The 57,671-nt window shown below is 74.8% G+C and carries 49 protein-coding genes, 1 pseudogene and 1 riboswitch (2 of these 51 running past the window's edge); of the genes and pseudogenes, 29 read left to right on the top strand and 21 right to left on the bottom strand.

All coding sequences use genetic code 11. The annotated features are described in order from the left end of the window. From Dvina_RS26195 to Dvina_RS26205, 4 genes are all read right to left on the bottom strand, one after another. On the bottom strand, positions 1-477 hold the beginning of the coding sequence (locus tag Dvina_RS26195; protein ID WP_223105094.1) for a ricin-type beta-trefoil lectin domain protein. 2,982 nt of this gene lie to the left of the window's left edge; only the first 477 of its 3,459 coding nucleotides appear in the window; its start codon is at positions 475-477; its stop codon lies beyond the left edge, outside the window. Between the two features lie 158 nt (positions 478-635). After that, positions 636-1,220: a hypothetical protein gene (locus Dvina_RS26200; RefSeq protein ID WP_223105095.1), complete on the bottom strand. Its 585-nt coding sequence runs from the start codon at positions 1,218-1,220 to the stop codon at positions 636-638. Next, entirely contained in the window at positions 1,217-1,339 is a 123-nt protein-coding gene (locus Dvina_RS55295; protein WP_281428410.1) for a hypothetical protein, read from the bottom strand. Before Dvina_RS55295 ends, Dvina_RS26200 begins: the two co-directional genes overlap by 4 nt. A 32-nt stretch (positions 1,340-1,371) precedes the next feature. Further along, entirely contained in the window at positions 1,372-2,142 is a 771-nt protein-coding gene (locus Dvina_RS26205) for a hypothetical protein (protein WP_223106274.1), read from the bottom strand. Here Dvina_RS26205 and Dvina_RS54490 point away from each other — a divergent pair. Next, a pseudogene (locus tag Dvina_RS54490) lies at positions 2,126-2,365 on the top strand (VanZ family protein); the annotation flags it as partial. The gene Dvina_RS26205 and the pseudogene Dvina_RS54490 overlap by 17 nt on opposite strands. A 157-nt stretch (positions 2,366-2,522) precedes the next feature. Here Dvina_RS54490 and Dvina_RS26210 read toward each other — a convergent pair. Beyond that, the gene (locus Dvina_RS26210) at positions 2,523-3,299 is read right to left on the bottom strand and encodes a ceramidase domain-containing protein (RefSeq protein ID WP_223105096.1); all 777 of its coding nucleotides are present in this window, start codon (positions 3,297-3,299) and stop codon (positions 2,523-2,525) included. Positions 3,300-3,343: 44 nt separating this feature from the next. On the opposite strand from Dvina_RS26210, the gene Dvina_RS26215 reads away from it, so the two are divergent. Then, positions 3,344-4,759: an alpha/beta hydrolase gene (locus Dvina_RS26215; RefSeq protein WP_223105097.1), complete on the top strand. Its 1,416-nt coding sequence runs from the start codon at positions 3,344-3,346 to the stop codon at positions 4,757-4,759. 163 nt (positions 4,760-4,922) lie between these two features. Here Dvina_RS26215 and Dvina_RS26220 read toward each other — a convergent pair whose 3' ends face one another. The 3 genes from Dvina_RS26220 to pdhA are packed head-to-tail and all read right to left on the bottom strand — an operon-like array spanning position 4,923 to position 8,267. Beyond that, on the bottom strand, positions 4,923-6,188 hold the full coding sequence (locus Dvina_RS26220; RefSeq protein WP_223105098.1) for a dihydrolipoamide acetyltransferase family protein: 1,266 nt from the start codon (positions 6,186-6,188) through the stop codon (positions 4,923-4,925). Between the two features lies 1 nt (position 6,189). Further along, a complete protein-coding gene (locus tag Dvina_RS26225; protein WP_223105099.1) occupies positions 6,190-7,176 on the bottom strand; it encodes an alpha-ketoacid dehydrogenase subunit beta in 987 nt (328 codons plus the stop codon). Next, positions 7,173-8,267: a pyruvate dehydrogenase (acetyl-transferring) E1 component subunit alpha gene (gene pdhA, locus Dvina_RS26230; protein ID WP_223105100.1), complete on the bottom strand. Its 1,095-nt coding sequence runs from the start codon at positions 8,265-8,267 to the stop codon at positions 7,173-7,175. The genes Dvina_RS26225 and pdhA overlap by 4 nt, the downstream gene beginning before the upstream one ends. A gap of 131 nt (positions 8,268-8,398) precedes the next feature. On the opposite strand from pdhA, the gene Dvina_RS26235 reads away from it, so the two are divergent. After that, positions 8,399-8,866 carry an Lrp/AsnC family transcriptional regulator gene (locus tag Dvina_RS26235; protein ID WP_223105101.1) on the top strand — a complete coding sequence of 156 codons (468 nt, stop codon included), beginning with the start codon at positions 8,399-8,401 and terminating at the stop codon, positions 8,864-8,866. 10 nt (positions 8,867-8,876) lie between these two features. Here Dvina_RS26235 and Dvina_RS26240 read toward each other — a convergent pair whose 3' ends face one another. After that, entirely contained in the window at positions 8,877-10,064 is a 1,188-nt protein-coding gene (locus Dvina_RS26240; RefSeq protein ID WP_223105102.1) for a low temperature requirement protein A, read from the bottom strand. Positions 10,065-10,177: 113 nt separating this feature from the next. Here Dvina_RS26240 and Dvina_RS26245 point away from each other — a divergent pair, with 113 nt between their 5' ends. Then, positions 10,178-12,091 (top strand): putative bifunctional diguanylate cyclase/phosphodiesterase, encoded by a 1,914-nt coding sequence (locus Dvina_RS26245; protein ID WP_223105103.1) that lies wholly within the window; start codon positions 10,178-10,180, stop codon positions 12,089-12,091. 15 nt (positions 12,092-12,106) lie between these two features. Here the strand turns inward: Dvina_RS26245 and Dvina_RS26250 are convergent, their stop codons facing one another. Beyond that, positions 12,107-13,468, bottom strand: coding sequence for an NAD(P)/FAD-dependent oxidoreductase (locus Dvina_RS26250; RefSeq protein WP_246656460.1), 1,362 nt, complete (start codon positions 13,466-13,468; stop codon positions 12,107-12,109). Positions 13,469-13,687: 219 nt separating this feature from the next. On the opposite strand from Dvina_RS26250, the gene Dvina_RS26255 reads away from it, so the two are divergent. Next, the gene (locus Dvina_RS26255; RefSeq protein WP_223105105.1) at positions 13,688-14,383 is read left to right on the top strand and encodes a TetR/AcrR family transcriptional regulator; all 696 of its coding nucleotides are present in this window, start codon (positions 13,688-13,690) and stop codon (positions 14,381-14,383) included. Here Dvina_RS26255 and Dvina_RS26260 read toward each other — a convergent pair. Next, entirely contained in the window at positions 14,333-15,373 is a 1,041-nt protein-coding gene (locus tag Dvina_RS26260) for an acyltransferase family protein (protein WP_223105106.1), read from the bottom strand. The two genes, Dvina_RS26255 and Dvina_RS26260, sit on opposite strands and share 51 nt — an antisense overlap. Before the next feature lie 108 nt (positions 15,374-15,481). On the opposite strand from Dvina_RS26260, the gene Dvina_RS26265 reads away from it, so the two are divergent. Further along, on the top strand, positions 15,482-16,687 hold the full coding sequence (locus tag Dvina_RS26265) for a sensor histidine kinase (RefSeq protein WP_223105107.1): 1,206 nt from the start codon (positions 15,482-15,484) through the stop codon (positions 16,685-16,687). Next, positions 16,672-17,319, top strand: coding sequence for a response regulator transcription factor (locus Dvina_RS26270; protein WP_223105108.1), 648 nt, complete (start codon positions 16,672-16,674; stop codon positions 17,317-17,319). The genes Dvina_RS26265 and Dvina_RS26270 overlap by 16 nt, the downstream gene beginning before the upstream one ends. Here the strand turns inward: Dvina_RS26270 and Dvina_RS26275 are convergent. The 3 genes from Dvina_RS26275 to Dvina_RS26285 form a co-directional block, all read right to left on the bottom strand. Further along, positions 17,306-17,860 (bottom strand): hypothetical protein, encoded by a 555-nt coding sequence (locus Dvina_RS26275; protein WP_223105109.1) that lies wholly within the window; start codon positions 17,858-17,860, stop codon positions 17,306-17,308. The two genes, Dvina_RS26270 and Dvina_RS26275, sit on opposite strands and share 14 nt — an antisense overlap. Positions 17,861-18,105: 245 nt before the next feature. Beyond that, positions 18,106-19,023 (bottom strand): TerC family protein, encoded by a 918-nt coding sequence (locus Dvina_RS26280; RefSeq protein WP_246656461.1) that lies wholly within the window; start codon positions 19,021-19,023, stop codon positions 18,106-18,108. Between the two features lie 35 nt (positions 19,024-19,058). After that, on the bottom strand, positions 19,059-19,466 hold the full coding sequence (locus tag Dvina_RS26285) for a VOC family protein (RefSeq protein ID WP_223105110.1): 408 nt from the start codon (positions 19,464-19,466) through the stop codon (positions 19,059-19,061). A gap of 89 nt (positions 19,467-19,555) precedes the next feature. Here Dvina_RS26285 and Dvina_RS26290 point away from each other — a divergent pair, with 89 nt between their 5' ends. Beyond that, complete coding sequence (locus tag Dvina_RS26290; protein WP_223105111.1) at positions 19,556-20,209, top strand: HAD family hydrolase; 654 nt, start codon at positions 19,556-19,558, stop codon at positions 20,207-20,209. An 11-nt stretch (positions 20,210-20,220) separates the two neighbouring features. On the opposite strand, the gene atzF is transcribed toward Dvina_RS26290, so the two are convergent. From atzF to Dvina_RS26310, 4 genes are all read right to left on the bottom strand, one after another. Beyond that, positions 20,221-21,864: an allophanate hydrolase gene (atzF, locus tag Dvina_RS26295; protein ID WP_223105112.1), complete on the bottom strand. Its 1,644-nt coding sequence runs from the start codon at positions 21,862-21,864 to the stop codon at positions 20,221-20,223. Positions 21,865-21,945: 81 nt separating this feature from the next. Then, positions 21,946-23,442, bottom strand: coding sequence for an ankyrin repeat domain-containing protein (locus Dvina_RS26300; RefSeq protein ID WP_223105113.1), 1,497 nt, complete (start codon positions 23,440-23,442; stop codon positions 21,946-21,948). A 126-nt stretch (positions 23,443-23,568) separates the two neighbouring features. Then, entirely contained in the window at positions 23,569-24,138 is a 570-nt protein-coding gene (locus Dvina_RS26305) for a hypothetical protein (protein ID WP_223105114.1), read from the bottom strand. 5 nt (positions 24,139-24,143) lie between these two features. Continuing rightward, a complete protein-coding gene (locus Dvina_RS26310; RefSeq protein ID WP_223105115.1) occupies positions 24,144-25,565 on the bottom strand; it encodes a condensation domain-containing protein in 1,422 nt (473 codons plus the stop codon). 47 nt (positions 25,566-25,612) lie between these two features. On the opposite strand from Dvina_RS26310, the gene Dvina_RS26315 reads away from it, so the two are divergent. The 13 genes from Dvina_RS26315 (at position 25,613) to Dvina_RS26375 (ending at position 46,037) form a co-directional block, all read left to right on the top strand. Beyond that, complete coding sequence (locus Dvina_RS26315; protein ID WP_223105116.1) at positions 25,613-26,326, top strand: hypothetical protein; 714 nt, start codon at positions 25,613-25,615, stop codon at positions 26,324-26,326. An 85-nt stretch (positions 26,327-26,411) separates the two neighbouring features. Further along, entirely contained in the window at positions 26,412-29,381 is a 2,970-nt protein-coding gene (locus Dvina_RS26320) for a non-ribosomal peptide synthetase (RefSeq protein WP_223105117.1), read from the top strand. Further along, complete coding sequence (locus Dvina_RS26325) at positions 29,378-31,063, top strand: AMP-binding protein (RefSeq protein ID WP_223105118.1); 1,686 nt, start codon at positions 29,378-29,380, stop codon at positions 31,061-31,063. Before Dvina_RS26320 ends, Dvina_RS26325 begins: the two co-directional genes overlap by 4 nt. Further along, the gene (locus Dvina_RS26330) at positions 31,060-31,560 is read left to right on the top strand and encodes a phosphopantetheine-binding protein (protein WP_223105119.1); all 501 of its coding nucleotides are present in this window, start codon (positions 31,060-31,062) and stop codon (positions 31,558-31,560) included. The genes Dvina_RS26325 and Dvina_RS26330 overlap by 4 nt, the downstream gene beginning before the upstream one ends. Beyond that, positions 31,557-31,790, top strand: coding sequence for an acyl carrier protein (locus Dvina_RS26335; protein ID WP_223105120.1), 234 nt, complete (start codon positions 31,557-31,559; stop codon positions 31,788-31,790). The genes Dvina_RS26330 and Dvina_RS26335 overlap by 4 nt, the downstream gene beginning before the upstream one ends. Continuing rightward, entirely contained in the window at positions 31,787-34,759 is a 2,973-nt protein-coding gene (locus Dvina_RS26340) for a condensation domain-containing protein (protein WP_223105121.1), read from the top strand. The genes Dvina_RS26335 and Dvina_RS26340 overlap by 4 nt, the downstream gene beginning before the upstream one ends. Next, a complete protein-coding gene (locus Dvina_RS26345) occupies positions 34,756-35,982 on the top strand; it encodes an AMP-binding protein (protein ID WP_223105122.1) in 1,227 nt (408 codons plus the stop codon). The genes Dvina_RS26340 and Dvina_RS26345 overlap by 4 nt, the downstream gene beginning before the upstream one ends. After that, the gene (locus Dvina_RS26350) at positions 35,963-37,096 is read left to right on the top strand and encodes a 3-dehydroquinate synthase family protein (protein WP_223105123.1); all 1,134 of its coding nucleotides are present in this window, start codon (positions 35,963-35,965) and stop codon (positions 37,094-37,096) included. Before Dvina_RS26345 ends, Dvina_RS26350 begins: the two co-directional genes overlap by 20 nt. Continuing rightward, positions 37,093-38,160: a glycosyltransferase family 2 protein gene (locus tag Dvina_RS26355; protein WP_223105124.1), complete on the top strand. Its 1,068-nt coding sequence runs from the start codon at positions 37,093-37,095 to the stop codon at positions 38,158-38,160. Before Dvina_RS26350 ends, Dvina_RS26355 begins: the two co-directional genes overlap by 4 nt. Before the next feature lie 2 nt (positions 38,161-38,162). Beyond that, complete coding sequence (locus Dvina_RS26360; protein WP_223105125.1) at positions 38,163-38,921, top strand: SDR family oxidoreductase; 759 nt, start codon at positions 38,163-38,165, stop codon at positions 38,919-38,921. Between the two features lie 12 nt (positions 38,922-38,933). Further along, a complete protein-coding gene (locus Dvina_RS26365; RefSeq protein WP_246656462.1) occupies positions 38,934-44,153 on the top strand; it encodes a non-ribosomal peptide synthetase/MFS transporter in 5,220 nt (1,739 codons plus the stop codon). Beyond that, positions 44,153-45,103, top strand: coding sequence for an LLM class flavin-dependent oxidoreductase (locus Dvina_RS26370; protein ID WP_223105126.1), 951 nt, complete (start codon positions 44,153-44,155; stop codon positions 45,101-45,103). Before Dvina_RS26365 ends, Dvina_RS26370 begins: the two co-directional genes overlap by 1 nt. A 130-nt stretch (positions 45,104-45,233) precedes the next feature. Beyond that, on the top strand, positions 45,234-46,037 hold the full coding sequence (locus tag Dvina_RS26375) for an SGNH/GDSL hydrolase family protein (RefSeq protein ID WP_223105127.1): 804 nt from the start codon (positions 45,234-45,236) through the stop codon (positions 46,035-46,037). A 23-nt stretch (positions 46,038-46,060) separates the two neighbouring features. On the opposite strand, the gene Dvina_RS26380 is transcribed toward Dvina_RS26375, so the two are convergent. The 3 genes from Dvina_RS26380 to Dvina_RS26390 all read right to left on the bottom strand — a co-directional run bounded on the left by Dvina_RS26380 (position 46,061) and on the right by Dvina_RS26390 (position 48,852). Beyond that, positions 46,061-47,077, bottom strand: coding sequence for a cytochrome P450 (locus tag Dvina_RS26380; protein ID WP_223105128.1), 1,017 nt, complete (start codon positions 47,075-47,077; stop codon positions 46,061-46,063). Further along, complete coding sequence (locus Dvina_RS26385; protein WP_223105129.1) at positions 47,074-48,165, bottom strand: AAA family ATPase; 1,092 nt, start codon at positions 48,163-48,165, stop codon at positions 47,074-47,076. The genes Dvina_RS26380 and Dvina_RS26385 overlap by 4 nt, the downstream gene beginning before the upstream one ends. Before the next feature lie 90 nt (positions 48,166-48,255). After that, positions 48,256-48,852: an NADPH-dependent FMN reductase gene (locus Dvina_RS26390; protein WP_223105130.1), complete on the bottom strand. Its 597-nt coding sequence runs from the start codon at positions 48,850-48,852 to the stop codon at positions 48,256-48,258. Between the two features lie 86 nt (positions 48,853-48,938). Then, a riboswitch (SAM riboswitch) is annotated at positions 48,939-49,056 on the top strand. Positions 49,057-49,070: 14 nt separating this feature from the next. On the opposite strand from Dvina_RS26390, the gene Dvina_RS26395 reads away from it, so the two are divergent. From Dvina_RS26395 to Dvina_RS26430, 8 genes are all read left to right on the top strand, one after another. Beyond that, the gene (locus Dvina_RS26395) at positions 49,071-49,610 is read left to right on the top strand and encodes a GNAT family N-acetyltransferase (protein ID WP_246656463.1); all 540 of its coding nucleotides are present in this window, start codon (positions 49,071-49,073) and stop codon (positions 49,608-49,610) included. Positions 49,611-49,690: 80 nt separating this feature from the next. Then, positions 49,691-50,824, top strand: a complete 1,134-nt coding sequence (locus tag Dvina_RS26400) for a M20 aminoacylase family protein (protein ID WP_223105131.1) — start codon at positions 49,691-49,693, stop codon at positions 50,822-50,824. Next, entirely contained in the window at positions 50,821-51,804 is a 984-nt protein-coding gene (locus tag Dvina_RS26405; RefSeq protein WP_223105132.1) for a pyridoxal-phosphate dependent enzyme, read from the top strand. The genes Dvina_RS26400 and Dvina_RS26405 overlap by 4 nt, the downstream gene beginning before the upstream one ends. Positions 51,805-51,974: 170 nt before the next feature. Further along, positions 51,975-52,952, top strand: a complete 978-nt coding sequence (locus Dvina_RS26410; protein WP_223105133.1) for a hypothetical protein — start codon at positions 51,975-51,977, stop codon at positions 52,950-52,952. Further along, positions 52,949-55,771: an ATP-binding protein gene (locus Dvina_RS26415; RefSeq protein ID WP_223105134.1), complete on the top strand. Its 2,823-nt coding sequence runs from the start codon at positions 52,949-52,951 to the stop codon at positions 55,769-55,771. Before Dvina_RS26410 ends, Dvina_RS26415 begins: the two co-directional genes overlap by 4 nt. Further along, positions 55,764-56,513: a hypothetical protein gene (locus Dvina_RS26420; protein ID WP_223105135.1), complete on the top strand. Its 750-nt coding sequence runs from the start codon at positions 55,764-55,766 to the stop codon at positions 56,511-56,513. The genes Dvina_RS26415 and Dvina_RS26420 overlap by 8 nt, the downstream gene beginning before the upstream one ends. Before the next feature lie 209 nt (positions 56,514-56,722). Then, positions 56,723-57,022 (top strand): DUF1905 domain-containing protein, encoded by a 300-nt coding sequence (locus Dvina_RS26425; RefSeq protein WP_223105136.1) that lies wholly within the window; start codon positions 56,723-56,725, stop codon positions 57,020-57,022. A 28-nt stretch (positions 57,023-57,050) separates the two neighbouring features. Continuing rightward, positions 57,051-57,671 carry the 5' portion of a DUF2207 family protein gene (locus Dvina_RS26430; RefSeq protein WP_223105137.1) on the top strand. Its footprint extends 777 nt past the window's final position, so only the first 621 of its 1,398 coding nucleotides appear in the window; its start codon is at positions 57,051-57,053; the stop codon falls past the right edge of the window.

The following is a 57,671-nucleotide window of genomic DNA, read 5'->3' on the forward strand; positions in this document are numbered from 1 at the left end:
CGCCGACCCGGTGTTGCCGGTGTGGTCGTAGGCGGGCGTAGCGTTGCCGGTGAGCAGCGCATTCTCGGCCTCACAGGCGGTGTTGTAGGCACAGAACGACGGGAAGGCGGGCGCCGCGACGACGCCGGTGGCCAGCGTCACCGACACGTTCTGCGCCGTGAAGGGCCCACTGCCCTGCTTGTACCGCAGGGTCAGCGCGCTTGTCTGAATCTGCCGATAGCCGTCCGCCGTCACCGACGTCGTGTAGGCCGGCACCGGGAAGCTCCGGTTGACGACGTTGAACGTCGTCAGGTCCTGGAACACCCCGTCCCCGGCATACTCCAGCCGGATGAGCGTAGGCGACAGCACATCGAACCGGGCGTTGCCGTCGGTGACGACCGCGGTGGCCGCCTGAGCAGCCGGCGCCGGCGCGGCGAGCGACCCGGCGACGAGGGCGAGAGCAGCGAGAACACGGGGAAGGAGGCGACGATGGTGCACACAGACCTCACAGGGGCAGCACGTGGCGGGGATGCTGCCTCTCACCTCACGCTTTCGTAACTAAAGTTGTCAATACGCGTTTCGGAAAGTGTTGACAGAACGCGCTGGAAGTGCCGAGTACCACTGGATGGTTGCGGCTGTCCGTTGCGGGGTGGCGATCAGGTGGGCTGTGTGTTCCACCAGCGGGGCAGGTCGACGTCCGGCGTGTCCGGGCTCGTGAAGTGGAACGGCACGCCGAGGTGCTGGGCCAGGGCCCGGCCCTGCTCCGTCGCCCGCCGGGCCTCCGGCCAGGGCGGCACCTGGCCGTTGAACAGGCGGATGTCGCCGCCGTGCCGCAGCGCCGTCAACGTCACCGCGTCGAAGCGGTCGTGGTTCGGGCCCGGCCGGCGCACGATCGCCGCCAGTTCGACGAACCAGCCCTGGGTGTCGCCGTCCCACAGTGCTTCGATGGCGGCGACCGGGGCGGTTATCGCGACGGCCTTCTCCAGCAGCTGCTCGGTCGTCAACGGCGGCGGCTCGGGTGGAAGACGGCCCTGGCGGTCCAGCTCGGCGCGCCGCTCGGCCAGCAGATCCTGGGCCTCGTACAGTGCGGGCCGCGGCCGCAGGCCGTCGTCCCCGCGCAGCAGGACGATGGCGGCGATCATCCGGCCCGCGCACAGCAGCTCGTCGATGAGGTCCTGCACCGGGGCGCTCAGCGTGTCCCACCAGCCGTCGTGCGGGTGCATGGCGCCGGTATCGGTCACGCGAGATGCTCCGTCGGCTCGCCGGCCGCCGGCGACGGGACCGGGAACGCGTAGCAGCGTATGGCGACCTCCCGGGTGGCGGCGACCGCAACGCTGAGCAGCAGCACTCGACGTCTCACCACGCCGACGATACGGGCGGCGGCCCGCGCGGTCAGCCCTCGGTGCGGAACCACTTCGGGGTGTGCAGGGCCAGCGGCCGTTCGATCTGGATGTGCGGCGCGGCCCGGCGCAGGGCGTTGAGGAACGGCCACACGTCGTGGACGCCGGCGACGTGGATGCGGCGGCCGTCGTTGAGCACGATCGTCGTGTAGTTCTTCGGGTGCGGGACGACCTGGTGGACGTCGGTCAGGGGTGCGCTGCCGCCGCGCAGGACGGCGCGCCAGTGGAGCCGGTCGCCGTCGATGCGCAGGCGGTAGACGACCCGGAACAGGGCCAGGTAGCCGTAGACGGCGCCGACGATCAGGCCGAGCGGGACGAAGGCGATGCGTTGCCACAGGCTGTCGGTGCCGAGCACGCCCGCCGCCGCGGCGATGCCGAGGGCCACGGGGGCGACGAAGGCGGCCAGGACCGCGGCCGTGCGCACGAAGAGGCTGCCGAACGTGTACGTCGTGGCGATTCGATCGTCGTCCATGGCGCCTGGTTTGCCCGCCGCCCGGGCAAAGTATTCATGGCTGTCGTCCGGGCGGTGCGCGGGCGGCCGCACCCGTCCGTGGCGGATAGCATGCGGCGTGGTCAACGGGTGGCACGGGTGGTTCGGGACGATCACGGGTGTGGTCCTGGTGACGGTCGTCGTGCTGCCGTTGGCCGTGGTGGCCGTCTGGGTGGTGAAGCGGCTGCGCGGCGGGTCGTGGCGCACGGCGGTCGCCGAGGTCGGGATCGTGTACGGGACGGTGCCGTGGGTCTGGATGATCCTGCTGCCCAACCGGGGTGGGGACCCGGATCGGGCGCGGGTGAACCTGGTGCCGCTGCGCGACCTCGTCGCGGTCGTCGGGCACGGGCCGCTGTCGGCGACGGTGCAGATCGTCGGCAACCTGCTGGTGTTCGCGGCGCTCGGGTTCTTCGGGCCGGTCCGGTTCCCGGCCCTGGCGTCGGTGCCACGGGTGCTGGGGCTGGCCGGCGGGCTTTCGGTGCTTGTGGAGACGCTGCAGTACGTCCTGGCCCTCGGACGGTTCTCCTCGGTCGACGACGTCCTGCTCAATGCGGCAGCCCGAGATCTACGCCCGGGAGCTGCGCGACTTCTTCCGCCCGTTCCGCTGACGGCGCGGCCGGGAGCGGCGGGCGGCGCCGGCAGCGGTGCGGTGCTCAGTGCCCGGTGCCGGTGGCCGCGTTCGGGTGCACCTCGCTTGCGTAGTAGCGGTACAGCAGGTACGCCGCCACGGCGCTCAGCAGGTGCCACACGGCGTGCCCCTGCAGCAGGGAGTGCGGCGCGCAGAGCCCCTGGTTCGTGACGTTCCAGATGGTGAACGCCAGCACCATCGCCCCGATCGACGCATACGCGAACCCGGCCTGGCTGCGGCTCTCCCGCCGGCGGATGATGCCGATCTCGAGGGCGACGGCGGTGAGCAGCAGGACCCCGAAGGCGACGTTCCCGGCGTACATGACGACCGGGATCGGCGTCGTGTAGAGCCCGGCCAGTTCGCACGCGCCGACGCAGGCCAGGTACACGGCCGCGAAGAGGCCGTAGCCCCGGCGGAGCCGGCGCATGACGGCGTACGACACGGCGAACGCGGCGATGAGGTACATGCTGAGCATGTCCAGCGCCCCACCGGCGGCCGACTGGGTGGCGTGCATGGCGGCGCTGGCCGGCCCGAGCAGGACGACGATGACGGCCATGGGTGCCTGGACCGGCGTCTTCGTCCGGTCCCAGGCGATGAGCAGCCCGGCGACGACGAACCCGAGGTTGCTGAACGTGTTGGCCGGCTGCCGGACCGGGCCGGGCCGGGCCGCCTCACAGAACGTGTTCCCGCGCCCGACGTCCGGCCCGAGCCACCCCCGCGCGATCGCCACGGCGAGCAGCCCGCACGACAGGACGGCCGTCGACCCGGCGGCGACGAGTGCGGTGCGGCTGCGCTGCGGCATGACTGCGAGCCTACGGCCGGGTGCGGGTCTGGTAGAACGGGCGGATGCTGAAGGCGTGGCTGTCGGTGGTCCTCGGGCTCGTGCTCCTCGTGACCGGCGTGGCGGTGTTCGCGACCGTCGATCGGGGGCTGCGGGTCGAATCGACGCACGTGGGTGCGGTACCGGTGCAGGTGGTGCGGGCCGACAGTGCGTCGGGCGCGGGTAAGCGGCCGGTGGTGGTGGTCGTGCACGGGTACGCCGGGTCCGGGCGGCTCATGCGGCCGTTCGCCGACACCCTCGCCCGCCGCGGCTATCTCGTGGCGCTGCCCGACCTGGCCGGGCACGGCGCCAACACCGAGCGGCTCACGCAGGAGGGCCTGGACCGGGACCTGGCGGCGGTGGTTCGCTTCGCGCGGGGGCGGCCGGACGCCGACCCGGCCCGGGTGGCGCTCGTCGGGCACTCGATGGGTGCGGCCGCCGTGGTGCGGGCGGGTGCCGCCGATCAGACGATCGCGGCCACCGTGGCCATCTCCATCGGTGACGACGCGTCGGCGGCGCTGCGGCCGGGGCCGCGGCACCTGCTCGGCCTTTACGGTGCGCTCGAGCCCGCCGGGATCGGGGCGACCGAGCGGGCCATGGGGGCCGAGCGGGTCGTGCCGGTGCCGCTTGTCGAGCACATCGGGGTGCTCTTCGCCGACCGCACGCACCACGAGACCGCGCAGTGGCTGGACCGGGCGCTGGGTCATCGGCCGGAGCGGCCGGTCATCGCGGCCAAGGACCGGCTGATCCCGGGCATCCTGAGCCTGGCCGGCGCGCTGCTGATCCTCGTCGGCGGGCTGCTGCTGCGGCGCACCGGGACCGCGCGGGTGCCGCTCGGGCGGGAGCGGCTCGGCCGGCGGCTCGGTGCGGTGCTGCTGGCGCCGGTCGCGGGTGAGCTGCTCGGCGTCGCCCTGGCCTACCTGCTGCCCAACAATGTGACCGGATACCTGACCGGCTACTTCGCCGGGTGCGGGGCCGTGCTGCTCGCGGCGGCGCTGCTCGTGGCCGGCCCGGCCCGCCCCGCGCGGCCGTCGCTCGCGGCCGTCGGCGGCGCGGCCCTCGTCGCGGTCGCGGCGCTCGCGGCGGTGGTGCTCCCCGTCCACTTCGGACTGACGGACGTCGCGCCGCACGGGCCCGACTGGTGGGTCGTCGGGCTGCTCGCCGTGGCCGTCGCGGGCCTGCTCGCCGGGGCCCACGCGCTGTTCGGGCCGCCGTGGAGCTACGCCGCGGTCCTCATCCTGTGCCTGCCGCTGCCGGTGGCGTCGCTCGCCGGGGTCGCGCCCGGCTTCCTGGCCATCATCTCGCCGCTGGTCATGGTGCTCATCGTGCTGCACTTCGCGGTGAGCGCGGCGGCGGGCCGGCCGTGGTGGCGCACGGTCGCGGCCGGTGCGCTGACCGTGGCATGGCCGGTCGCCGTGGTCCTGCCCGTCCTCGGCCGGTAGCGCCCCCCGGGGCCGGCGACGCTCGACGGGCCGGCCGGGGTGCGGGCATCCCCGGCGCTGCCGGGGCCGAGCGGGACGCGCGGGTGGCCGCCACGGCGACCCGCCCGGCGTGCCGTGAATGGACGGCCGCGTCCGGCGCCGGCACCGGACGCGGCCGTCGCGCTCACAGCCGGGCGATGATGGAGGCCGGGTCCTCCATGGCGTCGGCGACGCTGCGGATGAAGCCGGCCGCCGTGCCGCCGTCGCAGACCCGGTGGTCGAAGACGAAGCTCAGCTGGGTCACCTTGCGCACGCAGAGCCGGCCCTCGACGACCCAGGGGCGGTCGATGATGCGGCCCACGCCCAGGATGGCGACCTGGGGGTGGTTGATGATGGCGGCCGAGCCGTCCACGCGGAAGGCGCCGTAGTTGTTGAGGGTGAACGTGCCCGCCGACTGCTCCTGCGGGGTGGTGCGGCCCTCGCGGGCGGCGGCGGTCAGGCGGCGGATCTCGGTGTCGAGCTGCGCGGTCGTCATCCGCTCGGCGCCGATGACGGCCGGGACGACCAGGCCGCGCTCGCCCTGGACGGCGATGCCGAGGTTGATGCGGTCGCTGGTGACGATCTCCTGGCGCTCGGTGTCGATCCGCGCGTTGAGGACCGGGTACTGCTGCAGGCCCGCGACCACGAACCGGGCGATGTAGGCCAGCAGGCCGGGGCCCGAGGCGGCGCTCTCGCGGAGGTTCCACAGGGCGGTGGCATCGACGTCGACCCACACCGTGGCCTCGGGGATCTCGGTGCGGCTGCGGGTGAGCGCGGCGCTGACGGCCTTGCGGAAGCCGGTCATGGGCGCGCGGTGCTCGCCGGGTGCGGCCGGTGCCGGGCCGGCGGCCGCGGCGGCGCGCTCCACGTCCGCGCGGGTGATGACGCCGCCGGGGCCGGTCGCCGCCACCGCGTGGAGGTCCACACCGTGGCTCTTCGCCAGGTTGCGCACCAGGGGAGACATGACAAGCGGTGCCCGCCCGGCCGGGCGGGCACCGGCGGACGGGGCGGCGGCGCGCGGGCGGCGCTTGCGGCCGGTGGCCGCCGACTCGCTGGTGCCGTAGCCGATCAGCACGTTGCCGGAGCCGCCGCCGGCCGGCTGCGCCCCTTCCGATGGGGGCTGGGCCACCTGGGCGCCCGCCCGCTCCTCTTCGCGGTATGCGGCGGCGGACGGATGCTCCACGGTGATCAGGGCCTTGCCGACGCCCACGGTCTCGCCCGCCTGCGCGTGCAGGGCCGACACCCGACCGGCATAGGGCGACGGTACCTCCACCAGGGCTTTCGCGGTTTCGACCTCGGCGATGCTCTGGTCGACGGCCACCTGGTCGCCCTCGGCCACCAGCCAGCGGACCAGCTCCGCCTCCGTCAGGCCCTCGCCCAGGTCGGGCAGCAGGAACGTCTGTGCGGTCATCTCACTGCTCCCACTGCAGGTCGTCGACGGCGTCGAGCACCCGGTCGACGCCCGGGAGCTGGAAGTGCTCCAGCTTGGGCGGCGGATACGGGATGTCCAGACCCGTCACCCGGCGGACCGGCGCGGCCAGCGAGTGGAAGCACCGCTCGCTCACGCGGGCGGCGATCTCGGACGCGACGCTGGCGAACCCGGCGGCCTCGGCCACCACGACGGCCCGGCCGGTCGAGCGCACCGCGGCGCACACGGTCTCGTCGTCGAACGGCACGATCGAGCGCACGTCGACGACCTGGAGACTGCGGCCCTCCTGCGCGGCGGCCTCGGCGGCCTCCAGCGCGACCGGGACCGACGGTCCATAGGCGATGAGCGTGGCGTCGGTACCGTCGCGGCGGATCACCGCCCGCCCGATCCCGGGGACCGCCGGCGGGAGCTCGACCTCCTCCTTGCTCCAGTACAGCTTCTTCGGCTCCATGAACACGACCGGGTCGTCGGACGCGATGGCCGCCCGCAGCAGCGCGTAGGCGTCGGCGGGCGTGGCCGGCGTGACGACGTGCAGGCCCGGCGTGTGGGCGTAGTAGGCCTCCGACGAGTCGCAGTGGTGCTCGACGCCGCCGATGCCGCCGGCGTACGGCACCCGCAGTACCATCGGCACCGGCACTTTGCCTTTCGTCCGGTTCCGCATCTTGGCGACGTGGCTGACGATCTGCTCGAACGCCGGGTAGGCGAACGCGTCGAACTGCAGCTCGACGACCGGCCGGAGCCCGTTCATGGCCATGCCGACGGCCATCCCGACAATGCCCGACTCGGCCAGCGGCGTGTCGAAGCAGCGGGTCTCGCCGAAGTCGGCGGTCAGGCCGTCGGTGATGCGGAAGACGCCGCCGAGCGGCCCGACGTCCTCGCCGAACACCACGACCGTGGGGTCCTCGGCCAGGGCGTCGCGCAGCGCCCGGTTCAGCGCCTGGGCCATGGAGAGCTTCTCGTGCGTGCTCATCGGGGCGCACCGTCCCGGGCCAGCTCGTCGGCGATCATCGCGGCCTGCTCCCGCAGCTGGGGCGTGGGGCCGGCGTAGACGTACGCGAACAGGTCCTGCGGGTCGGGCTCGACGTCGCGGTTGATGCCGGTGCGCAGGTGCTCGGCGACCCGCTGGGCGTCGGCGGCGAACTCGGCCCGGCGCTCGTCGGACAGGGCGCCACGGTCGCGCAGGTAGGTCTCCAGGCGGGTGATCGGGTCGCGGCCGGCCCACTCGGCGACCTCGGCGTCGTCGCGGTAGCGCTTCGCGTCGTCGGCGTTGGTGTGCGCCTGCATGCGGTACGTGTGCGCCTCGACGAGCTGCGGGCCGCCGCCGTCGCGGGCCCGGTCGACGGCGGCGCCGAGCACCGCCAGCAGCGCGGCGACGTCGTTGCCGTCGACCTGCTCGCCCGGCATGCCGTAGCCGACCGCCTTGTGGGCGAGGGTCGGCGCGGCGCTCTGGCGGGCCAGGGGGACGCTGATGGCGTACTTGTTGTTCTGCACGAAGAACACCACCGGCGCCTGGAACACGGCGGCGAAGTTCAGCGCCTCGTGGAAGTCGCCCTCGCTGGTGCCGCCGTCGCCGCACATCGCCAGGACCACCGTCGGCTCGTGCTTGAGCCGCGCCGCGACCGCCACCCCCACCGCATGGGGCAGCTGCGTGGCCAGCGGCGTCGCGTGCGGGGCGACCTTGTACTCGTACGGGTCGTACCCGCAGTGCCAGTCGCCCTTGAGCAGGCTCAGCGCCTCGACCGGGTCCACGCCCTTCTCGGCGACGGCGGCGGTGTCGCGGTAGGTCGGAAACAGCCAGTCGTCGGCCGCCAGGACCTGGGCGGCGGCGACCTGGCACGCCTCCTGGCCGTGCGAGGAGGGGTACACGGCCAGCCGCCCCTGGCGGACCAGCGCGTACGCCTGGTCGTTGAGCCGGCGGGCGACGATCATCGCGCGCAGGGCTCGCAGCAGCGTGGAGTCGTCCGGGCGCTTCTGGTCCGGATTGTCCACGGCCTGCCCGTTCGCGTCGACGAGGGTGACCGGCTCGGCGGACGGCAGCAGGTGACTGGGGTCACGTGTCATGCGGTAATCGTCGGCGCTGCGCCATTCGTGTTCCACATTGCGGGAAAATCCGAGAAGATGGTGTCGCGGATCCGGGTCCGGCGGGCCGAACGTCCAGGCTCGCGGGCGGTTGTGCGAAAGGCGGTGGACAGGTGGCCGTGTCGCTCGACGACATCGACAGGCGGATTCTCGCCGCGCTGTCGCAGGACGGCCGCATGTCGATGCGCACCCTGGCCGAGCGGCTGCACATCTCGCGCGCCAATGCGTACGCGCGGGTGCAGCGCCTGCGGGAGACGAACGTCATCCGGGGTTTCCGGGCCGACGTCGACCACGTGGCCGCCGGGATGGGCACCTCCGCGTACGTCACGGTCACGCTGCGCCAGGCCGAGTGGCGCACCGTGGCGCCGCAGCTGCGGGCCCTGCCGGGCGTGGTGCACATCGCCCTGGTCGGCGGGGACTTCGACGCGATACTGCTGGTGCGGGCGCGGGACAACGAGCATCTGCGGCGGCTGGTGCTCGACGTGATCCAGGGCATGCCGGGGGTGGTCAGCACCCGGACGCTGCTGGTCTTCGAGGAGACCGAGCCGTCGTCCTACGCCTCGATGTGGGACGCCGACTGAGCTCGGGGGATCAGGTTTCCGCGGTCCGGAGCCGGCCGCGGCGCTGGCGGTGGATGCCGGCCAGGACGGTGGCGACCACGACGGCACCGGTCAGGCCGATGGCGGCCGGGGCGGGCAGGGCGTCGGTGGTGCCGTCGACGATGCCGATGGCGGCGACGACCGGCAGGGCGGCGGCGGGCCAGGGCCAGGCGGCGCGCAGGGTGCCGGCGGTGCCGGCCACGACGGCCGCGGTGCCGGCCAGGAACAGACCCACGCCGCCGTGCAGCGCCCAGGGCGCGCCGTCGCCGGGGTGGACGATGTACTCCTCGACGCCCACCGCGAAGACCGCCAGGCCGAGGGTCAGGGGCAGGTGGCCGTAGATGTAGGCGTCGGGCACCCAGCTCTCCTGGTCGTCGCCGTCGGTCTCCAGGCGGCGTTTGCCGGCGGCGCCGCCCAGGTCGAAGTAGTTCCACCAGGCGGCGGCCACGGCGAGGAAGGCGATGGCGGCCGGGGCCACCGCGTCGGCGCGCCAGTCCGTCTCGTGGACGCCGGAGGCGATCGACATGATGGACTCGCCGAGCACCAGCATGACGAACAGGCCGAAGCGCTCCGGCAGGTGCTCGACGTGGAGGGGGACGCCGCCGCCGAAGCGGGTGGCCACGAGCGGTGCGGCCGCCTCGGCCAGGATGCCGGCCGCCCACAGCGCGTAGCGGGCCGGGCCGTCCACCGCGACGGAGGCCGCCCACAGCACCGCGCCCGCGGCGACGCCGGCCAGGTAGATGCGGATCGTCGCGCGGGCGTCGCGGACGTGGCGGTAGGCCCGAGCGTAGAGGGCCAGCAGCAGCACGCGGGTGCCCAGGTAGCACAGCGCGAACGTGACGGCCTTGCCGCCGACCGCGTCGCGGGCGCTGGCCGCCATGCCGACCACCGCGGCCGCGGTGCCGAGCTTGGCCAGGCGGTAGACGACGTCGTTGGTGTCGAAGCGGTTGGCGTAGAGCGTCGTGGTGACCCAGGACCACCAGGTCACGGTGAACAGGCCGGCGAACGCCGCCGCCCCGGGCCAGGTCAGGTCCTCGGCCAGGGCGGTCGCGAGCTCGGCGACCACGAGCAGGTACGCCAGGTCGAAGAACAGCTCGAGCCGCGACGCCGACCGTTCCCCTTCGACACGCAGCTCCGGGGGCCGCACCAGCGGCGCCGGGCGTTCACGTTCATCGGCCATCCCCAACGGATGCCCCGCGGCGCGCCGTTCCATGCTCCCGGCGCGCCGCGGGCGGCCGGGTGCGGTTCGGTTGCGGGTCTGCACCGCCGCGTTCCGAAGACGATGACCAGGGCATGAGGGTACTGCGGCGGCTTGCGCGGCTCCTGCCGAGCGGGCGGCCGCTCCCGGAGCGGGAGTGGAGCGTCAGGCACCGGGCGATCCTGTGGATCCTGGCGGCGCACATCGCCGGCCTGTTCGTGTTCGCCCTGCTGCGGCACCGGCCCGCCGGTGCGGCCGTGCTCATCGTGATCCCGCTGCTCGTGGCGCTGGCCGCGGCGGCGCAGCCGGTCTTCTCCCACAACGTGCGGGCCGCGGCGGCGACGCTCGGGCTGATGGGGACGTCGGCCGTGCTGGTCCAGCTCGGCGACGGCATGATCGAGATGCACTTCCACTTCTTCGTCATGCTCGTCGTCATCACGTTCTACCAGGAGTGGCGGGCGTTCCTCATCGCCGCCGGGTTCGTGCTCGTCGAGCACGCGGTCGTCGGCGTGCTGTGGCCGCAGACCGTCTACAGCCACGCCGACGCCTGGCACCATCCGGTGCGGTGGGCGCTCATCCACGCCGCGTTCATCACCGGCGCCGGGGCCGCGGCCGTCGTGAACTGGAGCTTCGCGGACCGGGCGCAGGACGCCGAGCGGCGCATCGCGGCCCGGCTCGCGTACGAGGCCGGTCACGACCCGCTGACCGGGGCCCTCAACCGGCGCGAGTTCGACAGGCGGCTGGCGGCGGCCGGTGCGGGCACCCACGCGCTCATCGGCCTCGATCTGGACCGCTTCAAGATCGTGAACGACAGCTGCGGGCACGCGGCCGGTGACACGCTGCTGTGCCAGGTCACCGACCTCATGCGCGAGCAGCTGGACGCCGGGGACGTGCTGGCCCGGGTCGGCGGCGACGAGTTCGTGATCCTGCTGCCGGGCCGCACGGTCGAGCAGGGCAGCGCCGTCGCCGAGCGGATCCGCAAGGCGGTGGCCGGGTACCGCTTCGCGTACCAGGGCCGGGTCTTCTCCGTCGGGGTCAGCGCGGGTGTCGCCGCCTTCACCGACGGTGACGACCCGCAGGACGCCATGCGCGCCGCCGACGCCGCCTGCTACGCGGCCAAGCACCACGGGCGCAACCGCGTGCACGTGGTGGCATCCGGCGACGACCAGGTCGAGTGGCAGCGCGACCAGGCGCACTGGGCCGAGCGCCTCATGAACGCCATCAACCGCGACGACCTGGTGCTGTACTACCAGCCGATCGTGCCGGTGCGCGGAGCCGAGGCCGGCGCCGGAGCGTTCGGCGAGCTGCTCATCCGGCTGCGCGGCGAGGACGGCGGGCTCATCGGGCCGGGCGTGTTCCTGCCGGCGGCGGAGCGGTACAACCTCATGACCTCGATCGACCGCTGGGTCATCGGCGCGACGTTCGCCCGGCTGGCCACCCGCTACCGCGCCGGCGCGGCGGCGGGCGTCTCGGTCGGCGCGGAGCACTTCTCGATCAACCTCTCCGGCGCGTCCCTCGGCGACCCGCGGCTGCTCGACTACATCCGCGACCAGCTGGCCCAGCACCACATCCCGCCGCACGTCATCTGCTTCGAGGTCACCGAGACCGTGGCGGTCGGCGACGTCGGCCGCGCGGTCGCCTTCATCGCCGAACTGCGCGAGCTCGGGTGCCGCTTCGCGCTCGACGACTTCGGCAGCGGGCTGTCGGGGTTCACCTACCTCAAGCAGTTCCCTGTCGACTTCGTGAAGATCGACGGCACATTCGTGCGCGGGATCGTGGAGGACCGCGTCGACCGGGCCATGGTCGAGGCCGTCAACCGGATCAGCCACGAGATGGGCCTGCGGACCATCGCCGAGTTCGTCGAGGACACCGTCGTGCTGGACGCGCTGCGCACCATCGGGGTCGACTACGCGCAAGGGTACGGCACCGGCATCCCGGTCCCGTTCGACGAGTGGCTCGCCGTCCCCGCCGTGGGCCGGCACGCCGCCCGGACGGTGGCGCCGGTGTGACGACGCCGCCGGGGATCAGCTGTCGAAGCCGAAGCCGATGCGGTCCATGGCGCGCAGCCAGAGGTTGCGGTGCCCGCCGTTGGCGTCGGCGCTGATCATGGCCTGCCGGGTGAGCTGGACACCGGCCCAGCGAACCGGCTCGGGCGGGAAGGGCAGCGGGTGCTCGCGGACCATCCGCGTGCGGGTCCGGGCGGTTTCGGTGCCGGCCAGCAGGTCGAGCATCACCTCGGCGCCGAAGCGGGTCGCGCCGACGCCCAGGCCCGTGAAGCCGGCCGCGTACGCGACCCGGCCGCGGTGGGCGGTGCCGAAGAACGCTGAGAAGCGCGTGCAGGTGTCGATGGCGCCGCCCCAGGCGTGGGTGAAGCGCAGGCCGTCCAGCTGCGGGAACGTCGTGAAGAAGTGCTGGGCCAGGCGCTTGTACGTCTCCTGGCGGTGCTCGTAGGACGGGCGCAGCCGGCCGCCGAAGTGGTACACCGCGTCGTAGCCGCCCCACAGGATGCGGTTGTCGCGGGTCTGGCGGAAGTAGTGGAACTGGTTGCCGCAGTCGGACAGGCCCTGCCGCCGCTGCCAGCCGATCGAGGCCCGCTGCTCTTCGGTGAGCGGCTCGGTGACGAGCGCGTAGTCGTACACCGGCACCACATACGGGCGGGTGCGGCGCAGCAGCGACGGGAAGACGTTTGTGCCCAGGGCCACCTTCGCGGCCCGGAGCCGGCCCTCGGCGGTGTGCAGCGCGATCCCGGCGCCGCTGCGGGCCAGGCGGGTGACCCGGCTGGCCTCGAACACGCGGACACCGAGGCGCTCGGCCGCCGCCGCGAGACCCCAGGCCAGGCGGGCCGGGTGCAGCAGGGCGGTACCGTCGCGGTCCCAGAGACCGGCCAGGAAGGCCGGCGAGTCGATCTCGTCGCGCAGGGCTCCCGCGTCGAGGAAGTCGACGTCGGCGCCGAGCCCGCGGGCCGCGGCCGCGTGTCTGCGCAGGAGCTCCACGTGGTGGGGCGCGGTGGCGACGTCGAGGCCGCCGGTGCGTTCGAAGTGACAGTCGATGTCGTACCGCGAGAGCGTCGCCTCGATCGCCGCGAGGTTCTCGGCGCCCAGGCGCTCCAGCTCGCCGAGCTCGTCCGGCCAGCGGCGCAGCCCGTTGCCCAGGCCGTGGGTCAGGCTGGCCGAGCAGAACCCGCCGTTGCGGCCGGAGGCGGCGTGCCCGATCCGGTCGCCTTCGACGAGGACGACGTCCAGGCCCGGACTGCGCTCCTTGGCGATCAGCGCGGTCCAGAGCCCGCTGTAGCCGCCGCCGACCACGGCCAGGTCGCACGAGAGCTCGCCGGTCAGCGGCGCGCGGGTGGCGGGCCGATCGGGGTCGTCGAGCCAGTAGGGGGTCATAGCCACATCGTTGAGCGCGAGCATGCACCCATCATCACCGTTGTCAACGCTGTCGTCAACACCGTTGACAACACCGCTGAACGTGACGCGGGCGACGTGACGGCTGCGACCACCCGGCCGGCCGCGGTGCGGCGGCGCATCGACCGCGCCCTGTGCACAGGGCCGAAGGAAACGGTCCTACCATGGAAGGCGACCCGCTGGACCGGACAGGAGCACTGATTGCGTACCCGAGCCGCGCTGACGCCCGAGCTGATCATCGATGCGGCCAGCCGGCTCGCGGCCTCCGCCGGCGCCGACGCACTCACCGTCCGGGCGCTGGGCAAGGAGCTCGGTGCCGATCCGACAGCGATCTATCGCCACTTCCGCGACAAGGACGAGATCATCCTCGAGGTGGCCGACCGGCTCGTCGCCGCGACGATCGAGGCGCTCCCGGCCGACCGGCCGTGGCGGGCCCGGCTCGAGTGGCTGGCCCGGCAGACGGTCCGCCTGTTCGTCGCCCACCCGGCCATTGCCCCGATCGTCGCCCTGCGCACCACGCGCCGCCCCGGCGAGTTCCAGACCGTGGAGGCGATCCTGGGCGCGCTGCGGGAGGCGGGCCTGTCCGACGCCGACGCCGCCATGCAGCACCTCGTGTTCTCCGAGACGATCTTCTCGTACGCCGCGATGTCGAGCGCCTACGCGGCCCTTGACGAGAAGAGCCGGGAGGGCGACGAGGCGGCCTGGTCGCGGGAGTACCGCACGCTGCCGCCCCAGCGCTACCCCAACATCGCGGCCGCCACCGAGTTCCTGGCCGGCATCGACGACGACATGGTCCTCGAGGGCATCGTGCGCGCCCTGCTCGACCGCGTCGAGGCGCTGGCCCGCTCACAGGACACGGCGGACGCCCGGGATGCGGCGCACGGGGCCGGCGAGTAGGAAGCAGGCCGGGACGGCGACGGCGGCCCCGAGCGCGAACTTCGCCACCGACGGCCAGTCCAGCCACGTGAGCGACAAGCCGACGACGGTGACGACGACGGCGTGGATGACGTACACGGTGAACACGTGCGCGGACAGGTAGCGGTGCTCCCGGTCGAACCGGGCCCGCAGCAGCGTCAGCAGGGCGAGGACCAGGCCGACGGCGAACGTCGAGTCCCACAGCGCGTAGAAGAGTGAGCCGAGCGTGCCCCGGCCCAGCCACGCCTCCAGGCCACCCGCCAGGGCGAGGGGGAAGAAGACGAGCGTGCCGCCGAGCGCCAGCGCCAGGCCGAGCCAGCCGGTCCGGGCCCGCAGCGTGGCGGGCAGCCAGCCACGCCGGGCGGCGACGATGCCGAGCACGAAGAACGTGACGTACTGCGGCAGGTACGCGGCGGTCGGGAAGTCGATGACGGGAATCCAGAAGCCGATGGGGATGACGATCCGCAGTGCCCACGTCGCCGCGGCCAGCAGCGCGATGACGGTGAGCACGTGGCGGTACGGCAGCGGCGTCCCGGGCCGGGCCGGCCGGGGCCGGTTGCGGGTCGCGAACCGGAACGCGGCGTAGCAGCAGTCGAAGATCAGCAGGGCGAGGACGAACCACAGCGGGCCGGAGCCGATGCCGTGGACGTCACGCCACAGCAGCGGGTTGATGACGAAGTAGAACACCAGGAACGGCACACCGAGGCGCAGGAGGCGGTCACGCAGAAAGCGTCCCGGGCCCTTGCGGTCGTAGGACGCCGGCGTGAACAGGCCGGCCAGCAGGAAGAACGCGCCCATGAACCACGCCTGGTTGACGAGCATGAACACCGTCAGCAGCAGTGACTCGCCGTCGCTCGTCGGGGTCTCGGTGAAGTACCAGGCGTCGAGGCCGCTGTAGATGCCGGCCACGTGGTGCACGACGACCAGGGCGATGAGCAGGACGCGCAGGGTGTCGACGAAGTGCAATCGCATGCCTTCGAAGCTAGGAATCGGGCGGGCTGCGCAGTATCCGGCTGGACGTACAACCGGGTGGGCCTGGCCCCACTCCCCAGCGGCGCGGCGGTGGAGCACAGTAGTGGCATGCAGATCTTGACGGGGTTCGCGCGGTCGTGTGCGGTGGCGTTCGCCGCGCTGCTCGTGCCGGCCGTGTGGGCGGGTGCGGTCGCCGTGTGCTGGTGGTGGCGCGCCGGGCCGTGGTCGTGGATCGCGCCGGTGCTGTGGGCGGCGATCCTGACGCTGGTGCTGGCCCGGCCCGTCTGCCGCATGTTCCGCGCACTGGTGCGGCGCTGGACCGCGGTCGTGATCCCCGCCGGCTATCGCGAGCCCGGGCCGGTGACGAAGCTGTCGACCGGTTTCTGGTGGAACGGCCACTCGTATGCGAAGACCCGCGAGCGGGCGCTGGAGGAGCAGCGGTGGCGCACCCGGCTCACCGACCCCGCCGTGCGCCGCGACCTGTTCTTCGTCGCCGTCGTGCCGTTCGCCGGGCTCGTCGCGGCGGTGCCCGGCGCCGCGCTCGTCCTGGCCCTCACCCTCCGCGGCTGGTGGCTCACCGGCATCGCCGTGGCCGCCGCCACCGCGCCCGTCGCCTGGCGCGTCGCCGAGCCGGCGGCCGTGCGGTTCCTGCGCCCGTCGGCGGCGATGCGCCTGGCCGAGCGCGTCGATGAGCTCACCGCCCAGCGCGCCGACACGACCGTGGCGCAGGCCGCCGAGATCCGCCGCATCGAGCGCGACCTGCACGACGGCGCCCAGGCCCGGCTCGTCGCTCTCGGGCTCTCCCTGGCCACGGCCGAGCGTCTCATGAAGAGCGACCCGGACAAGGCGGCGGCTGTACTGCGGGAAGCCCGGACCGGCGCCGCCAGCTCCCTCAGTGAGCTGCGCGAGCTGGTCCGCGGGATCAGCCCGCCGGTGCTGAACGAGCGCGGCCTCATCGACGCCGTCCGCGCGTTCGCCATGGACAGCCCGCTCGAAACCACCGTGCGCACCGACCTGTGCCTGCGCCTCGACCCGCCGATCGAGTCCGCGCTGTACTTCGGGGTCGCCGAACTGCTCACCAACGCCGTCAAGCACGCCCGCGCCGACCGGGCGACGATCGCGATCAGCCGGGACGACACGCACCTGGCCGTCGAGGTCGAGGACGACGGCCGCGGCGGCGCGACGGTGGCTCCCGGCGGCGGCCTGGACGGGCTGCGACGGCGGCTGGCCGTGTTCGACGGCACACTGGAGATCACCAGTCCGGCCGGCGGGCCGACCCGTGCGAGGATGACCGTGCCATGCGAATCGTTGTAGCCGAAGACCTGTACCTGCTGCGCGACGGCATGGTGCGGCTCATCGAGGCGTTCGGGCACGAGGTCGTCGCCACCGCCGCCACCGGCGAGGAGACCCTGGCCGTCCTGCTCCGGCACCGCCCGGACGTGGCGATCGTCGACGTGCGCATGCCGCCGGGCCAGTCCGACGAGGGCCTGCGCGCCGCCTTGGCCGCCCGCCGCGAGGTCCCCGGCCTGCCGATCCTGATCCTCTCCCAGCACGTCGAGCAGCTCTACGCCCGCGAACTGCTGGCCGACGGCACGGGCGGCATCGGCTACTTCCTCAAGGAGAGCGTCTTCGACGCCGACCAGTTCATCGACGCCCTCGAGCGCGTCGCCAGGGGCGGCACCGCCATGGACCCGGCCGTCATCGCGAAGCTCCTGGCCAGCGGCTCCTCGAACCGCCGCCTGGAGGCCCTGACCCCGCGCGAGCACGAGGTCCTGTCCCTGATGGCCGAGGGCCTGTCCAACCAGGCCATAGGCCAGCGCCTCTTCCTGAGCGAGAGCGCCATCAGCAAGTACACGACGTCGCTCTTCGGCAAGCTGGGCCTGGTCGACGACGACTCCGGCAACCGCCGCGTCCTGGCCGTGCTGGCCTTCCTCAACCAGTCATGATGCCGAACGAGCAGACCGCACCCATGACGTCGAGCACGACCCGGCCGCCCTCGACCCGGTAGGACCACGGCGGCTCGACCGCCCGGGTCCACAGCTTCGTGCCGTCAGTGCTCCACGCGGCCAGCTCCAGCTCGGCCGACATGAGCACGACGGACCCGTGCCGGCGCCACTGCCAGAACCCGACGTCGGCCCGATCCTCCCAGCTGCGCCGCCACGCACCGGAGCGGGCCTCGTACGCCAGCAGCCGCGTCCCCGCACCGATGAACACCTGCCGCCGCTTCGGCACGACCAGGACCCCGGGGTTGAAGCCGGCTCCGGCCGGGGCGTACCGCTGGGTGACGACCAGCCCGGGCCAGTCCCGATGGTCACCGACGGCCACGAACACGAAACCCGCGTCGGCGTCGGCGTCGACGTCCGGGAAGTCCTCGGCCAGCTCGGCGTGGCGCCGGTAGAGGCCGAGCGCCGACGGCACCGCCGCCGCGACGACGACGTTCAGGTCCCCGGCCCCGAACTCGACAAGGCCCTCCGCTGCTGCGCTCACCGCTCGATCATGCCCGGCCCGGCCCGGCTCCGGGCGGCCCACCGGGACCCCCGTGACCAGGGTCTCCTTCGGACGCTACGCGAAGACGACGGCCAGCCGCAGCCACGCGCCCAGGTCGGCGATCTCGCGGCGGACGGCGGCCATGACGCTCCTGGAGAACGGCGCGACCTCGTGGATCGCCGCCACCCGCAGCTCGCCCGCACGGCGATCCGGCGCGCGTCGGCCCGGGACAGCCGGTGCACGGCTCAGCCCCGCCCGGCGTCGCGGCGGGACTTGATGAGCGACGCGACAGTGGTCAGGGCCAGGGTGCCGACGATGACGGCCAGGGAGAGCGGGATGCCGATGTGCGGCGCCCACGAGACGGGCTCGCCGCCGTTGACGAACGGCAGGTTGTTCATGGCCATCGCCTCGAGGAACAGCTTCACGCCGATGAACGCCAGGACCACGGCCAGGCCCAGGGAGAGGTACACCAGCCGGTCGAGCAGACCCCCGATGAGGAAGTACAGCTGCCGCAGCCCCATCAGGGCGAACACGTTGACCGTGAAGACCAGGTACGGCTCGGCGGTCAGGCCGAACACCGCCGGGATCGAGTCGAGGGCGAAGATGACGTCGGTCGTGCCGATCGCGACCAGGACGACGACGGTGGGGGAGAGCACGCGGCGCGACAGGCGCACGAGCGGGTTGTCCTTGAACTCGTCGCCGTCCGGCTCGCCCTGGGTCAGCAGCTTCACGGCGGTGTACACGAGGAACAGGCTGAACAGGTAGAACACCCACGAGAACCGGCTGATCGCGGCCGCCCCGACGGCGATGAACGCGCCGCGCAGGGCCAGGGCGAGCAGGATGCCGATCATGAGGACCCGCTGCTGCTGCTCCCGGGGCACCCGGAAGCGGGCCATGATGATGACGAAGACGATGAGGTTGTCGGCGGACAGGCTGTATTCGGTGAGCCAGCCCGCGTAGAAGGCGCCGGCCTGGTCGCGGCCCCACAGTGCCAGGACGAGCAGGCCGAACAGCAGGGCCAGGGTGATGTACACGCCGACCCAGGCGCCCGCCTCGCGCATGGACGGCTCGTGCGGCCGCCGCGTCACCAGGAAGAGGTCCAGCAGCACCATCGCCCCGAGCCCGCCGAGGGTCGCGGCCCAGCCCCACCCCGTGACGGTCACGATCAATCACCCTAACAGCGCGGCCGGCCGCCCGGTCAGCGCGGGAACGGGCCGAGCGGGGAGCGGTCGCCGACCGACCATTTGTGGCCGAACGGGTCGATGAAGCCGCCCTGCCGGTGCGTTCCCCAGGGCGCCTCGCGGTCCGCGACGGGCGAGCCGGCGGCGGCCCCGGCGGCCACGGCCCGCTCGACGAAGGCGTCGGGGTCGTCGGTGAACACCTCGATGCGGCTGCTCGTCACCCCGGCCCGCCCCGGGCTCGTCTCGGCCGGGTTCGCGGGGTTGACCTCATGGAGGAAGAACGCGGCGCCGCCGAGGGCGAGGCCGGCCACGCCGCCGAGGTCCCACAGGGCGGTGGCGCCGAGCGCGGACGTGTACCAGGCGACCGCGGCGTCGGCGTCGGGCACGATCAGCATCACCGAGATCGCCGTTGAGTGCTCCGTCATGCCCGTCAGTCTGCCGGACCCGCGCCGCCGGCACAGGACAGTCAGTCCCGCCGGGCCCGGTCAACCGCTCACGACGGTATTCTGACGCCGTGGCCCGCCTGGCCCTGTTCGACCTCGACAACACGCTCGTCGAGCGCGGCGCCGCGTTCGCGAGCTGGGCCACCGAGTTCGTGGCCGCCCACGACCTCCCGCCCGGCGCGGCGGCGTGGCTGCTCACCCGCGACGCCGACGGCGCCACACCCCGCGACCGCTTCTTCACCGAGGTGCGGGACCGGTTCCGGCTGCAGGAGCCGATGCAGGAGCTGTGGCGGTCGTACCGCCGGTCGTTGCCCGAGCACATATCCGTCCGCCCCGGAGTCCTCGCGATGCTGGCGGACCTGCGCCACCGGGGCTGGCGCCTGGCCGTCGCCACCAACGGCCGCCCCGACAACCAGCTCGCCAAGCTGCACCGCACCGGCCTGGCCGAGGCCGTCGACGGCTGGGCGATCTCCGGCGAGCTCGGCGTCCGCAAACCCGACAGGGCCCTGTTCGCCGCGGCCGCCGAGGCGTGCGGCGCCGACCTGGCCGCCGGCGGCTGGATGACCGGCGACAACCCGGAGCACGACATCGCCGGCGCCCGCGCCGCGGGACTGCACACGATCTGGATCAGCCGGGGCCGCACCTGGCCCGCGGGCCGGCCCTCACCCGACCACACGTGTGCGGCGGTGGAGGCGGCGGCGGCCGTCCTGCGCGGCGCGGCGTAGGCGCACCGGCGTCACGACGGCACCCGGCGCCAGCTGCCGGCCGCGCTGACGTCTGTCGCGTCCCGGACGCCGTGCGCCTCGGCCAGGAACCCGAGCACCTCGGTGCCGTCGTCGAGGCGGACCCGCCCGAGGCCGAGCGGCGCCGGAACCGACTCCAGCAGCGCCCCGGCGGCCGTCCGCGGCACCCGCCACACCTCGACCGCGATGCCGCCCGCCGGCCCGTCGCCGGTGTCCACGAGCCCGGGCCGCGCGACCCCGGGCCCGGGCAGCCGGTAGAGCCGGTATCCGGGCCCGGTCCGCGCCCGGTATTCCAGTGCTGCGCCGAGCGCCAGGAGCTCGCCGTTGAGCGGCAGCCCCGACATGTGCGCCCCGGCCACCGCCAGCAGCACCGTGCCCGCCGGCGCATCGGCGTCCGGCGGGGCGGACGGCCCGCCCGCAGCCTCGCCGGTCCAGCGCGCGGCCAGGTCCAGCAGCGGCCGGTCGGCGAACGCCGGCCCGATGAGCTGCACGCCGAACGGCAGGCCGTCGGGGCGCGACCCGCCCGGCACGGCCACCACGCAAAGATCCAGAAGATTCACGAAGTTGGTGTACGTCCCCAGCCGCGCGTTCACCCCGAGCGGGTCCGCGGCCACGTCGGCCAGGCGCGGGTGCCCCGGGGTCGTGGGGAGCAGGAGCGCGTCGATGTCCAGCCACACCGGCTCGGTCGCCTGCCGGAGCCCGGCCAGCCGGTCCAGGCCCGCGAACACCGCCGCGCCGGTGACGTCCCGGCCCGGGGTGACCACGGCGCGGACGGCCGGGTCGGCGTGCGGGCCGGCCGCGTCGAGCAGCGCGCCGAACCCGGCCCAGCGCTCGGCCAGCCACGGCCCGCCGTAGAGCAGCGCCGCCGCGGCCAGGAAGTCGTCGACGGCGACCGGGACGAGGCGGCCGAGCCGGGCGGCGTGCTCCAGGGCCGCCTTCCAGGCCACGGCGTGCTCCGGGTCGAGGTCGAGCGGACCGGCGGGGACCCCGATGACCCGGGGCCGGGCCGCGATGTGGGCCGGCGGGCGCGGCGGGGCGGGCCGCGACCAGGGATCGGCCGGGTCGGGCCCGGCCAGGACGGCGAGCGCCGTGCGGGCCGCCGCGACGGTGCGCGTGAACGTCGTGACACAGTCCAAAGACCGGCAGGCGGGCAGGAGCCCCGCGGCCGGGACGAGCCCGCGGGTGGGCTTGAGCCCGACGATCCCGTTGAACGCGGCCGGCACCCGCCCCGAGCCCGCGGTGTCGGTGCCCAGGGCGAGCGGGACGAGCCCGGCCGCGACGGCCACGGCACTGCCGGAGCTGCTGCCGCCGCTGATGTGCGCGTCGCTGAAGACGCTGGAGCAGGCGCCGTACGGGCTGCGGGTCCCCACGAGCCCGGTGGCGAACTGATCCATGTTGGTCTTGCCCACTGGCACCGCACCCGCGGCCTCGAGGCGGCTGACCGCCGTGGCCGAGCGGGTCGCGACCCGGTCCGCGAGCGCCGGGCAGGCGGCCGTCGTCGGCAGCCCGGCGACGTCGATGTTGTCCTTGACCGCGACGAGCTGCCCGCGCAGCGGCCCATCGGGCGCGGCCGCCTCCCGCGCCGCGATGTCGTCCGGGTCGAACCGGCTGATCCAGATCGGCGTCGTCCCGTTCATGGCCGTATTGGATATCGGCGGTATTTCACCCACATGAATCGCGCGTAACGGTCGTGGCGCCGCCCGGCCCGGCGCTGCACGTCAGTGTGGGCCGGGCTCCAGCAGCGCGGCGGTGGCGCTCCGGCCGAAGTGGCGGGCCCAGTCCAGCGGCGTGGCGTCGAAGCGGTGGTCGCGCAGCGCCGGGTCGGCGCCGAGGGCGAGCAGGGTGCGGGTCAGGTCGGTGAGGCCGTTGCCGGCCGCGTGGTGCAGGGCGGTCTCCCACGGCGTCTCGACGGGGGCGTCGGTGCGGCCGTAGGCGTTGACGTCGAAGCCCATCTCGGCCAGCAGCTCGACGGTGGCCGTCCCGGCGCGGGCGGTGGCCCACACGATCAGGCCGGGGCGGCGGCGTCTGGCCTCGGCGACGGTGGCCGCAGCGGTCGACCGGACGGTGGCGGCGTCGGCCCGGAACGCGGCGGCGATGAAGTCGTCGACCGGGTCCGGGGCGGGAGGCTCGGCGCCGGCCGCGATGAGGATGCCGGCGATCTCGCCGTCGCCGTTGAGCGTGGCGATCTGCACGGCGGTGCGGCCGTCACCGGGGCTCCACGCGGGACCGTCGGCGGTGAACGGGGTGCGGAAGTCGACGCCGTGCGCGACGAGCAGCCGGACCCGGGCCGCCTGGCGGTGCTCGACCGCCCACCGCAGCAGCGTCCGCAGCGCCTGCCCCGGCGGCGGGAGGGTCTCGATCCGGCGCCGCCAGGGGCCGCCGTCGCCGGTGCCGAGGCCGTATTCGAACAGCAGCTCCAGGTGCGAGTCGTCCGGCTCGAACATGCGGTTGTACAGGGTCTGCGCGTCGTTGGGGTCGGCGCCCGCGTCGAGCAGCAGCCGGCCCAGCGCGCGCCAGTGCGGGTGCGGCGGCTGGCGGTGGCGGCCGAGCTCGCCGTGGCCGAAGACGCCGGTGAGCAGTGTGAACGGCGAGGGCAGGCCGTCGAACAGGTAGCCGTCGTCGGGGTCGGCGCCGGCATCGAGCAGCAGCCGGGCGGTCGCGAGCACACGCTCCTCGGCGATGCCGCTGTCGAATCGGGAGTACACCAGGTAGAACAGCGGCCGCCAGCGCAGCGGCCCGCCGGGCTCCTGGGACCGGCCGGGGAGCAGGGCGCGCACACGGTCCGGATCGGCCGCCGCGGCGGCCGCCCAGATGCTCCCGGCGGTCAGGTCCGGGTGCCGGGCGAGGAGGTCGCGGGCCCGGGCCCAGCGCTCCGGGCCGTCGTCGCGGCCGTAGGACAGGCAGGCGAGCCGGCAGAACTCGCCGGCCGGGTCGGCGACCGGGGCGGTGGAGAGCCCCGTGTCCCACTCGTGCTCGGCGATCGTCTGGACGTAGCGGACGAGCCGGGGCCAGCTGGCGAAGCCGTACTCGCGGGCGACGACGAGCTGGGCCGAGCTGAGCCGCAGGTCGGCCTCGTCGGCCACCGGCCCGGGGTGGTCGCGGGCGATGCGGGCGAGGGCCTCGGGTTCGCCGGCGCGGGCGGCCCGCTGCAGGGCCCGGGCCTGGCGGCGCAGCTGCTCGAGGTCGGGGCGGTCGGGCATGCGCAGGGTCGGCACGATGGCCTCCTTCCGGGTGCCTGGGTCCGCATGCAGGCCGAAAGGAGAGCAGGGCTCACGCTCGATGGTGCGACCAGGTGGGCTGAGCCCATTCCCGCGGACCGGCGGCTTCCTGCGAGCCGGGCGTCAGTCTACCGGAAACGCGGCGGCGGCGACCTGCCGCACGCTCTGGGTGCCGTCGACGGTGATGACCCGGTAGCCGAGGTCGCGGGCCTGCCCGGCGACCCGGCGGGCGAACGCGGCGTCGCGGCGCATCCACCTGTCGAACGCGTCCGGCGGATCGGGGGTCGCGGCGACGAGGTCCCGGGCCCACGGGCGCCGGGCGTAGTGGGCGCGCTGGAACTCCTCGGTGGGCACGATCCACACGGCCCGGTCCGCGGGCACGCCGACGCCGTGCAGCAGCTCCGGGAGCAGCGCCGCGCCCTCGGCGAGCCCGAACCCGCCGGCCGCGAGGTCCTCGCGGATCGGGGCGAACTCCTCGCGGTACAGCCGCAGGACGTCCTCGACCTGCACTTCGATCGGCTGGGCCAGGCGGTCGGCGACGCTCATCGCGACGACCCTGCGCATCGCCGGGCCGGCGTCCGCGTGCCTGTCGAACGCGTCGTCGCAGGAGTACAGCAGCGCTCCCGCCGCCGTGGCCAGTCTCGCCGCGACGGTGCTCTTGCCGGAGCAGGGTGAGCCGCCGATCCACCGCATTGCGCTCACGGTAGCGTGAGGTCCCCCAGGCGCTGCTCGGGGTCGTCGAGGAGCGCGTGCAGGACCGCGGTGTAGCCCTCCAGGGTCTCCAGCATCGCCGCCCGCGGGTAGATCGTCGGGTTGTAGTGCATCGACGCGCCGCGCCGGTCGTGGCGGACGATGAGGCCGGGCTCGCCGCGCTTCGCCCACAGCCGTTCGGTGCGTGCGTCGATGACCTGGCCGGGGGGAGTGCGGGCGCGCGAGCGCTGCTCGCGGCGGTCCGGGGGCGGGTCGTCCGACGGGGCGGCCGACTGGAACCAGGAGTGGTACAGCAGCAGGAACGGCCACGGGCGGTCGGCGTCGAAGCCGGGGTGCACGGCCCGGGCGATCTCCTGGAACGACGCGGTGTGCCGGACCGCCGCGTACATCGCCGAGCGCACCCGGCCGACCGCGTCCAGCAGGCTCGTCGCGGGCTCGATGGTGGTGGCGATGTACACGTTGTGGGTGAACTGCCCCACGAGGTCCTCGGCGCCGGGCTCGTCGCGCCCGGCGGTCGCGGTGCCGATGACGAGCCGGGGCCAGCCGGTCCGGGCGCCGAGCAGGATCCGGTACGCGGACAGGTAGAGCAGGAACGGCGTGATGCGGTGCGCGCGGGCGAACGCGTGCAGCCGCCCGGCCAGCTCGGCGCTCATGGGTGCGCCGAGGCTCGCCTCCGCCGTCACGTCGCGGCGGGCCGCGTCCTGGGGGAACGGCCACCGCTCGGGCAGCGGGGTGAGGGTGCGCCGCCAGAACTCGTCCCGGCGGCGCCGATCCGCCGGGGCGAGGTCCGGGTCCGCCGTCGCGGCCGCGTACGACAGCCGCAGGGGCTTCAGGGCGGGCCCGGCGCCGGTGCGCGCCCGGTACGCGGCGCGCAGATCGCGCAGCAGCACGCCGGTCGACCAGCCGTCGGCGATGAGATGGAACAGGGTCACCGCGACCACGTGCCGGTCCGGGGCCTCCCGTAGCAGCACGACGCTCCACAGTGGACCGTTGCCGAGATCGAAGGCCCGGCCTCGCTCGTACCCGAGCAGGCTGCCCCGCAGCAGATCGCGGCGGGATGCGGGGTGGGCGGTGAGATCGGTGAATGCAACAGGTGGATCGACGGTGTCGCAGAACCGTATCGACGGTTCGATGCCGATCGAGTCGAATACAATTCTCAGGGCGTCGTGGCGCGCCGCAACATCCGCCACGGCGTCGCGAAAAACATTGACGTCAATCGTCTCGTGCCACGTATTGGTTTCGAAAACGTTGTAGCCGAGCACACCCGGATCCGCCGGGGCGAAGCAGCTCACGAACTCCCAGAGCGTCTCCTGGCTGCGCGCCAGCCTCATGGTCATGGAGCTTTGCCGCGCCCGCCACGCATTGTCAAGACCCGGAACGGACATAGGCGTTTCGAAAAAAGTCGACATCCGTGAACCCCTCGACGATCACGGAAGGGTGAATTACCGTCGTCGGCGTGGCGATCGGGGGATGGCGCCTGCTGAGCAGCAGTGCGTCCAGTGCACGGACCGTTGTGGCGGTCGACTTCACCCTGGCCAAGGTCCGGGCCCAGGCCGGCTTCGGCGACCTGGCACCGCACCTGCCGGGCGACTGCGCACTGTGGGCGACCGACGAGACCGGCTGGCCCGCCACCCCCGGTGACCCCCACGCACACGTCGCCGCGTGGCGGGACCGGGCGGCCGGGCTCGGAAACTTTCATGCCGTGCTCGGGTTCTGCGCGGGCGGCGCCCTCGCCGGAGCGCTGGCCCCGGCCGGCGCGCGCCTGGTGCTCTTCGACCCGGTCCTCGTCAGCTCCCGAACGATCGCCGAGCACTACGCCGATGCGGTGCGCCGCACCGGCACCGAGCCCGACCCGATCCCGGACGCCGGCGCCGCCGACGCGGAGGACCTCGCCGCCCGCTACGCGGTAGTGGCCCGCAAGGTCCTGGGCGACCAGGGCGTCCCCGACTCGATCATCGAGCAGCTGGGCGGGCGGGTCGCGGTCAACCTGCGGTACCTGGCGATGAGCCGCGCCGCCGGCTACGACAACCTGCGCCCGGACCTGCTCGTGCTGTCCCGCGACCACGAGGTCCCGGCCGCCCTGGCCGGCGCGCCGGCCGTCCGCCTCGAGGCGACCCAGGAGCAGCTGCTGGCCGCCCCGGCCGCCGCAGCCGCCGCGGTGCCGGCATGAGCGGTACGGAGCGCAGCGGAGTGGCCGCTCGTCAGTGTTGCAGGGTGGAGCTCAGGCCGGCGCCGGAGCCTGCGGAGGTGGCGGCATGAGCGCGCTGAGCCGCAAGGAGGAGGCGTTATGGCTGTTCCAGCGCCTCGTGCCCGGCGTCGCCGTCGACAACCAGCCCCTCGCGGTGCGCACCTCGGCCCCGCTGGACCCGGCCGCGCTGGAGTCGGCGACCGCGCAGATCCTGCGGCGCTACCCCACCCTGTGCACCCGCTTCCCCGAGGTGGACGGCGTGCCGGTGCGCGAGCGCACCGCGCCCGGGCCCGGGGACGTCCAGGTCGCCGTGCTCACGACCGCCGAGGCGAAGCTCGGCACCGTCCTCACCGAGCTCGCACTGCGCCCCTTCGACCTGACGAGCGAGGTGCCGCTGCGGGTGTACGGCATCGCCCTCGACGAGGGTGGCAGCGTCATCTGCCTGGTGTCGCACCACATCGTGTTCGACGGCGCGTCCGGTGGCGTGGTGCTGCCGGACCTCGCCACCACCTACCACCGCATCGCCGGCGGCCGGCCCGTCGCGGAGCCGGCCGCGGCGCCGGTGTTCGCCGAGCCGGCGGCGTCGGCGGAGAGCCTGCGGTACTGGCTGCGCCGCCTCGACGGCGTCGACCCGGCCCGCCTCGCGCTGGCGTCGGCCCGCCCGGAGCCGCCCCGGCCCACGTTCGCCGGGGCCCGCTTCGAGCGCGACCTCGACCCGGCGCCTGTCGCGCGGCTGCGGACCCGGCTGCGGGTCACCGACAACATGGTGCTGCTGGCCGCCTTCGCCGCGCTCCTGGCCCGCCACGGCGCCGGGCCCGACCTCGTCATCGGCGTGCCCGCCAACCGCCGCCGCCCCGGCGGCGTCCCCGCCGTCGGCTACCACATCAACACCCTGCCGCTGCGCCTCACCGTCGAGGTGACCCGCGGCTTCGCCGACCTCGCCGCCCAGGTCCGCGACCGGCTCGTCGAGGCCCTCGAGCACGCCGACGTGTCGTTCGAGCACCTCCTCGGCGAGCTCCCGGCCGGCAGCTGGCGCTCGCCGCTGTTCCGGCACATGTTCAACTTCCTGCCCCCGGCCCAGAACGCCGCGCCCGGCGAGCTGCCCGACGCCGAGTGGGTGACCGTCGACCTGGGCGCCGACCGGCACGACATCCAGTTCGTCGTCCTCGCCGGCCCCGGCCGGGTGGCGCTGCAGGCCGTGTACAGCACCGAGATCCACGACGAGCGCACCGCCCGCGCGCTCGTGGCCCGCTACGAGCTGCTCCTGGCCGCCGCCGCGGCCGACCCGTCCCGGCCGATCGCCGAGCTTCCACTGTGGACGGACGCGGAGCGGCTGGCGGCTTTTCCGGGCCTTTCGACGGTACCGTCGCAGCCTGTCGCGGCGGCCATCGCCCGGCGCACCACGCGGTCGCCCGGCGCGCCCGCCCTGATCGAGCCCGACGGCACCGTCCACTCGCGGCGCTCCCTGGCCGGGCGGGCCGCCGCCGTCCGCGCACACCTGACCGCGCAGGGGGTCGGCCGCGGTGACGTGGTCGCGGTGACCCTGCCGCGCGGGCCCGACCTGGCCGCGGCCGTGCTCGCCGTGTGGTCACTCGGGGCGGCGTACCTGCCGATCGACCCCCGCCAGCCCGCGCCGCGGATCGCCGAGCAGCTCGCCCGGGCCGGCGCCCGGGCGACGGTGGACGGCGCCGTGGACGGCGAGGCCGAGCACGGCGCCCTCGACCGGGGGCTGCTGGCCGTCGAGCCGGACGACCTCGCCTACGTCATCTTCACCTCCGGCTCCACCGGCCGGCCCAAGGGCGTGCAGATCGCGCACCGCGCGCTGGCCAACCTCGTGCGCCACTTCGCCGCCGAGCTCGACGTGCACGAGACGGACCGGGTGCTGTGGCTGACGACCTTCGGGTTCGACATCTCCGCGCTCGAGCTGTTCCTGCCCCTCGCATACGGCGGCGGCGCTGTCGTCGCCCCCGATGCCGCCCAGACCCACCCGCCGCTCATGCTCGAGCTCGTCGCCCGCCACGACGTCGCCGTCGTCCAGGCCACCCCGACGATCTGGCGCCTGGCCGCCGGTGCGGTCACCGGCGAGCTGCGCGGGCGGCGCCTGCTGTGCGGCGGGGAGCCGCTGAACGCCGCGCTCGCCGAGCGGCTGCTGCAGACCGGCGGCCTGCTGTACAACGTCTACGGCCCGACCGAGACCACGATCTGGTCCAGCTGCGCCCCGATCGCGGCCGGGGTCGCCGACCCGGTGAGCATCGGCGCGCCGATCGCCGAGACCGTCTTCCACATCATCGACGACTACGGCCAGGACGCCCCGCCCGGCCTCGTCGGCGAGCTGTGCATCGGCGGCACCGGCCTCGCCCGCGGCTACGCCGGCGCGCCCGAGCTGACCGCGCAGCGCTTCCCCGACGACCCGGCCCGCGGCCGCCTGTACCGCACCGGCGACCTCGCCACCTGGCGCGACGACGGCACCGTGACCCTGCTCGGCCGGGCCGACCGCCAGGTGAAGCTGCGCGGCCGGCGGATCGAACCGGGCGAGGTCGAGGCCGTCCTGGAGCGCCACCCGCAGGTCACCGCCGCGGCCGTCGTCCTGGCCGGAGACCCGCAGGGCGACGGGCGGCTCGTCGGCTACCTCCAGCCCGCCACCGCCGACGCGGCGTCGGTGCGGCGGTTCGCGGCCGCGCACCTGCCCTACTGGCTGGTCCCCGCCGAGCTCGTGGTGCTCGACGCGCTGCCGCGCAACGCCAACGGCAAGGTCGACCACCGGGCGCTGCCCGAGCCGCCCCGGCCGGAGGCCCCCGCCGCCCCGCCCGGCACCGCCGCCGGGCCGGTCGTGGCGCTGTTCAACACCGTCCTGGGCCGCGACGACCTGGGCCCGGCCAGCAACTTCTTCACCAGCGGCGGCCACTCGCTGCTCGCCGCGATCCTGGCCGCCCGCCTCGGCGACGCGCTCGGGCGCGAGGTCTCGCTGCTCGACGTGTTCGACGCGCCGACCCCGGCCGAGCTGACCGCCCGCCTGTCCCTGGAGGGAGACGCATGAGGACCGTCCCCGATCTGCTGCGGCAGGCGGCCCGGCTGGTGCCGGACCGGGCGGCCGTCGTCCTCGACGGCGGCGAGCGGCTGACGTTCGCCCAGCTCGACGCCCGCTCGGACGCGTTCGCCCGCGGGCTGCGCGAGCACGGCGTCGGGCCCGGCGACCGGGTCGCCCTCGCGCTCGGCGGCGAGGCGTGGCCGCAGTACGCCGTCGCCTACTTCGGGGCGCTCAAGCTCGGCGCCGTCGCGCTGCTCGTCGGCAACCGGTTCGGGCCGGACGAGCTCGGCCGGATCGTGTCCGGCTACGGCGTGGCCCGGGTCGTGCGGGCCGGTGACGACCTCGGCGCCGGGCACCCGGGCGAGCCGCTGCCGGTGAGCGTCGAGCCCGGCGACGCGGCCGAGGTCGTGTTCACCTCCGGCACCACCGACCGGCCCCGCGGCGTCGTCGCCACCCACGCCAACCTCCTGCGGGCCCAGGTCGCCTGGCCGACCGCGGCCCGGGCCAACCAGCCGTGCGCGCACGCCCTGCCGGTCGGCTCGGTCGCCGCCCAGGCCGTGCTCCTCAACTGCATCGGCGGGCAGCACACGCTCCTGGCCGCGCCCGCGTTCACCGTCGCCGGGTTCACCGCGCTGGCCGCCCGGGAGGGGGCCGTCACCGTCTGCCTGGTCCCGGCGATGGGCCACTGGCTGGTCCGGGCCGCGCCGGGCGAGGCGACCCCCATGCCGTCGGTGAAGGGCGTGAGCTTCTCCGGGGCGCCGCTGCCCATACCCATCATGGCCGACCTGGCCGCCGTCTTCCCCAACGCGGCGTTCCACAACTTCTACACGTCGACGGAGACGTACCCGGCCCGCGTCGCCACCCGCTTCGACCCGGCCCGCCCCGAGGCCGTCGGCCGCCCGGTCGGCTCCAGCGCCGTCCGCGTCACCGGGCCCGACGGTGCCGAGGTCGCGGCGGGGGAGACCGGCGACGTGTGGCTGCGGGCCGGGGGAGCACCGCCCCGGCGGCTCCTGGACGCCGACGCGCAGGCCGGCCGGCCGATCGCCGCCGGCGACGGCTGGACCCGCACCGGCGACCTCGGCTACGTCGACGCCGAGGGCACCCTGTTCCTGACCGGCCGCGCCGGTGACATCGTCATCGTCGGCGGCTTCAACGTCGCCACCGCCCGGGTCGAGCAGGTCCTGACCCGGCACCCGGCCGTCGCCGAGGCCGCCGTCTGCGGCGCCGACCACCCCGTCCTCGGCGAGATCGTCGCCGCGTTCGTCGTGCTCAGGCGCGGCCACGCCGAGGCCACGGCCCGGGACCTGCGCCGCCACGCCGTCGAGCAGCTGACGAGGGCCGAGGTGCCCGCCGTCATCCGGCTCGTCGAGGACCTGCCCCGCAACGAGGCCGGCAAGGTCGTCAAGCGGGACCTGCCCGCGCTGCTCGACGCCCCGGGCGCGGTTGGCTTCGTGGCGCCGCGCACCGACCTGGAGCGCGGCCTCGCCGCCGTCTGGGCCGAGGTCCTGCAGTCCGGCGCGGTCGGGGCGGCCGACAACTTCTTCGAGATCGGCGGCGACTCGCTCGCGGCCACCCGCATCGCCGCCACCGCCCGCGAGCGCCTGGGCGTCGACGTCGACACCATCGCCGTGCTCGAGGCCCCGAGCGTGGCCGAGCTGGCGCAGTACATCGTGGAAAGGGAACACCGATGAGCGCACCCTCCGCCGACCTGGACACCGCCGCGACGCTGCTGCGGGACCACCCGGGCGCCACCGATGCCGCCGCCCTGCGCGCCGCCGACGGCCGCCGCGTCCTGGCCGTCGTCCCCGACCTGGCCACCGCCACCGTCGACCTGCGCGACCACCTGTGGGAGACCCTCGACCCGGCCGACCTCCCGGACGTCCTCGTCGCCGTCGACACCCTGCCCGCCGACGCCGCCGGCCTCGACACCGAGGGCCCGGGCAGCCACACGTTCCGGGCCCCGTCCACGCCGACGGAGGAGGACCTGGCCGAGATCTGGGCCGAGACCCTGGGCCGCCCGCGGATCGCCGCCGACGACAACTTCCTCGACCTCGGCGGCGACTCGATGACCGCCGCGCTGCTGCTGGACCTGACGAACGAGCGCCTCGAGGCCGGCCTCACCCTGGGCGACCTGCTGTCCGCGCCGTCCCTGGCCGCGATCGCCGAGATGATCGACCGGGCCCGATGACCACCGCGCAGGCGGTGTACGCCATCGTCGACGAGGTCCTCCGGGGAGTCGACGGCGCACGCCCGGTCCGGCCCGAGGACGACCTCTACGACCTGGGCTTCGACTCGCTGCTCATCGCCCGCACGGCCGCCCGGGTCCGCGAGCGGCTCGGCGTCGACCTGCCCCTGGCCGAGTACTTCAACGCCGGCACCGTCGCCGAGCTCGCCGCCGCCGTGGAGTCGGGCCGATGAGCACGGCGCCGCTCACCGCGGCCCAGCAGCGCCTGTGGTTCCTGGCCCAGCTCGACCCGGCCGCCCTCGATTACCACATCCCCCTCGCCTACCGGCTCGACGGGCCGCTCGACACCGCCGCCCTGGCCGGGGCGCTCGGCGACATCGTCACGCGCCACGGTGCGCTGCGCACCCGGTTTCCGCTCGACGGCACGGACCCGGTCCAGGAGATCCTGGACGGCTGGCGCCCCGACGTCCCGGTCCTCACCGTGGCCGGGGACGTCACCGGCGCGGTCGCCGAGCTGGCCAACACCCCGTTCGACCTGACCGCCGCGCCGCCGCTGCGCGCCGCGATCGTGCGGGTCGCGCCCGACGCGCACATCTTCGTCCTCGTCCTGCACCACATCCTGGCCGACGCCCGGTCCCTGGACCTGCTCCGCGACGAGCTCGCCAAGCAGTACACGGCCAGGCTGGCCGGTGAGGCGCCCGCCCTGCCACCGCTCGCCTTCCAGTACGCCGACCACGCCGCCACGCCCCGCCCCGACCGGTCCGCCGCCCTCGCCTACTGGACCGAGCAGCTCGCCGGTGCCCCCGCGCTCGACCTGCCGACCGACCACCCGCGCCCGGCCCGCCGCGGTACCGACGGCGCGTTCGACGGCTTCGACCTCGGCCCGGAGCGCGGTGCCGACCTGCGCACCCTCGCCAAGGCCGGCCGCACGACGCCGTTCATGACCCTGAGCGCCGTCTACCTGGCCCTGCTGGGCCTGGCCACCGGCCAGGACGACATCAGCGTCGGCACCCCGCTCAGCGGCCGCAACCGCACCGAGGTGGAGCCGCTCATCGGCTACTTCCTCGACACCGTCGTCCTGCGCGCGGACCTCTCCGGCGACCCGACATTCCGCGAGCTCCTGGCCCAGGTGCGCTCGACGTGCCTGGCGGCGTACCAGCACGGCGACATCCCGGCCCGCGGGCAGCTGTTCGACACCATGTTCGTCGTCCACAGCGGCGCCGAGGACCACGGCCTGGCCCTGCCGGGGGTCACGGCCTCGTACTTCGACCCCGGCCACCGCTCGGTGAAGTTCGACCTGACACTGGAGTGCTTCACCGGCGGCGGCGCGCTCAAGGTCGTCGCCCAGTCCCGCCGTGACCTGTTCGACCCGCCGACGATCGCGAGCCTTGTCGCCCGCTTCGGCGCGCTGCTGCGCCTGGCCGCCGCCGACCCGGACGCGCGCCTGTCCACGCTGTTCGCCCGCATCACCGAGGCCGAGCAGGGGCCGTGGGCGTGCGCCGGGCCGGCCCCGGCCGGGCACGTCTTGGACCTGATCGACTTCACCTCCGCCGCACCGGCCGTCGAGCACGGCGCGACGGTGCTCTCGTACGCGGAGCTCGACGCCCGCGCCCGCCGCCTGGCCGACCGGCTGCAGGGCCACCGCGGACTCGTCGCCGTCCAGCTCCCGCCCGGCATCGACCTGATCGTCGCCCTCCTCGCCGCCTGGCGGGCCGGCGCCGGCTACCTGCCCCTGGACCCCGACGCCCCGCCGCGCCGGATCGCCGACCAGCTGGCCGGCAGCGGCGCCGGGCTGCTCGTGACGGCCGACGGCATCCAGCGCCTGGACAGCGGGGCGGACACCGCGCCACCGGCGTACGCGATCTTCACCTCCGGCTCCACCGGGCACCCCAAGGCGGTCGCCGTCGCGCACACCGCCCTCGCCGTGCGGGTGCGCTGGATGCGCGACCGCTACGGGCTCACCGCGGCCGACCGGGTCCTGCAGTTCGCGGCGCCGACGTTCGACACCTTCGGCGAGGAGGTGTACCCGTGCCTCGCCGCCGGCGCCACCCTCGTCATCCCGACCGGCGCCCGGGCGGAGCTCCCCGACTTCCTGAAGACCGCGCCCGGCCGGCGGCTCACCGTCCTTGACCTGCCCACCTCCTACTGGCACGAGCTGTGCACCGACCCGGCCGCGCTCGCCTGGCCACCCGGTCTGCGCCTGCTCGTCCTCGGCGGCGAGCAGGTCCGGGCCGACGCCCTGACCCGCTGGTTCGAGCACGTCGGCGACCGGGTCGAGGTGCTCAACACCTACGGGCCGACCGAGGCCACCATCATCGCCACCGCGGCCCGGCTCACCCCGGCCGACGCCACCGGCCGCCCGCCGATCGGCCACCCCATCGGCGGCACGTGCGCCCACATCGTCGGGCTCGGCGCCGCACCGGTCCCCGACGGCGTGGCCGGCGAACTGGTGCTCGGCGGCCCCGGGCTCGCCGACGGCTACCTCGGCCGGCCCGACCTGACGGCCGAGCGCTTCACCGGCGGGCACTACCGGACCGGTGACCGGGCCCGCCGCCGGCCGGGCGACGGGGCGCTGGAGTTCCTCGGCCGGGTCGACGAGCAGCTCAAGGTCCGCGGCTACCGGATCGAGCCCGGCGAGGTGGAGGCCGCCCTGCTCACGCACCCGGCGATCGCGCACGCGGTGGTCGGTGCGGACGGGGACGGCGGGCTCGTCGCCCACCTCGTGCCCGTCGCCGGCGGGCCGGCCCCGGCCCCGGCGCAGATCCGGGCCCACCTGGGTGCGCTGCTGCCGCCGTACCTGCACCCGCGGGCCTTCGCGTTCGTCGAGCGGCTGCCGATGACCCGCCACGGCAAGGTCGACCGGGCCGCCCTGCCACCGGTCGCCCCGGCCGGTGGGGACGGGCGCGGCCCGGCGAGCGACGGCGAGCTGCTCGTCGCCGCCGTCTGGGAGGCGGTGCTCCAGGTGCGCGGCGTCCGCGCCGACGACGACTTCTTCGACCTCGGCGGGCACTCGCTGCTGGCCACGCGGGTCGCGGCGCGGCTGCGATCGGACGCCGGGGTCGAGGTACCGCTGCGGACGATCTTCGAACACACGACCGTCGCCGGCCTCGCCGTCGCCGTCGAGGAGCTGCTGCTGGCCGAGATCGACGCCCTCGACGACGACGAGGTGCGGCGGCTGCTGGCCGCGGAGGCGGAGGAGTGACCGGGCTTGTCGGGCCGGGGGCGACGCTCGTCGATGCCGTCACGGGGGAGACGTGGTCGGGCGAACGGCTCACCGCGGCCGTGGAGGAGCCCGGCCTGCTGGTGGCGCCGCTGCGGGCGGACGGGGCGTCGGTCCTGCGCTACCTCGGTGCGCTCGCCGCCGGCCGGCCGGTGCTGGCGTGCGACCCGGCCGCCGCCGCCGAGCTCACCGCCCGGTTCGGCGGTGCGACGGACCTGCACCCGCAGCTGGCGCTCATGCTCGCCACGTCCGGGTCGACCGGGCGGCCGCGGCTCGTGCGGCACTCCCGCACCGGGGTCGTCGCGGCGGCCACCGCGATCGTCAAGGCGCTGCACATCGGCGCCGGCGACGTGGCGATCACCAGCCTGCCGCTGTTCCACGTCCTGGGCCTCAGCGTCCTGCACAGCCACCTCCTCGCCGGGGCCACCGTCGTGCTCGAGCCGCGCGGCGTGCTCGACGCCGGCTTCTGGGCGAGCGTCGAGCGGTACGGGGTCACCGCCATCACCGGCGTCCCGCACACGTTCGAGCTCCTCGCCCGGCTGCCGTGGGAGCCCGCGCGCAGCCCGTCCGTGCGCAGCCTCGCCGTGTCCGGCGGGCGGCTGCGCGACGAGCTCGTCGGGCACTTCCACGCGAAGGCGGCCGCGTCCGGGGGCGCGTTCTACTCGATGTACGGGCAGACCGAGGCCGGGTCCCGGATCTGCGTCCTGCCACCCGAGCACCTCCCGGCCAAGGCCGGCTGCGTCGGCCCGCCGGTCGACGGCATGGACCTGGCGATCACGGCCGACGGCGAGGTCGTCTGCCGGTCGGCGGCGGTGATGCTCGGCTACGCCGAGACCGCGGCCGACCTCGCTCGCGGCGACGACCTCGGCGGCGTGCTGCACACCGGCGACCGCGGGCGGCTCGACGCCGACGGGCACCTGTGGCTGGCCGGGCGGCGCAACCGCATCGGCAAGGCGTACGGCGTGCGGGTCGACCTCGACGCGGTCGAGCTGGCCGCCGGGGCCGTGGCGCCGGCCGCGGCCCTCGCCGGGGACGACCGGGTCCTGGTCTGGTGCGAGGGTCTCGCCCCGGCCCGCGGCGACGAGGTGGCCCGGCGCGTCGCGCACGAGCTCGGCATCCACCGCACCGCGGTGCGGGTCACGGCGGTCGCGGGGCTGCCGCGGCGGGCCAACGGGAAGGTGGACTATGACGCGCTCCCCGTATGAGGAGCTGAGCCTCGCGTTCGGCGACGCCTCGGTGCCGTACCTCTACGGCCACGACTGCACGCCCGCGCTCGCCGGCGCGCTCGTCGACCGGCTCGCCGCGGGGCCGGCCGGCCTCGACGCGGTGCTGCTCGTCACCGACGACGGGGTGCGCGGGCACGCCGCCGCGGTCGCCGCCGAGCTGGCGCGGCACGTGCGGGTGGCGACGGTACCCCTGCAGGCCGAGGAGCGGCACAAGACGCTCCCGACGGTGCAGCACCTGCTCGAGTCCGCCGTCGCGCAGGGGCTGACCCGGCGCTCGGCGATCGTCGCGATGGGCGGCGGCACCGTCGGCAACATCGCCGGGCTCGCCGCCGCGCTGCTGTTCCGCGGCACCCGCCTGGTCCACCTGCCGACGACGCCGGTGGCCGCGTTCGACGCCACCGTCTCGCTCAAGCAGGGCGTGAACCTCAGCGCCGGCAAGAACCTGGCCGGCACCTACTTCGTGCCCACCCTGATCGCCTGTGACCTCGCCTGGCTGGCGACGGTGCCCCGCCACGACCTGCTCACCGGGATGGCCGAGATGGTGAAGAACATCCTCGTCGCCGCGCCCGAGCTGGAGAAGAAGCTCGTCGTCGCGCTTGACGGGGCACCGCCCGACCTGCGCGCCCTGCTGGAGGTCGGGGTCGAGGCGAAGGCGCCGTTCGTCGCGGCCGATCCCCGGGAGCGGGCCGGCGCGCTCATCTTCGAATACGGGCACACCGCCGGGCACGCCATCGAGTTCGTCAGCGGCGGCACCATCCGCCACGGCGAGGCCGTCGCCTGGGGGATGCTCATCGCGGCCGAGGTCGCCCGGCGCCGCCACGGCCTGGCCGCGCCGGACGTCGCCCGGCACCACCGGCTCACCGCCCTGCTGGACCTGCCCGCCGCCCGCACCCGCCTGCAGGCCCTGGACCGGGGCGCGATCCGGGCCGCGCTGGCCGCCGACAACAAGCGCGGCTACGGCCCCTGCGCCCCCGGCGAGGTTCTCATGGTGCTGCTCGACGGCATCGGCCGCCCGGTGCCCGGCCCACCCGGCGGTCCGCCGCTGGTCCCCGTCCCGGTCTCGGCGGTCATCGACGCATTGGAGGAGCTGTGAGCGACAAGGGGCTGTCCGTCGTCATCCCGGTCAAGGGCCGGGTGGAGGCGATGCGCCGGCTGCTGGCCAGCCTCCGCGAGTCGGCGGCGGCCTGCGCCGAGCCGGTCGAGATCCTCGTCGTCGACGACTCCGGGCCGCCGGACACCCGGGCCCACACCGCGAGCTGCGCGACCTACGACGCCCACTACCTGCGCGGCCCCCGGCACGTCGGGGCCAAGCGCAACGCCGGCGTCCGGGCCGCCGCCCACGACCTGGTCCTGTTCATCGACTCCGACTGCCTGGCCACCCCGCAGCTGCTCCAGCGGCACGCCAAGACGCTGCGCGACGCCGGCGACGACGTCGGGGCGGTCGCCGGGCCGACGTTCGTCCAGGGCGTCGACAACGCCATGTTCCGCATCATGGCCCGCTCCAGGCTGCTGAACTCCGCGTTCGAGTGGCCGGCCCAGGCGTCACGGGTCGGCTGGGCGACGACATCGAACCTGGCCGTGCGGCGCTCGGCGTTCGAGGCCGTCGGCGGGTTCGCCGAGCGGCCCCTGACCGTCGTCGGCGGTGAGGACGTCGACCTCGGGCTGCGGCTCACGGCGGCCGGGCACGCGATCGTCTGCGACCCCGAGGCCGTCGTCGTGCACGACAAGAGCAGCATCGAGTCCCTCGGCACCGTCTGCCGGCGCCTGGTCACGTACGGCCGGTCCGGCCAGTGGCTGCTCGACGTCCACCCGGACCGGGGCCGGCCGAAGCTCAACCGGGTGAGCGCCCTGTCCGCGACGGCCGTGGCCGGGGCCGCGACCGCACCGGTCACCGCGGGCGCCGGGCTGCTGCTCCTGCCGGCCGTCGCCGCCGTCCTGCTCGCCGTGGACGCGAAGGAGCGCCTCGGCACCGACGCACCCACGCCGGCCGCCATCGCCGAGTCGATCGCCTGCGCCGGGCTCGACTGGTGCTTCGACCTCGGGGAGTTCGTGGCCGCCTGGCAGCTGGGCCGGCCCGACCGGCTGTTCAGCGGCTTCGGCTGGACCGACGAGGGGTTCGTCTGGGACCGCGAGCCCGCCAACCGGTACGGGGGCTGACGGTGCTGTACCACGGCCGGATCGCGGCGGTCACCGGCGGCACATCGGGCGTCGGCGAGGCGATCGCGCGGGCGCTGGCCGCCGCGGGCGCGGCCGGGCTCACGATCGCCGGGCGCGACGGCGGGCGCGGCGAGCGGATCGCGGCCGAGCTGACCGCCCAGGGGTGCCCGACCCTTTTCCTGCCGGGCGACCTGGCCGACGCCGACACGGCCCGGGCCGTCGTGCTGCGCACCGTCGAGTGCTACGGCCGCATCGACGGCCTGGCCAACTGCGCGGCCAGCACCGAACGCTCCACGCTTGACACGACCACCCCGGAGCTGTTCGACCGGATCATGGCCGTCAACGTCCGCGCACCGCTGCTGAGCATGCAGGAGGCGATCCGGGACATGCGCGGCCGCGGCGAGCCCGGCGCCATCCTCAACATCATCTCGACCGAGGCGTCGGGCGGCGCGCCGTACCTCACCGCCTACGCCACCTCCAAGGGCGCCCTCGCCACCCTGACCCGCAACGTGGCCGCCGCGCACCGCTTCGACCGTATCCGGGTCAACGGGATCCTGCTCGGCTGGACCGAGACCCCGCACGAGGACGCCGTGCAGCGCCGGTATCACGGCGCCGGCGACGACTGGCTCGCCGCGGCCGCCGCGAAGGCCCCGATGGGCCGCCTGGCCCAGCCCGACGAGATCGCCGATCTGGCCGTCCTGCTGCTGTCGGACCGGGGCGGCATCATGACCGGCTCGCTCATCGAATACTCGCAGGACTGAACGGGGATTGCCTTGTCGACGGACACCGGCCTCAGCGCCGCCCGCGCCGAACTCCTGCGCCGCCGCCTCCAGGCCCGCCGCGCCGAGCGCGGCGCCCCGGCGATTGCGACGCGCGAGGATGCCGTACACCCACCGCTGTCCTTCGCCCAGGAGCGCCTCTGGTTCATGGACCAGCTCGTCCCCGACACCGCCGCCTACACGGTGCCGATCGCGGTCCGGCTCCGCGGCGACCTCGACGCCGACCGGCTCCAGGCCGCTCTCACCGCCGTCGCCGCCCGCCACGAGACGCTACGCACCCGGTTCGTCGCCGACGCCGACGGCCGCCCGCAGGCCACAGTCGTCGACGCGCCCGCCGTGGCGCTGGAGCGCTACGCGGAGTCCGGCGAGACGGCGGTGCGGGCGATCGTCGCCGAGTTCGGCGCCCGCCCGTTCGACCTGACCACCGGAGCGCTGCTGCGGGCCGCGCTCGTCCGCGTCGGCGACGATGAGCACGTCCTCGCCGTCATCCTGCACCACATCGCCTCCGACGGCTGGTCCATCGACGTGTTCCTCAAGGATCTGCTGCACGCCTACACCGGCCGCGACCAGCCGCCGCTGCCGGTCCGCTACGGCGACTACGCGGCCTGGCAGCGGACCCGCTACAGCGGCGAGCGCCTGGCGCGCGACCTCACCTTCTGGCAGAAGCAGCTGGCCGGGGTACCCCCACTCGACCTGCCCACCGACCGCCCCCGCCCGCCGGAGCCGTCCTTCCGCGGCGCCGGGCACGTCATGGAGTACGGCGAGGAGCTCAGCCGGGCCGTCGCCGCGCTCGGCCGCCGCTTCGGGGCCACCCCCTACATGACGCTGCTCGCCGCCTTCCAGACCCTGCTGTTCCGCTACGCCGACCAGGACGACTTCGCCCTCGGCTCCACCGTGGCCGGCCGCACCCTGCCCGAGCTGGAGAGCGTCGTCGGCCTGTTCGCCAACGTCCTCGCGCTGCGGGCCGACCTGTCCGGGGAGCCGACGTTCGCCGAGCTCGTCGGGCGCGTCCGCGAGCGGGTCCTCGACGCGTTCGACCACCAGGAGACCCCGTTCGACCGGCTCGTGACCCATCTGCGGATGCCCCGCGACGTGTCCCGCTCGCCGGTGTTCCAGGCCACGTTCACGATGCTCAACTACCACCGCGGCGGCGGGCTGCCCGACTCCGGCCTCGGCGTCGAGCCGTTCCCGATCGACGCCCGCCAGACGCGGTTCGACCTGGAGCTGTACCTCTTCGACCCCGACGTCGCCGGCCTGTCGGGCTTCTTCACGTACAACACCGACCTGTTCACCGCGGCCACCATCGCGCGGATGGCCGGCCACCTCGAACGCATCCTGCACGCGGTGGCCGCCGACCCCTCCGTCGCCGTCAGCCGCATCCCGCTGCTGGACGCCGGCGAGCGCGACGGCGTCCTGGCCGCGGCCTGCGGGCCCACGGTGGACCTCGCGCCGAGCACGCTGCACGCCCGGCTGGAGGAGCGGGCCCGCCGGACGCCCGACGCACCCGCAGTCGTGTTCGAGGGTCGCGCGCTCTCCTACCGCGAGCTGGACGCGCGCGCCACCGCGCTGGCGGCCGGCCTGCGCGCCCAGGGCGCCGGACCGGGCCGGATCGTGGGCGTCCGGCTGGAGCGCGGCCTCGAGCTGGCGGTCGCGCTGCTGGCGGTGCTGAAGTCGGGCGCCGCCTACCTGCCGCTGGACCCGGACAATCCACCGGACCGGATCGCGTTCATGGTCCAGGACGCCGCCCCGGTCGCTGTGCTGTCCACAGTGGACCTGAGCGGGCCGGTGCCCACGGTGGACCTGGCGCCGCTCGGATCGCCCAACGACGTCGCCTACGTCATCTACACCTCCGGCTCCACCGGGAAGCCCAAGGGCGTTCCCACCACGCACCGGGCCATCCACAACCGGCTCGACTGGATGCAGCGCACCTACGACCTCGGTGCGCACGACGCCGTGCTGCACAAGACGCCTATCGGGTTCGACGTGTCGGTGTGGGAGCTGTTCTGGCCCCTGCTGAGCGGGGCCCGCCTGGTCATGGCCCGGCCCGGCGGTCACCGTGACGCCGCCTACCTGCACGACCTGATCGCCGCCGAGCGGATCACCACCGTCCACTTCGTCCCGTCGATGCTCGCCGTGTTCCTGGCCGAGCGCGGGAGCCCGGCGAGCCTGCGCCGGGTGATCGCCAGCGGTGAGGCGCTCCCCGTCGACCTGGCCCGCACCGCCCTGCAGCGGCTCGGGTGCCCTGTCTACAACCTGTACGGGCCGACCGAGGCCGCCGTCGACGTCAGCTGGTGGGAGTGCACACCCGAGAACCTCGACGGGCTGGCCCGGGTCCCGATCGGGCGGCCGATCCAGAACATCGAGCTGCACGTCCTGGACGCCGCCGGCGCGCCGGTGCCGGTCGGCGTCCCCGGTGAGCTGCACATCGGCGGCGTCGGCGTCGCCGCCGGATACCTCAACCGGCCCGAGCTCACCGCCGAGCGGTTCCGCAACGGCCGGTACGCCACCGGCGACATCGCCCGGCGCAACCCCGACGGCACCCTCGACTACCTCGGCCGCCGCGACGACCAGGTGAAGCTGCGCGGCATGCGGATCGAACCGGGCGAGATCGCGGCCGCCCTGCGTGCCCGGCCCGGCATCCGCGACGCCGCCGTCATCGTCCGCGAGGACCGGCCCGGCGACCAGCGCCTCGTCGCCTACGTCGTCGGCGAACCGGACGGCGACCTGCGCACCGCGCTCAAGCAGGTCCTGCCCGACGCGATGGTCCCGGCGGCGTACGTGCCGCTCGACGCGCTGCCCGTCACCGCCAACGGCAAGCTCGACCGGCGCGCCCTCCCGGCACCGGCGGTCGAGGCCCGGGCGCAGTTCACGGCGCCCGCCACCGCCTCCGAGGTCGCCATCGCCGGCGTCTGGGCGGCCGTGCTCGGCGTCGCCCGGGTCGGGGCCGACGACGACTTCTTCGACCTCGGCGGCCACTCGCTGCTCGCCACCCAGGTCGTCGCCAAACTCCGCCACGTCCTGCCCGCGCCCGTCAGCGTCATGGACGTGTTCAAGCACCCGACGGTCCGCGGCCTCGCCGCGCTCGTCGACACCCCGGCCGAGGCCCGCGGCCCGAAGCGGCTCCTGCACGAGCTGACGAGGCCGATCCCCCGGGGCAGCCGGCAGCTGACCCTCGTCTGCCTGCCCTACGGCGGCGGCAGCGCCATCGTCTACCAGCCCCTCGCCGACGCCCTCCCGGCCGGCCACGCCCTCTACGCCCTGGCCATCCCCGGCAACGACGTCGGCCTGGAGGAGCAGGGCGCCGCCTTCGACGACCTCGTCGCCGCCACCGTCGCCGAGATCCAGGAGCGCATCGACGGGCCGATCGCCGTGTACGGGCACTGCGGCGTCGGCGGCGCGCTGGCGGTCGCCGTCGGTTGCGCCCTCGAGGCGGCCGGCCGCGAGATCGAGACGCTGTTCATCGGGGCGATCTTCCCGTTCGCCCGGCCGAAGGGGCGCTTCGCGCAGCTGCTCAGCCGGTTCGAGCAGCTGCGCAGCGACAAGGCGTACAGCAACTGGCTCACCTCGGTCGGCATCGACCTGCGTGACCTCGGCCCCGACCAGGTCCGGGCGATGGTGCGGGGGATGCGCCGCGACAGCGTCGCCGCGGAGGAGTACTTCACCGACCTGTGGCGCCGCGGCCCGGCGCGGCTCAAGGCCCCGATCGTGTCGATCGTCGGCGAGCGCGACGACGAGACCATGTACTACCAGGAGCGCTTCCGCGAGTGGCACTTCCTCAGCGAGCGCACCGCGCTGTACGTCCTCGACGAGGCCGGCCACTACTTCCTCAAGTGGCGCGCGGCCGAGCTGGCGGCCATCCTCACCGCCCGGCTGCCCCACGAGACGAAGGTCGAGCACGGCACCGCCACCTGGCGCCTCCAGGACGTGTCGTCCACCGCGGTCCGCCCGGCCGGCCCCGATCCGAGCATGCGCCGGTTCCTCGCCGTCGCGGCCAGCCAGCTCGTGTCGATGACCGGCACGGCGATGACGGAGTTCGCCGTCCCCGTCTGGATCTTCATGCAGACCGGGTCGCTGTTCCGGCTCGCGCTGTTCTCCACCATCGCGCTCGTGCCCGGCCTGCTGGTGCTGCCGGTCGCCGGGGCCCTCGTCGACCGGCACAGCCGCCGCGCGGTCATGCTGGCCGGCGACGGCGCCGCGCTGGCACTGCAGGCCGTGTTCCTGGCCCTCATCGTCACCGACCGTCTGCAGATCTGGCACATCTACCCGCTGCTGTCCGGCCTGTCGATCGCGCTGACCTTCCAGCGGCTGGCGTACTCGTCGGCCGTGCCGCAGCTGGTTCCGAAGCGCTACCTGGGCCACGCCAACGGGATGGTGCAGGTCGGCGCCGGCGTCGCCCAGTTCCTCGTCCCGGTCGCCGCGGTCGGGGTCATGGCGGCGATCGGCCTGGACGGGATCCTCGCGCTCGACGTGTGCAGCTACGCCGTCGCCGTGCTCGTCCTCGCCCTCGTGCGGTTCCCGGGGCTGATGGGGTACCGCCGCAAGGAGCCGATGGGCCAGGAGGTCCGCAGCGGCTTCCGCTATGCCATGGGCACCCCCGGCTTCCGGGCCATGCTGCTGTTCTTCGCCGTGGTCAACCTGTTCCTGGGCCCGTCCCTCGTGCTCATCCAGCCGCGCGTGCTGAGCTTCGCCGGCCTGCACGCCGCCTCCCAGGTCGCGGTCGCGGGCGGCGCCGGCGTCGTGGCCGGCGGCCTCATCATGGCGTTCTGGGGCGGCCCGGCCCGCCGCCGGATGCGCGGCGTGCTGCTGTCCGCGCTCGCGTTCGCCCCGTTCGCGGCCCTGGCCGGCGTCCACCGCAGCGTGTGGCTGATCGCGGCCGGCGTCTTCGGCATGTTCGTCGCGCTGACCGTGATGAACGCGATCTACACCACGATCATCCAGGTCAAGGTCCCGCCGCGGGCCCACGGCCGGGTGTTCGCGGTCAACACGGTCTTCGCCTGGGGCACGCTGCCGATCGGGTTCCTGCTCATCGGCCCCGGGGTCTCCGCGGCGATCGGCCTCGGCCCGACCTACCTGACCTTCGGTGCCGCGATCGCCCTCATCGCCGGGGTCTCGCTGTGGTACCGCCCGCTCGCCCGCTTCGACGCGGAGGTCCCCGACACCGAGCCCGAAGACCTGATCGGCCTCGTCGAGCTGCGCAACCGGCCGGTGGCGTGATGGTCGAGGTGTACACCACCGCCCCCGCGTCCGTGGAGCCCGACGGCTCCGCGTTCCGCCGCCGCCTGGCCGAGGTGACCCGCTGGACGGACGCGGCCGGCCACACGGGCCTGCTCGTCTACTCCGACAACACGCTCATCGACCCCTGGCTGATCGCCCAGCTGATCCTGGAGCGGGCCGCGCGGGCCGTGCCCCTCGTCGCGGTCCAGCCGGTCTACTGCTCGCCGTACGCCGCGGCCCGCATGGCGGCCACCCTCACGTTCCTGCACGGGCGCCCCGTGCATCTCAACCTGGTGACGGGCGGTTCCCGGCAGCATCTGGAGGCGCTCGGCGACGGCGGTGTGGGGCACGACGAGCGGTACGAGCGGCTGTCCGAGTTCGCGACGGTGCTCCGGCAGCTCCTCGAGTCCCCGCGCCCGGTCACCAGCACCGGCCGCCACTACCGCCTGCAGGGTGCGTCGTTGCCGCACCGCCCGCGGCAACCCCCGCGGCTGGTCCTGTCCGGCTCCAGCGAGGCCGCCGTCAAGTGCGCCGACGACCTGGGCGTGCTGCGCTTCGCGTACCCGGTGCCGGTGCGCTCCTATCCGGCCGGCCGCAGCGGCATCCGCCTCGGCGTCATCGCCCGCCCGACCGCCGGCGCGGCGTGGAAGGCCGCCCACGACCGCTTTCCGGGCGACCCGCTGGGGGAGCGCCGCCACCGGGTGGTCGCGAAGCTGTCCGACTCGCACTGGTACGCGGAGCTCGCCGAGGTCGAGGCCTCCGGCGTCTACTGGCTGCACCCGTTCCGGACCTACCGGACGTTCTGCCCGTACCTGGTCGGCTCCTACGCGGAGGTGGGCGCGTATCTGGCGGCGTACTTCGCGCGCGGCGTCGAGTCGGTGATCCTCGACGTCCCGGACGCGGAGGACGACCTGCACCACGCCCGGCTGGCCTTCGACGCGGCCGGCTAGGTGCGGATCGCCCGGGCGGCCGCGGCCCGGCTGCACCGGAAACCCTCAGATGTATAGCGAAAGTATAGCGGCGGGCAAGGATCGCTTGATATCAATCTCCGGACCACACTCCCTTACCCCGGAGTACCACGTGCGGAGATCCCGTCTCGTAAGGCTCGCCCTGGGCGCGGCTGCTGCCCTCGGTGTCACGTTCGGCCTCGGCAGCCCGGCGTTCGCCGCGGCCTCGGATCGGTATGTTGCGCTCGGCGACTCGTACGCCTCGGGCGTCGGCGCCGACAACTACACGTCCGAGGGCGGCGCCTGTCTGCGCAGCAACAACGCCTACCCCGCCCTGTACAACGCCGGCGTCAAGCCCGCCGCGTACCGGTCGGTGGCCTGCTCGGGCGCCACGACCGCCGACGTCATCAACAGCCAGCTGTCCGCGCTGTCGTCGAGCACCACGCTGGTGAGCGTCACCATCGGCGGCAACGACATCGGCTTCACCAGCATCATGACGACGTGTGTGCTGTCCGGCGAGTCCGACTGCATCGCCGCCATCAACACGGCCGAGGCCAAGGTCCGCAACGAGCTGCCGGCCAAGCTCGCGGCCGTGTACAGCGGCATCCGGAGCCGGTCGCCGTCGGCGCGGGTCGTCGTCGTCGGCTACCCGGTCTTCTACCAGCTCGGCACCGTGTGCGTCGGGCTGAGCGCCAACTCGCGGGCGAAGATCAATGAGGGGATCGACCTCCTCGACGACACGACCAGGACCGCGGCCGCCGCGGCCGGGTTCCGGTTCGCCGACGTGCGGTCGATCTTCGTCGGGCACCAGCTGTGCAGCTACGGCGACAAGTGGCTGCACGCGCTGAACTTCGTCAGCCTCACCGTGTCCTACCACCCGACGGCGGCCGGGCAGTCCGGCGGCTACTACCCGACGTTCCGCACCGCGGCGGGCTGAGTGCCGGGACCGGCGCCGGTCGATCAGCCCTGACCGGCGCCGGTCACCGGCAGCGAGACCGGCGCGTGGACGAGCGGGTCGTGGTCGCGCCAGCGCGGGGCCGGCCCGGTCAGGCGCAGGCCCGGGTGGCGGGCGCGCAGGGCGGCGAGCGCGGCGACGGTGGTCCGGCGGGTCAGTTCGGCGCCGGGGCAGTAGTGCCGGCCGAGGCCGAACGTCAGGTGCCGGTTGGGTCGGCGGGCCGGGTCGAACCGGTCCGGGTGCGTGAACACGGCCGGGTCGCGGTTGGCCGCCGCGGTCAGCGCCACCAGCTCCGCGCCGGCCGGGATCGCCACCCCGGCCAGCACGACGGCCCGCGTGGTGCGGCGCAGGACGCCGCGGACCGGTGGTGCGTAGCGGGCGCCCTCCTCGACCGCCGCCGGCAGCGCCGAGTCCCAGGTGCCGGGGTGGGTCAGCAGCGCGTGCAGGGTGTTGGCGATGAGGTTCTGGGTCGTCTCGATCCCGGCGAACATGAGCATCAGGCTGTGCGCCCCGGTGACGTCGTCCACTGTGGAGCGCAGCGCGGTCACGGCGGCGGCGATCGCCTCGAGCCCGGCCCGCCGCGCGGCCGGATCGCGGGCGTCGGCGCTCGCGCGCTCCATGGCCCGGGCCCGCGCGAAGAACCCGGCGCCGGTGTCGCCAAGCACTTCGGCGATGACCCGGGCGGCCAGGGGATGGGCGAAGTCGGCGACGGCGTCGAACGCGGTGGGCAGCTGCGCGGCCAGCTCGGTGGCGTGGTGCTCGACGGGCGGCAGGGCGCGCGGGGCGAGGGACTTGGCCACCGGGGCCCGGCGGGCGGTGTGCTCGGGCGGGTCGAGGAAGAACAGCCAGCGGGCCGACCACTGCGTGAACCCGGCCAGCAGCTCCCGGTCGCCGGCCGGCACCTGCGGGGCGACCCGCGACGAGTACGCGGCCGGGTCCTGCAGCACGGCGACGACCGCCCGGTGGCCGGTGACGACGAACCGGCGCAGGCGCTCGTCCCAGCGGACCGGCGGGTCGCTCATCCCCAGAGCTGCCGCCGCAGGTCGTCGACGGCCGCGACGGCCCGGGTGAGGCGCTGATCGTCGTCGCCCTCCAGCGTCACGTACGGGCGGCCCAGGCGGACCAGCTCGGCCTCGATCGCCTCGTGGAATGCGAGGCGCTCGGCCGGGGTGTTGCGCCGGATGTCGCCGGAGAACTGGCGATCGGGTGCGCACAGGAGGTACAGATGCACAGGTTCCGGCGTTTGCAGCCACGGCGGTGCCGCATCGAACAGGCGCATGCTCCACAGGCGGACGGCCAGCAGATCGGTGTCGGTGAACACCAGCCGGTGCGCGCGGCGGGCCATCAGGTCCTCGGCGGCGGCCTGCCCGCGGGCGGCGAGGGCGATGGTGGCGGGCGTGATGTCGGGGCCGAGCTCCCGCAGCCGCTCCGGCACCCACACGGTGTCGTAGTGCCGCGCGAGCCCCTCGGCAAGCGTCGTCTTGCCCGTCGACTCGGCGCCGATGAGGCAGACGCGGGCGGCGTACCAGGCGCGGACCGGTGGCGGGAGGAAGCGTTCGTAGTCCCACGGGCTCTTGCGGATGCCGGTGCCGGAGACGAGCAGCAGGTGCCGGTTGACCGGGATGCACTCGGCGCCGAGGCGGGCCGCCGTGCCGGGGCCGTCGGGCTCGCCGCTGAACAGGTAGTCGGGCCGGACCTCGGCGAGGATCCGCTCGGGCCACTGCTCCCGCTCGCCCTCGACGGGCGTGACGGCGGTGCCGGGGAACAGTTCGAGCAGCCACGCCCGGCGCACGTCGAACGGGATCGGGTCGTCGTCGCCGACCCGGACGAAGATATGCAGCTCGGCGACGTGCGCCAGGGCGAACTCGATGAGGTAGCGGTGGCCGTCGTGGACCGGCAGGAACCGCCCGAGCACCACGCCGACCTTCCCGTCACCGCCCGGCTCGGGGCCGAACTGGTCGAGGGTGAAGTTCGCCGTGCGCTCGTCGCGGGCCTGGCCGGCGGCCACGTCGAGGTCGGCGTCGCTGGGCGGGGGCGCGGAGTCCTCGTCGTAGTAGGCGAAGCTCCCGCCGTACCAGGCGATGGGCGGAGGGGTTGTCGCGGCGCTCACCACGGCAGGATACGTCCGCGCGGGGCCGCTGAGCTGCTGGGTACGGAACGTGACAGTGCCGCCCGGTGCCCCGCCCGGGCGGCCGGCTGCCTACGAGCCGGGGTAGGGGGTGGCCGCCCGGGCCGTGCGCAGGGCGGCGGCCCACCAGGCGAGCTGGTCCAGGAGGGCCGTCGCGTACTCGCCGGCCTGCGGGTCGAGGGGGGAGCCGTCGCGCCAGTTGGTGTAGTACGCCGGGAACGCCAGGCCGTCGCGGATCGTCACCGCGTGCAGCTCGGTGAGGACGTTCTCCAGGTGCAGGACGGCGTGGCGGCCGCCGGCGGCGCCGCCGTAGCTGACGAAGGCGACGGGCTTCGCCGTCCAGTGGGTGAAGTGCCAGTCGATGGCGGCCTTCAGCGCGGCCGGGTAGCTGTGGTTGTACTCCGGGGTCACGATGACGAACGCGTCGGCGCGCTCGAGGGCGGCGGTCAGCGGGGCCATACCGGCCGGGCGGGGATAGGCGTCTCCGGCGTATTTCGGCGATACCGCGGGCAGCTCCAACGGCAGCGTCACGCCGGCCAGGTCGGCGACCTCGACGGTGAACGCGCCGTGGGCCTCGGCCCGGGCCGTGAACCAGTCCGCGACGGTCGGGCCGAACCGGCCCTCGCGGACGCTGCCGACGATGACGAGCAGGCGATGCGTGATGTCCATACGGGCCAGGTTCGCGGCCGGAGGGCCGCCGGACCAGGCCGCGGCAAGGATGGTAGCGGCGGTGCCCTGCTACGGTGAGCGGCACAGGTCACGAGGGTCAGCGTCAAGCCCCGGCTTGCTGGCCGGCAACCCTCCGTTCGCGGGCGGGGTGCTCCGGGTGATGACCGGGCCCCGCACCACGCCGGTGCCGGGCAAGCCGCGACCGACGGGACTTCACCGTGAGCACAGTGCGCTACCGCCTCGCCACCGCCGACGACGCCGCCGCGATCGGTGCGCTGCATGCCGACAGCTGGCGCCGCCACTACCGGGGCGCCTACGCCGACGCCTACCTGGACGGCGAACTCGTCACCGAGCGCCGTGCCGTCTGGTCGGCCCGGCTCGCCGCCCCGGCCGGCACCCACACCGTCGTGGCCGAGCGTGACGGCTGCCTGGCCGGGTTCGTCCACGTGGTCGTGGGCGACGATCCGGTCTGGGGCAGCCTCGTCGACAACCTGCACGTCGTGCGGGAGCGGCACCGCAGCGGCATCGGCACGCAGCTGCTGGCCCGGGCGGCCGCGGCGGCGGACGGGCCGATGTACCTGTGGGTGCTGCGGCAGAACACGGCGGCGCAGGCGTTCTACCGGGCCGCCGGCGGCGTGTCGGCCGGCTCCGCCACCGTCGCGGCGCCCGGCGGCGACCCGGCCCGCCTCGTCGGATCGCCGCAGAAGCTCCGGATGGCCTGGGCCGACGTCACCGCCCTGGTGAGGCGCCGCCGTTGACGGGCAGCGGCCGGCCCACGACGTGGCGGGCGCCGGTGAGGCTTCGCGCGTTCCCCGATCTTGCGTGAGAGCATGGCCGCGTGCAAACCGGACGGCTCCGTGCGTGGCGGCACGACCTGCATCGCATCCCCGAGCTCGGCCTGCGGGAGCACCGCACCGCCGACTACCTGGCCGGCGTCCTGACCGCGCTCGGCCTGCACGTGACCCGCGGCGTCGGCGGCACCGGCCTGGTCGCCACCCTGCGCCGCGGCGACGGCGGCGCCGCGGTCGGGCTGCGGGCCGACATGGACGGGTTGCCGCTTGCCGAGCGGGGGGAGCGGGCCTACCGGTCGGTCCACGACGGGGTGATGCACGCCTGTGGGCACGACGGGCACATGGCGATGGTGCTGGGTGCGGCGGCGGTCCTGGCGGACGAGGGCGGCTTCGACGGTACCGTCCAAATGATCTTCCAGCCCGCCGAGGAGCACGGCCTCGGCGCGAAGGCGATGCTTGCCGACGGGCTGCTCGAGCGGTTCCCCGTCGATGCGATCTTCGGGGTGCACAACATGCCCGGGCACCCGGCCGGGTGGCTGGCCACGCGGGCCGGCGGGCTGATGGCCGGCGAGGACAACTTCGAGATCCGGGTGCTGGGGCGGGGCGGGCACGCGGCGCGGCCGCAGATGGTGGTCGACCCGATCGTCATCGCGGCCGAGATCGTCCTGGCGCTGCAGACCGTGGTGTCGCGCAGCGTCGACCCCGCCGAGCCGGCCGTCGTGTCCTGCACCGAGATCACCACCGACGGCGCCCGCAACGCGATCCCGGGCGAGGTGGTGATCCGCGGTGACACGCGCAGCTTCGCGCCGGACGTGCGGGTGCTGCTGGAGCGGCGGATCCGCGAGCTCGCGGCCGGGATCAGCGCGGCCCACGGCGGCAGCTGCGCGGTGCGCTACACCCACGAGTTCGAGCCGACAGTCAACGACCCGGGCGCCGTCGCGGCCGCACTGCACGCGGCCCGCCGCACCGTGCCGGCCGAACACGTCGTCGGCAACACGCCACAGTGGACGGCGAGCGAGGACTTCGGCGCGTTCCTGCAGGCGGTCCCCGGCTGCTTCATGCTGCTGGGCAACGGTGCCGGCAGCGCGCCGCTGCACAGCCCCGACTACGACTTCAACGACGACGTCCTCGAGATCGGCGTGCGGTACTACGTCAACCTCGTCCGGAGCCGGCAGCGATGACCGGCGATCCGGCCGCGTTCCACCGGACCCTGCCCGGCTACGCCCCGACCCGCCTGGCCGAGCTGCCCGCCCTGGCCCGCCGCGGCCGAGCCGCCCGCCTGTTCGCCAAGGACGAGTCCAACCGTTTCGGCCTGCCCGCCTTCAAGGCCCTCGGCGCGTCCTGGGCTTTGCACCGGGCGCTGCAGCGGCACGGCGGCGGCGGGCCGGCGACCATCGTGACGGCGACCGACGGCAATCACGGGCGGGCCGTCGCCCGGTTCGCCCGCGAGTTCGGGCGGCGGGCCCGGGTGTACGTGCCCGCGGGGGTGCCGGCGGCGGCGGTGGCGGCCATCCGCGCGGAGGGCGCCGAGGTCGTGGCGGTCGGCGGCGACTACGACCGGGCCGTGCGCACGGCCGCCGCGGACCCGGACGGGCTGCTCGTCCAGGACACGGCCTGGCACGGCTACGAGGAGATCCCCGGCTGGATCGTCGAGGGCTACTCGACGCTGTTCACCGAGCTCGACGAGCAGCTCGCGGCGGCCGGGGCCGGCCCGCCCGACCTGCTCGTCGTGCCGACCGGGGTCGGGTCGCTGCTGCAGGCCGCGCTCACGCATTACGGCCGGCCGACCCGGATCGTGAGCGTGGAGCCGGACACCGCCGCCTGCGTCAAGGCCAGCGTCGAGGCCGGGCGGCCGGTCACCGTCAGCACCGACGCGACGATCATGGCCGGCCTCAACTGCGGCACCGTGTCGACGCTGGCCTGGCCGCTCATCCGCGACCGGCTCGACGGGTGCGTGACGGTGAGCGACGCACGGGCCCGCGCGGCGATGGCCGACCTGGCCGCCGAGGGCGTCGCCGCCGGGCCGTGCGGCGCGGCCGCGCTGGCCGCACTGGCGCAGCTGCCCGCGCAGGGCGACGTCGTGCTGCTGATCACCGAGGGGGCGGCGGCCAACCCGGTGGCCCAGGACGGAGCCCAGGACAGGGCCCAGGACATGGCCTAGCGCTGGACGGCTGACCGGCCGGGCGCCGTCCGGCCGGGTGGCGGGGCGCCGAACGGCGGGAAGATCACGGCAATCGCGGAAACGGCCTTGTGACGACGGCCGTCGTTTCCATAGATTGACGCAATGCCGTGGGACCCACGGAGCGTCACGCTGGAGCGACGGGGAGTCTGATGACCACGCAGGGCTGGGGCGGACCGGGCGGGGAGCCGTGGGACCAGGCGTTGCACAACGTGCAGGCCGCGTACCGCAACGCGCGCGTCACCTACACGGAGCCCGACGAGTTCGCCGACGACAGCGTCACCTGGAAGCAGCTGCGGCCGCACACCGTACGCGCCGGCAACGTGGCCCTCGTGCTGTCGCTGCTCGTCCTCGTCATCATCTGCTGCACCTGCGGGCTGTTCTTCAACATCGGGCAGCAGGCGCAGGACCTCGACACGGCCCTCGCCGCGTCCACCGGGTCCGTCCTGGTGCCGATGATCGTGGCCGGGCTCGCGTTCGTGGCCTGGTGCGTGTCGCTGTTCTTCCCGATCAAGGAGCCGATCGCCGAATACTCGCTGCTCGTCGAGAACCGGGCCGCGGCCGCGCCGGCGGTGTACGGGTACATGCTGCAGTCGGCGGCGCAGCGGGCCCTGCCGTTCCCGATGGCGCCGGTGCGCATCGCCGGGCAGTACCTGCTGTCGTTCGGCGACACCCGCCTGCAGTCGCTCGTCGCCGTGCAGACGTACGGCACCGACCTGTACTTCGGCTGGACCATGTGGCGCTCCCGCTCCACCGTGCTGCTGATCGTCCACGCCCTGCGCGACGGCTTCCGGGCCCTTGCCGGCGGCGCCTCCTACCGCTCGGCCATCAACGGCGGCCGGACCCGGGCCCTGCGCGAGATCACGCACAGCATCACCCGCCTCGGCGTCCAGTCGGCCATCGCCGGGCTCGCCGCGACCGAGGAGACCAACCGGCTCGTCGCCACCACGCCCGAGGCGCCGATGCCGCCCGGCGTACAGCCGATCGTGCCCCCGACCATCGCCCCCGCGGCCGTGTACCCGCCGCAGTACCAGCAGCCGGTCACCGGCGCCTGGCCGCAGGTGAGTGCCCCGCCGTCGAGCGCGCCCCCGGCGTCCGGCCCGCCGTACGGGACGCAGCCGCCGCAGTGAGCGACCTCGTCCCCGCCCCGTATCTGCTCACCGGCCCGGACCGCGTCTGGGGCTGGGTCGCGCTGCGGATCACCGCGGCCGTCGACCTGTCGCGCCGCTCGGAGTACGCCCGCCTGGACGTCGCCGGGCGGCTCGCCCGCGCGGTCGGCGAGCAGGCCGCCTACCTCGGCCGGTTCCTTGCCCTCCCCGAGTCCGAGACCGTCGCGCTGCGCCTGCTGCATCACGAGCAAGGGCGCATCGAGGTGTACCTGCTGGGCCGCGTCGAGCAGCCGAGCGCCGACCTGGCCCGGCGCGCGGCGAGCACGCTCGCGGCCACCCTGGCGAGGGTCCCCGACCACGTGCGGGTCGAGCCGGTCCTCGACCCCGCCGAGGTCCGCGCCATCCTCAGCCCATTCGTGCCCCCGCCCGGCGGCCTGGCCCAGATCCGCAAGCGCATCCGCGTCGCCCGGCCCGAGCGCGTGGACGCGGGCGTGCCCACGTACGTCGCCGTCGAGCCGTTCGGCCGCCAGCCGCACTCGTGGGAGGGGCTCCTCGACGCGGTCCGCCTGCACCCGACCCCGCTGGCCCTGTCGGTGGAGCTGACCGCCGGCGCGGTCCCGCCGCCGCTGCGCCGGATGCTGGAGATCGAGGCGACCCGCTACCGGCGCCTGGCCCAGCCCAGCGAGATCCCGGCCGACGTCGGCGGCCAGATCCAGCTGCCGGCCGACGGCGGCGCCGTGACCATCGAGCCCTACTACCTCGATGCGCTGCGGCGCTACGACGGACGGGTCTTCCGCTTCGGCGTGACGGTGGCCGGGGCCGAGCCGCTGCCGGAGTCGCTCGTGGGGCAGCTGGGCGCGACCGTGAGCCCGCCGCCGGCGGCCCAGCCGGACCGCGACGACCCGCAGAGCGTCCTGAGCGGATTCACCGTCGCCCGGCCGGATCACCAGGCCCGGCACGACGCCCTCGTGCGCGGCTTCACGACGCTGCAGCCGGTCGACTGGGACAGCGACGACCTGGCCGCACTGCTGCGGGCCGAGTCGGCGCCCGGCCGGTCCTCGCCCCGCCTGACGCTGTTCGCGCTGCGGGTGCTCGTCGACCGCGACGAGGCGGCGAGCCTGTTCCGGCTGCCCCTGGCGCTGGAGGGCCACGTGCCCGGGGTCGCCGTCGTGGCGCCGCGCGACCAGGTCCGGGTCGTCGCCGCGCCCGCGGGCCCGGCCCTGCTGCTGGGCCGCCAGCCCGGCGCGGGCGCCGAGGGCGAGGTCGGGTTCGCGGTCGCGGACCTGCCCCGGCACGGGTTCATCGTCGGCACGCCCGGCTCCGGCAAGACGAACACCGCCCTGCACCTGTGCCGGCAGCTGCGCGGCCACGGCGTGCCGTTCGCCGTCATCGAGCCGGTCAACGCCGCCCTCGACGACTACCGCTGGCTGGCCACCCTCGAGGACTTCGACGACCTGCTGATCTTCACCGTCGGCGACGACGAGGTGGCGCCGTTTCGCCTCAACCCCTTCCAGGTGCCGGACGGCGCGACCGTCACGTCGCACGTGTCGAACCTCCTGGCGTGCTTCGAGGCGGCCTTCGGGCTGTGGGACCCGCTGCCCTTCCTGTACCGCCGGGCGCTCGTCGAGACCTACCGGCGCCGCGGCTACCACGCGACCTACCGGGCCCGCCCCGCCGACGCGAACTGGCCGGTGCTGCCCGAGTTCGCCGGTGTGCTCGCCGAGGTCGTGGAGCAGCTCGGATACCAGGGCGAGACCCACGCCAACATCGACGCCGCCGCCCGCCTGCGCGCCGAGGCCCTGGTCGAGGGCGCCTGCGGCACGACGCTGCACTGCCGCCGCTCCTACGACATCGGCGCGCTCATGCACCGCCCGGTCGTCTTCGAGCTCGCCGGCGTCGGCGACAACGCCAAGGAGCAGTCCCTCATCACGCTGCTGCTCATCACGGCGATGCGCGGCTGGTACCGCCAGCACCGCCGCTCCACCGACGCCCCGCACGTCGTCCTGCTCGAAGAGGCCCACCGCGTCTTCCCCCGCGCCGCACCGCAGACCGGCGGCGGCGACCAGAAGGAGGGCAACGCGCAGGCCCTGGCGGCCGAGCGGATCGCCCAGGGGCTCGCCGAGGACCGCAAGTACCGGGAGTCGTACCTGCTCATCGACCAGCAGGTGGGGAAGGTCGCCGAGGACGCGTACAAGATCACGAATTTGAAGATCATGCACCGCACCGCCGCCTCGGAGGACCGCGAGCTGCTCGGCTCCACCATGGCCATGCACGACGACCAGATCCAGGCCGCCGCGGCACTGCGCCCGTTCGAGGCGATCGTGTCGCACAACGCCCTGGATCAGGCGGTCCTGCTGGCGGTGCCGGACGTGCGCCGCGAGGACGCCAGACGCCGCAACCAGCCGGAGGCCCCGCTCGCCGACGACGCCGACCTCCGGGCCCGCTTCACCGCCTGGCAGGCGTCGGAGTCCAGTGTGGAGGATGCGCTCGCGCCCTACGCCGAATGCTTCGAGTGCCGCCACCGCTGCGCCTTCCGCCCCCGCGCCGAGGCCGTCCTCGGCGGCGCGACCGGCGTCTCGGCCGCCGGCGACCTGCTGGCCGGCCTGGGTACCGCGGCCTGGTTCGACGCCCTGCCGGCGCGGCTCGACGCGCTCGGCGGCACGGTGCCGGCCGCGCCGGACGGGGCCGATGCGCCGCGGTGGCGCCAGGACTACCGGATGTGCGTGTTCATCCACGCGTTCCGCCGCAGGTATCCGCCGGCCGTCTGGACCGACAACGACCGCCGCTCCTCGGTGAACTGGGCCCGCGACGTGCGCAAGGCGGTCGACGACCATGGGTGACCGGCCCGGCGAACTGACCCCGCTCGAACCCTCGGCACTCGCCTCCGCCGCGGGCGCCGACACCGTGCCTCAGCGCGGCGACCCCGCGGACTTCACCGCGGCCCTGTCCGACGCGGCCGGCTCCGCGGCGGCCCTGTCCGACGCGGCCGGCTCCGCGGCGGCCCTGTCCGACGCGTCCGGTGCTGCGGCGGCCCTGTCCGACGCGTCCGGTGCTGCGGCGGGTCTGTCCGATGCGGCCGGCGGGGTGGCTGGGCGGGATGCGGTGCCGCTGTCGCCGTTGGAGGGCACGGCCGGCCTGTCCGATGCGGCCGGTTCCGCGGCAGGGCGGGATACGGTGCCGCGGTCGCCGTTGGAGGGCACGGCGGGCCTGTCCGATGCGGCCGGTGCTGCGGCGGGTCTGTCCGACGCGGCGGGCGCGGTGGCGGGGCGGGATGCGGCGCCGCGGTCGCCGCTGGAGGGCGCGGCGGGTGTCGCCGACGCGGCAGGCGTTGTGGCGGGCCGGGACACGGTGCCGTTCCGTGGTGACGCCGATGCCCTCCCGGACGCTCCCGGCCGGACGCTCGGCGATGCGGTTCGCGCCGTCGAGGGCCCCGCGGAGGCGCCGGATCAGCTCGAGCCCGCCCCGGTTGAAGCGGCCGGGCCGGCGCTGGAGCAGGACCTCGGCGCGCTCATCGACACCGCCGGGCTGTCCCGGGAGCCGCGGGCCGACGCCCGGCAGCGCGCCGACGACCGCCCGGAGTGAGCCGACCGGACCCTCGTCGCGTGACGACGTGCGGCCGAGTGCCGGTGGCGTGGCCGGTCGACCCCCGCGCCGCCCTGGAGCACGCACTGTCCGACGGCGCCAACCCCGCCGCCCGCCACAGGAGCCTGCATGGGAGCCGGGGTCGGCGTTGGGTGACGCCTGGCTGGACCGGCGCCGGGGCGGGGTGGGGGCTGTGTGATGCTCGACGGGTGATTGTCGAGTTCGAGTCCCGGCTCTGGCAGTGGGACGCCCGCCAGGGTGACAGCTGGTACTTCGTCTCCCTCCCGGCCGACCGCTCCGAGGAGATCCGCGAACTGACCGCCGGCACCCGCCGCGGCTTCGGCTCCGTCCGCGTCCGCGCCCAGGTCGGCGCCACCATCTGGCGGACCTCGATCTTCCCGAGCGCCGACGGCCCGTACGTCCTGCCGATGAAGCAGGCCGTCCGCAAGGCCCAGCACCTCGACCGCGACGACCTCGTCACCGCCACCGTGGAGATCCTCGACCTGTAGTTGCCGGGCGGGCCTACGCTGAGCGTCGATGCCACCTGTCCTGCTGTCGCTCGGGTTCGCGGTGCTCGTGGTCGCCGCGCACCTCGGGTTCGTGTGGCTCGTGACGGCGGTGCGGTCGCGGCCCCGGGCCATCGTGGCCGGGGCGGCCACGCCGGAGTTGCGGGACGAGTCGCCGGCCGTGGTGAACCTGCTCGTGAACCGGCTGCGGCCGACCCGGGTGGCCAGCGCGACGCTGCTCGATCTGGCGGCGCGGCGGGTGGTCGAGCTGTTCGCGGCCGGGGACGAACTGTTGGTCCGGGTCCGGGGGCCGCAGCCGGCCGGGTTGGCGGCGCACGAGCGGCGGGTGTTCGAGCGCGTCGCGCGGGTGGCGGGCGATTCGGCGGTACCACTGCAGCGGCTTCTGCAACGGCATGCCGGAGGTGGGCGGCGCTGGACCGGGTGGCTCGGGCGGGAAGCGCGGTTCGAGGCCCGGCGGCTCGGGCTCGTGGGCGGGCACGAACGGTTCATGCCGGTGACCGCCATCGTGTCGGGCGCGCTGCTCGCCCTGGCCGTCGTGCCGCTGGTGCCGGCCGGCGCGGCGCTGCAGGCGTGGGCGTGTGTGGCGGCGTTCGCATGGCTGCCGCTGTTCATCCTCGACGCCGCGCTCGTC

Source organism: Dactylosporangium vinaceum (assembly GCF_019904175.1).
GTDB lineage: Bacteria > Actinomycetota > Actinomycetes > Mycobacteriales > Micromonosporaceae > Dactylosporangium > Dactylosporangium vinaceum.

Coding starts and splice junctions, on each gene's coding strand:
- Dvina_RS26340 (WP_223105121.1), top strand. CDS start 31,787: ATGAGCACGGCGCCGCTCACCGCGGCCCAGCAGCGCCTGTGGTTCCTG.
- Dvina_RS26260 (WP_223105106.1), bottom strand. CDS start 15,373: ATGCGATTGCACTTCGTCGACACCCTGCGCGTCCTGCTCATCGCCCTG.
- Dvina_RS26335 (WP_223105120.1), top strand. CDS start 31,557: ATGACCACCGCGCAGGCGGTGTACGCCATCGTCGACGAGGTCCTCCGG.
- Dvina_RS26245 (WP_223105103.1), top strand. CDS start 10,178: ATGAGGGTACTGCGGCGGCTTGCGCGGCTCCTGCCGAGCGGGCGGCCG.
- Dvina_RS26270 (WP_223105108.1), top strand. CDS start 16,672: ATGCGAATCGTTGTAGCCGAAGACCTGTACCTGCTGCGCGACGGCATG.
- atzF (WP_223105112.1), bottom strand. CDS start 21,864: ATGAACGGGACGACGCCGATCTGGATCAGCCGGTTCGACCCGGACGAC.
- Dvina_RS26210 (WP_223105096.1), bottom strand. CDS start 3,299: ATGCCGCAGCGCAGCCGCACCGCACTCGTCGCCGCCGGGTCGACGGCC.
- Dvina_RS26390 (WP_223105130.1), bottom strand. CDS start 48,852: ATGGACATCACGCATCGCCTGCTCGTCATCGTCGGCAGCGTCCGCGAG.
- Dvina_RS26240 (WP_223105102.1), bottom strand. CDS start 10,064: ATGGCCGATGAACGTGAACGCCCGGCGCCGCTGGTGCGGCCCCCGGAG.
- Dvina_RS26420 (WP_223105135.1), top strand. CDS start 55,764: ATGGGTGACCGGCCCGGCGAACTGACCCCGCTCGAACCCTCGGCACTC.
- Dvina_RS26265 (WP_223105107.1), top strand. CDS start 15,482: ATGCAGATCTTGACGGGGTTCGCGCGGTCGTGTGCGGTGGCGTTCGCC.
- Dvina_RS26405 (WP_223105132.1), top strand. CDS start 50,821: ATGACCGGCGATCCGGCCGCGTTCCACCGGACCCTGCCCGGCTACGCC.
- Dvina_RS26225 (WP_223105099.1), bottom strand. CDS start 7,176: ATGAGCACGCACGAGAAGCTCTCCATGGCCCAGGCGCTGAACCGGGCG.
- Dvina_RS26330 (WP_223105119.1), top strand. CDS start 31,060: ATGAGCGCACCCTCCGCCGACCTGGACACCGCCGCGACGCTGCTGCGG.
- Dvina_RS26310 (WP_223105115.1), bottom strand. CDS start 25,565: ATGTCGACTTTTTTCGAAACGCCTATGTCCGTTCCGGGTCTTGACAAT.
- Dvina_RS26370 (WP_223105126.1), top strand. CDS start 44,153: ATGGTCGAGGTGTACACCACCGCCCCCGCGTCCGTGGAGCCCGACGGC.
- Dvina_RS26220 (WP_223105098.1), bottom strand. CDS start 6,188: ATGACCGCACAGACGTTCCTGCTGCCCGACCTGGGCGAGGGCCTGACG.
- Dvina_RS26380 (WP_223105128.1), bottom strand. CDS start 47,077: ATGAGCGACCCGCCGGTCCGCTGGGACGAGCGCCTGCGCCGGTTCGTC.
- pdhA (WP_223105100.1), bottom strand. CDS start 8,267: ATGACACGTGACCCCAGTCACCTGCTGCCGTCCGCCGAGCCGGTCACC.
- Dvina_RS26320 (WP_223105117.1), top strand. CDS start 26,412: ATGAGCGCGCTGAGCCGCAAGGAGGAGGCGTTATGGCTGTTCCAGCGC.
- Dvina_RS26215 (WP_223105097.1), top strand. CDS start 3,344: ATGCTGAAGGCGTGGCTGTCGGTGGTCCTCGGGCTCGTGCTCCTCGTG.
- Dvina_RS26325 (WP_223105118.1), top strand. CDS start 29,378: ATGAGGACCGTCCCCGATCTGCTGCGGCAGGCGGCCCGGCTGGTGCCG.
- Dvina_RS26250 (WP_246656460.1), bottom strand. CDS start 13,468: ATGACCCCCTACTGGCTCGACGACCCCGATCGGCCCGCCACCCGCGCG.
- Dvina_RS26350 (WP_223105123.1), top strand. CDS start 35,963: ATGACGCGCTCCCCGTATGAGGAGCTGAGCCTCGCGTTCGGCGACGCC.
- Dvina_RS26285 (WP_223105110.1), bottom strand. CDS start 19,466: ATGACGGAGCACTCAACGGCGATCTCGGTGATGCTGATCGTGCCCGAC.
- Dvina_RS26305 (WP_223105114.1), bottom strand. CDS start 24,138: ATGCGGTGGATCGGCGGCTCACCCTGCTCCGGCAAGAGCACCGTCGCG.
- Dvina_RS26410 (WP_223105133.1), top strand. CDS start 51,975: ATGACCACGCAGGGCTGGGGCGGACCGGGCGGGGAGCCGTGGGACCAG.